This is a genomic window from Pseudomonas sp. HC1(2025), assembly GCF_058742075.1.
This window is the reverse complement of record NZ_CP196017.1, coordinates 461,374-519,044: the sequence shown is the minus strand read 5'-3', so window position 1 is coordinate 519,044 and position 57,671 is coordinate 461,374. Positions and strand designations below refer to the sequence as shown.

Sequence of the window (57,671 nt, the reverse complement as noted above, 5' to 3'; positions counted from 1 at the left end):
CCGCCCGCAGCCTCGACCCGTACATCCAGGCCAACTGGGCCATCGAGCGCTGGACCCTGCAAGCCGGGCTGCGCCACAGCACCATGGAAATGGACGTGGATGACCAGTTCCTGAGCAATGGCGATGCCAGCGGCAATAAGACCTACCAGAAGAACACACCCTCGATGAGCGTGATGTACGCCTTCACCCCAGACCTGCACGGCTACGTCAGCGCCGGCAAGGGCTTCGAAACGCCGACCCAGGCCGAAATGGCTTACGCCCCGGGCGCCATCGAAGGCTTCAACTTCGGCCTGAAGCCGTCAGAAAGCACTCAATATGAAGTGGGCTTGAAGGCCCAGGTGAACAACAGCACGCGGGTCAACGCTGCCGTATTCCAAATAACTACGGAAGATGAGTTGGTGGTCAATGCATCGAAGGATGGACGCACCAGCTACCAAAACGCCGGCCGCACCCTACGCCGTGGCTTTGAGCTGGGCATCGAAAGCCAACTGAGCGAACAGTGGAGCGCCAACCTCGCCTACACCCGCCTGCAAGCCACCTACGACAGCAACTTCAGCAACAGCGGCAAAACCGTGGACAAGGGCAACTACCTACCCGGCGTCCCACAGACCACGCTCTTTGCCGAACTGAACTGGAAACCACGAGACTGGGTGAGTACCGCCGTCGAAGGCATGTACCGCAGCAAGATCTATGTCGAAGACACCAACCAGAAGCATGCTGCTCCGGGTTACAGCGTTTTCAACTGGCGTGCACGCTTTGAGCAGAAGGTCGAACACTGGACCTTTCACCAGACCCTGCGCCTGGACAACCTGCTGGATCGCCAGTACGTCGGTTCGGTGATTGTCGGCGATGGCAACGATCGTTATTACGAAGCCGCGCCCGGCAGGTCGTGGTATGCGGGCGCAGGAGCCCAGTACAGTTTTTGAGTGATAAAAACCAATGGGCAAATAACATTGCCCATTTGGTTCCCACATTAATAACAGACACTTCCCATAACTCAGTCCCTACACTTTGGAAAAGTACCCACCAAAATCATAAAGAACTATAAACGCAAACACCTACTCAACTTTTGAGCAATCACCCATCAGCCTTTAATTGCCACTCTCCATTAGCCCCGTAAACCAGTTCATGATCTATGGGCTCTCGATAGGGATCACCAAAGTTCACATAACCGCCATCACCTTTGCCATTAGAGGCGGTTGGCTGCCATTCCTGGGTATCGGCGTTAAAAAATTCGGCGTCATCACCAGCGGTTGTGTCCTTTGGATTGCGGACACCCGACTGCACTTTATCTATCGGACTTGTTGGATTCACCGGATCTATCGGCTTATTTTTACCGGCCAGATCACTGTAAAAAGAAAACGGTTGAAAACCTGTTATCGAAGTCATTTGCACACTCCCGGAATTAACATTTCGATCACTCAACAAACATCTATATAAGATATTTTTATCAAGCGTCGATACAACCTATTAACCCCAACGAACAATGTCCAGAGCACTACTTAATCAAAATATTAAGTAATGCCCCTTGCCTTCGAAAACACTGTGACTTCCCAGACCTGAAAAAATCGCTACGACTTATGACGGCCTCACGCGGATCACCTAGCTAACGCGCTCACCTTGGGCAAGCGCTGATCAATCACGCGATACAAAGCACTATCAGCCGGCCAGTTGCGCATAAACCGCGCACGGTCCTTGGCAAACGCCGGTGCGAAGCTGCTCAGCGAGCCATGCTGACACATCGAATCCAGATCAATCAGCACCCAACGCCCCCCTTGCCAGAACAGGTTGCGCCCCTTGAAGTCGCCATGGCTGATCCGCTCGCGAATCAGTTCGCCAAACAGGCGCTCCAAGGCCAGCAGTTCAGGCTCGGGCACCTCGCCGCTGTCCACGTAAGGGGCCAGGTGCTCGATCAGGTCGGGCCCGGACAGGTGCTCGGTGACCAGATAAGCCCGGCCGCGCAGCCAGAAAAAGCGTCGTTCCAGAAGCGCCAGGGGCTTGGGTGTGGCAATCCCCAGGAATGTCAGGCGGTTGCCTTCGCTCCAGGCGTGCCATGCGCGGCTGGGCCTCCAGAAGCGCCTGAGCCAGTGTGTAAAACCCTTGATGTTGTAGCGTTTGATCACCAGCGCTCGACCCGCAGCATCAACCCCGGCCACCGTGGCCGAGGCGCCGGCCTTGTACATTTGGCCCTGGTCGATAAGCCTATCGACGTTTGCCAGCACCGGCAGCAGGGTGGCTTCTTCTTCACGCCGGATCGCCAGCAGCCCAAAGGCCCCGCGCACTACGCTGAACAAGGTGCACTCACGGCCGATCTTGCCCATGAAGTCTTTCAGGCGCCAGGCGCGCACTTTGCGCACCTGTTTTTGCAAGGCTTCCAGGGGCAACGCGTGCTCGCCGTTGCTTAATAGGTAGTGCACCAGTAATTCTTCGGTAAACGGTTCGAGGTCGCTCGGTAACTGGGCAAAAAACACCCCGAGGTTTTCCAGCACCCGGTTACGCGACAGGGGCTTACCCGCCTGCTCGACGCAGATGCCCCCCCCGTCGATCAAATACAGCTTGTCAGCCTGACGCATCAGGTTGTCCAGATGCAGATCTTCCTGCCACAAACCCTTGGCGTGCATCTGGGCAATCGCACCCAGCGCTTGGGCCAGTACCGCCTGTTGCTCACCGGCCAAGAGCGGCAAGGCTTCGACTGCCGCCCAGGCGTCGGCCAGGCTTTGGGCCCCTTCCAGAAACTCGAACAGCAGCCAGCCACCCTCACCGTCTTGCAGGCCGTCGGCGAGCAACAGCGGGGTAGTGAGGCCTTGCTCGGCGAGCAGGCGCACGCCCTGGAGTTCGCGCTGGAAATGTCGCGCGGCGTTGCTACCCACCAGCAACTTGGCCAGCACCGGCCGGCCGCGCCAGATGGCCGCGCCCACATAACGCTGGCCGGGCAACACCCGCAACAGGCTCAGCAGCTGCAACTGCCCAGGGCCCGCTGCATCCGCCAACTCAATACTCAAGGGCAGCGCGGGGGTGCGCCCGGCGTTTTTGAGTTCAGACAGCCGCATCAGCGGGCCTCCTTGTGACTGCGGCGCCCCGCCAGGTAAGTTGCCCAGGTATCCACCAGCGAACTGTCGACCGGCTGGTCGAGGTAAGCCGCCAGAAATTGCCGCACCTGCTCTGCGGTCCATGCCCCGGCACGGCGCAGTAGCGGCTCCAGATCCTTGACCCGATCACGCCGGCCCAGCAACAGCGGCCGGGTTTTTTCCAGGTCGATCAACTGCGCCGCGTAACCGTCGCCGGTGGCCTGCAGGAAGATGTGCTTGGGGTAAAAACAGCCATGCACCTGGCCGACACCATGGAGCTTGCGCGCCAATTGGCCGCAGGCCACGAGGATTGCGTGGTGCTGGGCTTCGCTCAGGGCCGGCCACTGCTCCAGCAGTGAATCCAGGTCATTCCAGCCATCCAGCGCGCGGGTCAGCAGCAAGGCGCGGTATTCGCCGGCAACTTTGCGCTCGCCATAAAAGGCGGCCTGCAAGGCTGGGATCGCCTTCTGCCGATAGCGGCTGATATTGCGAAACTCGCGGGCAAAGGTTGGCTCGCCAAACGGCCGATGCAGGGTGCGCGTCAGGTAGTTGCTCTGGCGCTTGAGGTAGAAGCCACGGCCCTCCAGCTCCAGGCGGAACACACTGCTCCAGCCGCCGCGACTGGTGTTGGGCTCGTCCACTGCGTCCAGTTGCCTGGCCCACAGGGCGTCGAAGTCAGCCAGGCCATTGCGCTCCAGCAAGGCCCGGTCTTCAGTTGCCAGGAAGTCATTCATTCGCGTCCCTCGAAAAACTTCAGCACATGGCGGATCCGCTGTTTATCCGATGTGTTCAGGTGCTTGCGCCGACGATATTGCATGTAGAAGCGTAGGCGCTGGGTGGCCGACAAGTGGTATTTGGCGACCTTGTCCAGGCACGCCAAGTCCTTGGTGATCCGGTATTTGAGCCAGAAGCCGCGCCAAAAGTCGCCGTTGGGGCAGTCGATCAGGTACAGGGTCTGCTGGTCGTCGATCAACAGGTTGCGCCACTTCAAATCGTTGTGGGTAAACCGGTGGTCGTGCATGGTCCGGGTGTATTCGGCGAGCTGGCGGCTGACCTTGTCGACCCACGCTGGGTCGGACAATTGCGGGTCCTTGCGTTCGGCCAGGGCCGCCAGGTCTTCGGTGCGCGGTAACTCGCGGGTGATCATCGCCCCACGGTCATAGGCCAGGCCCTTGCGCTCCAGGCCCCAGGCCACGACTTCGGCCGTGGGGATGCCCCACTTGGCGAAGCGCTTGAGGTTCTGCCATTCGGACTTGACCCGTGGCTTGCCCAGGTAACGCCGCAAGCCTTTGCCGGCGCCGGTGTAGCGCTTGACGTAGTAGTTGACCCCGCCGCGCTCCACGCGAATCACTTCGGACAGTGGGTCTCGGGTCAGCCGCTCGCCTTGCAGGGCGAACACCGCGTCGAGGCTACCAAAATCGTCCACAAGCTCCGAGTAAGCAGGTTCCAGGTTCCAACCCGCCATCAGAGCGCGCCTCCGTAGCGGATTTTACGGTCATAGAGCTTGCTGGCCTTGCGCTCCAGCCACTGCAGCAACGCGCCTTCCTCGGCCAGGATCTGGCGCAGGGGCTGCTGGAAGTAGCCCTTGAGGAAGCGCAATTTGTCGCGGCGGGTCAGGCCGATATCCAGGATCGAAAAATACAGGGCCGCCAGGTCCTTGTTGCGCCAGCGCTGACTGATGCGCGGCCGCACCTGGGCGCGGTGCAGGTCGATCACCGACAGCTTGAAGTCATCGGCCGTCACCGGCTTGTCGGTGTGCAGCAGGAAGTGGCAGATGTAGCAGTCACGATGGTTGACGCCGGCGCGATGCATCATCCCGGTCATGCGCGCCACTTCGGCAATCAGCGCGCGCTTGAGACGCGGCTCGGGCGGCTGCTTGAGCCAGTCCATGCTCAAGTCTTCCAGGCTGATGGTCGGCGCCAGCTCTTGGGTGACAATAAAGGAATGCTGGTCGGCCGGGTTGGCGCCACGTTCGCCGTAGGCCACGGCGGTCATGGTCGGGACGCCCACTTCGTGCAGGCGCTGGATCGCCTGCCACTCCTGCCCGGCGCCCAGCACCGGCAATTTGGCGGTGAACAGGTTCTTGAAGATTTCACCCCAGCCGATGCCACGGTGGATTTTCACAAAGTAGCCGCGCCCATCCACCTCGGTGCGCAAGGTGCGACGGGCTTCCAGTTCACGGTAAACCTCACCCTCCAACAGCTCGACTTCGGCGAACGCATCGCGCCCGGCCCAAAGGCTCTTGAACGGTTCGGCAAGAATCAACTTCATCAGTGTTGCTCCGCCAGAATTACATCCGCAGCGTGCTGCGGCATGCTATAGAGGTCGGCCGTCTCGGCGAAGGCCAGACCATTGCGGCTCCAGGCCGCACGTTGCTGCTGATCACTGAGCATCCCGGCCAGGTACTGGTTGAGCTGGGCCTGCTCGAAAGGCTCGTCAAGCACACGCCCGCAATCGGCCTCGCTGATGTAATGGGCATAACCACACACCGCCGTGACCAATACCGGCAACCCGGCCACCAGGGCTTCGAGCAGCACGGTCCCGGTGTTTTCGTTGTACGCCGGGTGAATCAACAGGTCGGCGCCCAGCAAAAAACGCGGGATATCGCTGCGCCCCTTGAGGAACTGCACATTGTCGCCCAGGCCAAGGGTAGCACTCTGCAATTGGAATACTTTGGGGTCGTCCTGGCCAATTACAAACAGACGGGTGCGCTTTTTCAGGTCTGGCGGCAGTGCGGCCAGTGCCTTGAGGCTGCGATCCACGCCCTTGGTCTTGAAACCCGAGCCGATCTGCACCAGCAGCAAGTCATCGTGCGCAAGGTTGAATTCGGCGCGAAAGCCTGCGCGGATCTCGGCCGCATTCGGCGGCGCCCGACGATCCTGGGCGATACCCGGTGGCAGCAGGTGGAAGCGCGCCAGCGGCGTGTCGTAGTGCTTGATAAACAGCGGCTGCTGGACCTCGGAGATCATCAGCACTTGGGTCTTGGCGTCCTTGGCAAACACCGCGCGCTCGTACTCGGCAAAGTGCCGGTAGCGGCCGAAGCTGCGATACAGCGAGTGCCGCAGGTTCTGCGCCTTGTCTTCAAAACAGCCGTCTGCTGCGTAGTACACATCCAGGCCAGGCATTTTGTTGAAGCCGATCAAGCGGTCCACCGGGCGCTTGGCCAGGTCGGACTGCATCCAGGCGGTCAACTTCTCGTTGCGCCGATGGTTGAAGAACGCCTTGACCGGCGCCACCAGCACTTCAAAACCTTGGGGCACGTCGCCTTCCCAGATCAGGGTGTAGACACGGATCTGGTGGCCGCGCTGCTGGCATTCCAGGGCGATGCGCATGAAATCGCGCTGCAAGCCACCAAAGGGGAAATATTTGTACAGTACAAATGCCAGTTGCATCAGTGCAGCTCCTCAGCCAATAACAACGTGCTCAGTCGGCTGGCCACACGCTCAGGGTTCAGGCGAGTGAAGCACAACGGCCACTCGCGCTTGAGATCAAACCGGCGCTGGTCTTCAGCGGTCGGTTGGTAGGTGCATTTCTTTTGCAGGCAGGGCGCGCAGGGGAAATCGCTGCCCAGATGGATCTGCGCCTTGCCGTAGGCACCGGTCAGGCCCGGATTGGTCGGGCCGAACAGGGAAATTGTCGGCACATCCAGCGCGGCGGCCAGGTGCCCGAGGCCGGTATCCACCGCCACACAGGCCCTGGCGCCGGCCAGTACCCGCGCCACACCGGCCAGGTTCAGCTTGGGCAGCACCTCGGCGTTGGCCAGGCCTTGGGCCAGGCGCTCGGCGCGGGCTTTTTCGGCGGCATTGCCCCATGGCAACTTCACGTCCACCCCCAGGCTGCCCATGCGTTCGGCCAGCTCGCGCCAATAGGCTTCGGGCCAGTGCTTGGTGTCCCAGGTGGTGCCGTGCAGCAGCAGCACAAAGGGCTTCTTCGGCGGCAGGCCGAGCAGTTTTTCGGTGCTCAGGCCGTAATCCCCCAGGCCTTTGGGCAGGTCATAGCCCAGGGCCACGGCGAACAACTGGCGCAGGCGCTCCACCGCATGCTGCCCACGCGCAACCGCCAGGCGCCGGGAATAGAAGCGCGCGGCGATGGGTTCGCGGGCTGAATGTTGGTCAAAGCCCGCCACCGGCGCCCGCACATAGCGGGTCAGCCAGGCGCTTTTCAGCAGGCCCTGGGCGTCGATCACCAGGTCGTACTTGGTCGATTGGACCTGCTTCTTGAAGCGGCGCCACTCGCCACTCTTGAAGGTCTGCCAGAGGTTCTTGCGCCAGCGGCGAATCGCCACTGGGATCACCTTGTCCACCGCCGGATGCCAGGTGGGGATTTCGGCGAAGCCTTCTTCCACCACCCAGTCGAAACGGATCCCCGGGATCGCCCGGGCCGCGTCGGTCAATGCCGGCAAGGCGTGGATCACATCGCCCAGGGATGAGGTCTTGATTACCAGTACCCGCAACTCAATGAACCTCGACCACGTTGCCCTGCAAGCGCTGCAAGGCTTGGGCTACCGAGTCGGGCAGCAACTGGCGCAGGCAGTTGTAGTGGCCGAAACGGCAGGTGCGGTCAAAGCACGGGCTGCACTCCAGGCCCAGGCGCACCACCTCGACCTTGTCGGCCAACGGCGGCGTGAAGCCTGGCGAGGTGGAACCGTACACCGCCACCAGCGGGCGATTCAGCGCGGCGGCCACGTGCATCAGGCCAGAGTCGTTGGACACCACCGAGTCGGCGCAAGACAACAGGTCGATCGCCTCGGCCAGGGACGTATCGCCACTGAGGTTGACCGCTTCTTCGCGCAGGCCGGGGATCAGGCGTTGGCGGATGTCCTCCCCCACCGAATGATCGTTTTTCGAGCCAAACAGCCAGACTTGCCAGCCTTCGCGGATTTTCAGCTCGGCAACCTTCGCATAATGCTCCGACGGCCAGCGCTTGGACTCACCAAACTCGGCGCCTGGGCACAGTGCCAGCACCGGGCGGTCGAGGCTCAGGCCGAACTTGGCCAGGGCTGCATCGCGGGTGACCGGGTCGATTTGCAGGCTCGGCCGTGGATACGGCGTCGGCAGCTCGGCATTGGCCGCATAGGCCAGGGCCATGAAGCGCTCGATCATCAGCGGGTAGCGGGCCTTGTCGAGCTTGCGCACGTCGTTGAGCAGGCCATAACGGAACTCGCCGCGCCAGCCGGTACGCTTGGGGATGCCGGCGAAGAACGGCACCAGGGCCGACTTCATCGAGTTGGGCAGCAGGATCGCCTGGTCGTACTGGCCGGCCAGGGACTTGCCGATCCGCCGCCGGGTCGCCAGTTCCAGCGCGCCATGGCCGAGCGGGAAGCTCAAGGCCTGCCGTACTTCGGGCATGCGCTCCAGGATCGGCCGGCTCCACTCGGGGGCGAGCACGTCGATTTGGCAGTCGGGATGACGCTGTTTCAGGCACTGGAACAGTGTCTGCGCCATCACCATGTCACCGACCCAACTGGGCCCAACGATCAGAATATTCATGTAGTTTCCACAAACGATTCGGGGAGGCTCATGCCTCCCCGCCTCGATAATTACTGTAGGTCACGGTGTGTGGGGGAGCGTGCTTGCCCGCGATAGCATCACCGCGTGCTGTCAGCCAGACCGCAGCGCCTGCATCGCGGGCAAGCCCGCTCCCACATAAAGCCGGTCTCCACATTCAATTGGGGTCGCTGTAGTGTTTTAGCTTAACCCCAGTTCTTGCCAGATCCGTTTCACCTGGCGCCGTTCGTCAGCAAACTGATCCCCGGCAACCACCCCCGCCTCGTTCTGCAAGGCCTGGCGATGAGCCGCCGAGCGGTAGGCCTTATACACCTCACGCAACAGGTGGGCATCGGCGGCGGGCATCAGCCCGACCTGCTCCAGGCCTTCCAGGATGCGGATATTGTCGGTATAGCGCAGTAACGATGGATGCTGCGCAGACCACGCCAAAGCGGCGTATTGCACCATAAATTCAATATCGACGATACCTCCGGCGTCCTGCTTGAGATCGAACAGCGCCGTGGGCTCGAAGGCGTTCGCCGCTGTGCCGGCCCCGGTCGACTTGGTGCCCAGGTTATCGCGCATCTTGGCACGCATCTCGCTGACCTCCTGGCGCAGCTTCGCCAGGTCCTGCGTGCGGCCCAATACCTGCGCACGCACGTCTTCAAACGCGCGGCCCACGTCCTGGCTGCCGACCAGCACCCGCGCCCGCACCAGGGCTTGATGTTCCCAGGTCCAGGCCTCGTTTTCCTGATAACGGGCAAAAGCCCCCAGGGAGCTGACCAGCAGCCCGGATGCGCCAGAAGGTCGCAGGCGCATGTCCACCTCGTACAATTGCCCGGAGTTGGTCTGGGTGGTCAGCAGGTGAATGATGCGCTGGCCCAGGCGAGTAAAGAACTGCGCGCCATCGATCGGCTTGGCGCCGTCGGTTTCGGCCTGCGGGTCACCGTCGTGGATAAACACCAGGTCCAGGTCCGAGCCATGCCCCAGCTCGATCCCGCCGACCTTGCCATAGCCGACGATGATAAATCCGGGGTCGCACAAGGTGCCGTCCAGGCGTTGCGGCGTGCCGTGGCGCGCCACGGTCTGGCGCCAGGCCAGGGCCAGCACCTGCTCCAGAATGGCCTCGGCGAGCCAGGTCAGGTAATCGCTGACCTTCATCAACGGCAGGCTGCCGGCGATTTCCGAAGCGGCGACCCGCAGGCGGTGCGCCAACTTGAAGTGGCGCAGGGCTTCCATCTGCTGCTCAAGGTCGTCTTCGGGGATGCGTGTGAGGCGCTCGCGCAGTTCGGCGGCCAGTTCCGGCGCCAAGGGCGGCTTGAACAGGCGGCCTTCGTTGAGCAATTCGTCCAGCAGCAGCGGGAAGCGGGTGATCTGCTCGGCAATCCACGGGCTGGCCGCGCACAGGGTCAACAGCCGACGCAGGGCGTCAGGGTTTTCCGTCAACAGCACCAGATACGCAGAACGCCGCGCGACAGCTTCTACCAGCGGCAGTACGCGCTCCAGCACCAGGTCCGGGTTGGCGTGTTCGACGGCCTGGGCCAGCAGGCGCGGGATAAACGCATCCAGGCGCTCACGTCCCAGGCGCTGCATCGCCCGCAGTTGCGGGCTGCCGCGCAGGCTGGCCAGGGCTTTCAGGGCCTTGGGCGCATCGGCAAAGCCGCCTTCGGCCAATTGGCGACAGGCGGCCTCCTCATTTTGGGATTCTTCCCACAAGGGCAGCCACTCGCCGCCGACCACCAATTCGCTTTCCACCCCCTCCTCTTCGTCCGGATCAGCGATCACCTGGCGGAAATGCCAATCCACCCGGCCACGCCAGTACATCAACTGCCCGTGGAACGCGGTCCAGTCGGCAAAGCCCAGCATGAACGCGATCCGCGCCTGGTCTTCATCACTGTGGGGCAACATCTGGGTCTGGCGGTCGGCGATGGCCTGGATCGCATGTTCGGTGTAGCGCAGGAACTCATAGCCGCTGCGCAACTCGGCAATCACCGCCGGCGGCAGGTAGCCCTGGCCTTCCAGGGTGCCCAGCACCTTCAGCAAAGGCCGCTGTTGCAGGCTCAGGTCGCGGCCGCCGTGAATCAGCTGGAACGCCTGGGCGATAAATTCCACCTCACGGATGCCGCCCGCGCCCAGCTTGATGTTGTCGGCCATGCCCTTGCGCCGCACTTCCTGCTGGATCAACTGCTTCATGGTGCGCAGCGCTTCGATCGCAGAAAAGTCCAGGTAGCGCCGATAGACGAACGGGCGCAACAGGTCGAGCAATTGCGCGCCGGCCACCTGGTCGCCGGCCACCACCCGCGCCTTGATCATCGCGTAGCGTTCCCAGTCGCGGCCCTGATCCTGGTAGTACTGCTCCAAGGCATTGAAACTCAGCACCAGCGCCCCGGCGGAACCGTAGGGCCGCAGGCGCATGTCGACCCGGAACACAAAGCCGTCGACGGTCATCGGGTCCAGGGCCTTGATCAGTTTCTGGCCCAGGCGGATGAAGAACTCCTGGTTGTCCAGGGCACGCTTGGCCCCCACGGTCTCGCCGCCCTCGGGGTAGGCAAAGATCAGGTCGATGTCCGACGACAGGTTCAACTCCACCGCGCCCAGCTTGCCCATGCCGAGGATGACCATCTGCTGCGGCTCGCCGCTACGCCCGCCGGTGGGCGTGCCGAATTGCGCGCAGTGGCGCTGGTACAGCCACTGGTAAGCCTGGTCGATGCTGGCGTCGGCCATGTCCGACAGGTCGCGGCAGGTCTGCACCAGGTCCGCCTGTCGGGTCAGGTCGCGCCAGATGATGCGCACTTGCTGGCGGGTGCGCTGGCGGCGCAGCACGCGACCCAGTTCGTCTTCTGTTTGCGCCTGTTGCACGGCTGCGGCAATCTGCCCACACAGCTCATCGGGCGCAAAGCCCCGATCCAGCTCGCCCCAGGCCACCAGCTCAAGCAACATCAAAGGGTCACGAACACTCTGTTCAATCACAAAGTCACTGGCGGCGCACACCCGGGCGAAGTCGGCCCAACGTTGCGGCGTCCACGCAGACAGGCCATGATCGGCATCCAGCATGGCCACCGCGTCACGAAATGACTGCTCGGCCCGGCTGGCAAATGGCAACAGAATGGCTGGGAGTTCAACCAGCATTGGAAGGCTCATGGTCTATCCTTGATCGGCGCGTAAATGACTTGTAGCTGTGAACGCAAGAACCACGCTCGATGAAGGACTGTCGAACAAAGGTTAGAAATAGCTGAAAATTCTTTAATTTTGGCAGGCAACATTAAACTTCTACCTTTTCTTGTTCGCAAAAGATCAACAATAACGATTATGCTCACCAGCCAGACCGAGCCATACGCTCAGTCTTGTGTAGTTTTACTACTCGTATATACATTCGAAAGGCTGAAATGGCCGACGATTTGTAGTAAAACTACAGGACGCCGAAGCAACCTTCGGCCATCCAAGAATTTATGTCGTCTGCCCACAAGGCCAGTCGCAAACTTCAGGCAACCGATTCTGGTAGCCTTTCCGCCCTGGAGCAAGCCATGCAAGACCTCGATCCCGTCGAAACCCAGGAATGGCTGGACGCCCTGGAATCGGTTCTCGACAAAGAAGGCGAAGACCGTGCGCATTACCTGATGACCCGTATGGGCGAACTCGCGACCCGCAGCGGCTCGCAACTGCCCTACGCCATCACCACGCCATACCGCAACACCATCCCCGTTACCCACGAAGCACGCATGCCTGGCGACCTGTTCATGGAACGCCGCATTCGCTCGCTGGTACGCTGGAACGCGATGGCGATGGTTATGCGCACGAACTTGAAAGATTCTGACCTGGGCGGTCACATCTCCAGCTTCGCTTCCAGCGCAACCCTGTATGACATCGGCTTCAACTACTTCTTCCAGGCCCCGACCGAAGAACACGGCGGCGACCTGATCTACTTCCAGGGCCACACCTCGCCAGGCGTCTACGCCCGTGCGTTCATGGAAGGTCGCATCACCGAAGACCAGATGAACAACTTCCGCCAGGAAGTCGACGGTGGCGGCCTGTCGTCGTACCCGCACCCTTGGCTGATGCCTGACTTCTGGCAGTTCCCGACTGTATCCATGGGCCTGGGCCCGATCCAGGCGATCTACCAGGCACGCTTCATGAAGTACCTGGAAGCCCGTGGCTTCATCCCCGAAGGCAAGCAGAAAGTCTGGTGCTTCCTGGGCGACGGCGAGTGCGACGAGCCGGAATCCCTGGGCGCCATCTCCCTGGCCGGCCGCGAGAAGCTGGACAACCTGATCTTCGTCATCAACTGCAACCTGCAGCGCCTCGACGGCCCGGTTCGCGGCAACGGCAAGATCATCCAGGAACTCGAAGGCGTGTTCCGCGGTGCCCAATGGAACGTGACCAAAGTCATCTGGGGCCGTTTCTGGGACCCACTGCTGGCCAAGGACGTCGACGGCATCCTGCAACGCCGCATGGACGAAGTCATCGACGGCGAGTACCAGAACTACAAGGCCAAAGACGGCGCGTTCGTACGTGAACACTTCTTCAACACGCCTGAACTCAAGGCGATGGTTGCCGACCTGTCCGACGACGAGATCTGGAAACTCAACCGTGGCGGCCACGACCCGTACAAGGTCTACGCGGCATACCACGAAGCGGTCAACCACAAAGAACAACCGACCGTCATCCTGGCCAAGACCATCAAGGGTTATGGCACCGGTGCCGGCGAAGCGAAGAACACTGCGCACAACACCAAGAAAGTCGACGTCGACAGCCTGAAGTTGTTCCGCGACCGCTTCGACATCCCGGTCAAGGACGAAGAGCTGGAGAACCTGCCGTTCTTCAAGCCCGAGCCAAACAGCGCCGAAGCCCGCTACCTCAGCGAGCGTCGCACTGCACTGGGCGGTTTCGTGCCACAGCGCCGCGCCCAGAGCTTCAGCGTACCGACGCCACCACTCGATACCCTCAAGGCTATCCTGGACGGCTCGGGCGACCGTGAAATCTCCACCACCATGGCTTTCGTGCGGATCCTCGCGCAGTTGGTCAAGGACAAGGAAATCGGCCCGCGCATCGTCCCGATCATCCCGGACGAAGCCCGTACCTTCGGTATGGAAGGCATGTTCCGCCAGTTGGGCATCTACTCCTCCGTCGGCCAGCTCTACGAGCCAGTCGATAAAGACCAGGTGATGTTCTACAAGGAAGACAAGAAGGGCCAGATCCTCGAAGAAGGTATCAACGAAGCGGGCGCCATGAGCTCCTTCATCGCTGCCGGTACTTCGTACTCCAGCCACAACCAGCCGATGCTGCCGTTCTACATCTTCTACTCGATGTTCGGCTTCCAGCGTATTGGCGACCTGGCCTGGGCAGCAGGCGACAGCCGTACCCGTGGCTTCCTGATCGGCGGTACTGCCGGGCGGACCACGCTGAACGGCGAAGGCCTGCAACACGAAGACGGTCACAGCCACATCCTGGCTGCCACCATCCCGAACTGCCGCACCTTTGATCCAACCTACGGCTACGAGCTGGCGGTGATCATCCAGGACGGCATGAAGAAGATGACCGAAGAGCAGCAGGACGTTTTCTACTACATCACCGTGATGAACGAGTCCTACCAGCAACCAGCCATGCCGGCCGGTGTTGAAGAAGGCATCATCAAGGGCATGTACCTGCTCGAAGAAGACACCAAGGAAGCGGCACACCACGTCCAGCTGATGGGCTCCGGCACCATCCTGCGCGAAGTGCGTGAAGCGGCGAAGATCCTGCGTGAAGAGTTCAACGTCGGTGCTGACGTATGGAGCGTTACCAGCTTCAACGAACTGCGTCGCGACGGCCTGGCCGTGGAACGCAGCAACCGCCTGCACCCAGGCCAGAAGCCTGCGCGCAGCTACGTCGAAGAGTGCCTGACCGGCCGTAAGGGTCCAGTCATCGCCTCTACCGACTACATGAAACTGTTTGCTGAACAAATTCGCCAGTGGGTCCCGTCCAAGGAATTCAAAGTCCTGGGCACCGACGGTTTCGGCCGCAGTGACAGCCGCAAGAAGCTGCGTCACTTCTTCGAGGTCGACCGTCACTTCGTGGTGTTGGCAGCCCTGGAAGCCTTGGCTGACCGTGGTGAAATCGAACCCAAGGTGGTAGCAGACGCTATCGTCAAGTTCGGGATCAACCCGGAAAAACGCAACCCACTGGACTGCTGAGGAGATTTTTTGTGAGCGAACTCATTCGCGTACCTGACATCGGCAGCGGTGAAGGTGAAGTAATCGAGCTGTTTGTAAAGGTCGGCGACACCGTCGAAGCCGACCAGAGCATCCTGACCCTGGAGTCGGACAAGGCGAGCATGGAAATCCCTGCTCCCAAGGCTGGCGTGGTCAAGAGCCTGAAAGTGAAGCTGGGCGACCGCCTGAAAGAAGGCGACGAACTGCTGGAGCTGGAAATCGAAGGTGCCGCTGATGCGGCCCCGGCGGCGGCGCCTGCTGCCGCTGCTGCACCGGCGCAGGCTGAAAAGCCAGCGGCGGCTGCCGAGGCCCCTGCGGCCCCGGCCGCTGCACCGGCGGCGGCGACTGTCCAGGACATTCACGTCCCGGACATCGGTTCGTCGGGCAAGGCCAAGATCATCGAGCTGCTGGTCAAGGTCGGCGACACTGTCGAAGCCGACCAGTCGCTGATCACCCTGGAGTCCGACAAGGCCTCCATGGAAATCCCATCGCCGGCTGCCGGCGTCGTGGAAAGCATCGCGGTCAAGCTCGAAGACGAAGTCGGCACTGGCGACTTCATCCTCAAGCTGAAAGTACAAGGCGCTGCGCCTGCTGCTGCCCCGGCGCCGGCCGCTGCTCCTGCTGCCAAGACTGAAGCTGCACCGGCTGCCGCCGCCCCGGCTCCTGCGGCAAAAGCCGAGGCCGCACCGGCCCCGGCGGCTGCCCCAGCGCCAAGTGGTGCCAAGGCTCACGCCGGCCCCGCCGTGCGTCAACTGGCCCGTGAGTTCGGCGTCGAGCTGAGCGCTGTCAGCCCTACCGGCCCACACGGTCGTGTGCTCAAGGAAGACGTGCAGGTCTACGTCAAATCCATGATGCAGAAGGCCAAGGAAGCTCCGGCTGCCGGCGCTGCTACCGGTGGCTCGGGCATTCCGCCGATCCGCACCGTAGACTTCAGCCGCTTCGGCGAAATCGAAGAAGTGCCGATGACGCGCCTGATGCAAATCGGCGCAGCCGGTCTGCACGCCAGCTGGCTGAACATTCCGCACGTGACCCAGTTCGACCAGGCCGACATTACCGACCTGGAAGCTTTCCGCGTTGCGCAGAAAGCCGTGGCCGAAAAGGCCGGCGTGAAACTGACCGTGCTGCCACTGCTGCTCAAGGCCTGCGCGCACCTGCTCAAGGAACTGCCGGACTTCAACAGTTCGCTGGCACCAAGCGGCAAGGCGATCATTCGCAAGAAATACGTGCACATCGGCTTCGCGGTCGACACCCCGGATGGCCTGCTGGTACCGGTCATCAAGAACGTCGACCAGAAGAGCCTGCTGCAACTGGCTGGCGAAGCGGCTGCACTGGCTGCCAAGGCCCGCGACAAGAAGCTGACTCCGGACGACATGCAAGGCGCCTGCTTCACCATCTCCAGCCTCGGGCACATTGGCGGTACTGGCTTCACGCCAATCGTCAACGCGCCGGAAGTGGCGATCCTTGGTGTTTCCAAGGCCACCATCCAGCCTGTGTGGGACGGCAAGGCCTTCCAGCCGAAGCTGATGCTGCCACTGTCGCTGTCCTACGATCACCGTGTGATCAATGGCGCGGCCGCTGCACGCTTCACCCAGCGCCTGAGCCAGTTGCTCAACGACATCCGCACCATCCTGCTGTAAGCCGCAGCAGCCTCCCCTTCACCGGGGAGGCTGGTTGCAACGATTTCCGAGCGCCACGCTCGTACCTCAACCCCGCCAATTTGGCGGGGCTTTTTTTGCCTGTGGTTTGCAGGAGCCGGCTCCTACAGGGAATCGACAGACCATCTATCAGGCCGACTGTAGAAAACCGCCCTGCGGCCGATAACCCACTTATAGCACTTAGCCTTCATCCTCTCTTGTCAGTCCGCGCTGCATGATGCAACCTTGCCGCAGACAGCAGCAAAGAGGGCGATAGCCCGGCGCGATGCGCATTTTTCCAAGCGAGTTCCCCCATGAAAAGCCAACCCGATGTCGCCCGAACGGCGGCCGAGGTCGTGACGCAATTACCGGTGCCCTCGCGCCTCGGTATGCTGCGTTTCGAGCGGCTGAATGAGGCTAGCTGGGCGCTGCTGTACCTCGACCCCAATTGTGAACGCCAATTCGGCTTGCCCGCAGTAGAGCTGTGCTCGCTGATCGGCTCGCCCTTCGCCAGCCTGATGGAACCCCAGGCGCGCTATCAGTTGCACGACACGATCCAGCAGCAACTGACCACCAGCCCCCATTACCTGGTGCGCTACACCCTGCACACCAACGACGGCCCGCTGAGCCTGCTGGAGGTCGGCGAGGCCTACAAGCAACACAATCGCCACCTGCTGCGCGGCTACCTGATGGTGGTGGACGGTTTATTCAGCAACCTGGCGCCGCTGCCCGCCGCCGACCTGGAAGACCAGAACAGCCGCCTGCAGATCGCCCTGGAGCTCAACCAGCGCGCCCAACAGGAGCAGTTGCAGCACCTGGAGCGGGTGCGCGCCCAGCAGGAACTGATCCTGCTGCTGGCCCGCCAGCGCTACAGCACCAACAACTCCCTGCAAGAAGCCGCCGAACTGATCACCCGCAGTGCCTGTGACATCTACCAGATCGACTGCGCCAGCATCTGGAACCTCGAAGGCCAGCAGTTGGTGCCGATCTCTGCGTTTCATCGCGCCGACCAGCAACACCATATGCCGGCGCCGATTGATGCCAGTGGCTTCCCGGACTACCTCGAAGCCCTGCAGAGCAGCCGCGCCATCGATGCCGGCAATGCGATGCGCGACCCGCGCACCCGGGACATGGTCGAAAGCCTGCGACCCATGGACATCCACGCCATGCTCGACGCCAGCATCCGCGTCGATGGCCAGGTGGTGGGCGTACTGTGCCTGGAACAAAGCGCTGGCACCCGGGACTGGCTGTCCGATGAAATCGCCTTTGCCGGCGAATTGGCCGACCAGTTCGCCCAGGTCATCAACAACCATAACCGGCGCACCGCCACCAGCGCCCTGCACCTGTTCCAGCGCGCCGTGGAGCAAAGTGCCAATGCCTTCCTGCTGGTCAATTGCGACGGCGTGGTGGAGTACGTCAACCCCAGTTTCACCGCGATCACCCAGTACAGCACCGAGGAAGTCCACGGCCATCGCCTGGCCCAGTTGCCGGCCCTGGAAAACCTCAGCGAACTGCTGTTCGACGCACCCTCCAGCCTTGCCAAGAGCAACAGTTGGCAGGGCGAGTTCAAGAGCCGGCGCAAAAACCTCGAACCGTACTGGGGCCAGCTGTCGATCTCCAAGGTGTATGGCGACAACCGCGAACTGACCCACTACATCGGCATCTACGAAGACATCACCCAGACCAAGCTGGCCCAGCAGCGTATCGAGCGCCTGGCCTACACCGACAACCTGACCAACCTGGGTAACCGCCCGGCGTTTATCCGCAACCTCGACGAACGCTTCGCCCGCGACAGCGACGCGCCCATCAGCCTGCTGCTGGTGGATATCGACAACTTCAAGCGGATCAACGACAGCCTCGGCCACCAGACCGGCGACAAGCTGCTGATCAGCCTGGCCCGACGCCTGCGCAACAGCCTCAATGCCGGTGGCAGCCTGGCACGCTTTGCCAGTAACGAATTTGCGGTGCTGCTCGACAACGCCGACCTTGAGGCCGGCCAGCAAATGGCCTGCCAGTTGCTGATGACCCTCGACAAACCGATGTTCGTCGACAACCAGTTGATCAGCGTCACCGGCTCCGTGGGCCTGGCCTGCGCGCCGCTGCATGGCCGCGACCCGCAGACCCTGATGCGCAACGCCGGCCTGGCGCTGCACAAGGCCAAGGCCAACGGCAAGCACCAGGTGCAGGTGTTTACCGAGGCCCTGAATGCCGAGGCCAGTTACAAACTGTTCGTCGAAAACAACCTGCGCCGCGCCCTGACCCAGAACGAGCTGGACGTGTTCTACCAGCCCAAGCTGTGCCTGCGCAGCGGGCGCCTGCTGGGTATGGAGGCGCTGCTACGCTGGAACCACCCGGAAAAGGGCATGATCCGCCCGGACCAGTTCATCAGCGTCGCCGAAGAGACCGGCCTGATCATCCCCATCGGCAAATGGATCGCGCGCCAGGCCTGCCGCATGAGCAAGCAGTTGAGCGCCGCCGGCCTGGGCAACCTGCAGGTGGCGATCAACCTGTCGCCCAAGCAGTTTTCCGACCCGGACCTGGTGGCCTCCATTGCCAGCATCCTCAAGGAAGAACAGCTGCCGGCCAACCTGCTGGAGCTGGAGCTGACCGAGGGCCTGCTGCTGGAAGCCACCGAAGACACGCGCCTGCAACTGGACCAGTTGAAGAGCTTTGGCCTGACCCTGGCCATGGATGATTTCGGCACCGGTTACTCGTCCCTCAGTTACCTGAAGAAATTCCCCATCGACATCATCAAGATCGACCGCAGCTTTATCCATGAGATCCCGGACAACCAGGACGACATGGAAATCACCTCGGCAGTGATCGCCATGGCGCACAACCTCAAGCTCAAGGTGGTCGCCGAAGGCATCGAGACCGCCGAACAACTGGCGTTCCTGCGCCGCCATCGGTGCGACGTCGGCCAGGGCTACCTGTTCGACCGGCCAATTCCCGGCTCCGAGTTGCTAGAGAAGCTCAAACGCTATCCGCGCGGGCCAATCGCCTGACAGCGCTGTAACACTCGGGCACACTGGTGGTCTGAACTGTTAACTCAACCTGACGAGAGGACTGATCATGGTCTTGCGCTCGGAAATCCTGGTGAATAAAAACGTGCTGCCTACTGCCGAACAAGCCTTGCCTGGTCGTGAAACCCCGATGAACCTGCCCGAGACGCACTTCGTCAACGGTAACCCGCTGCTGGGCCCGTTTATGGACGATGTGGGCTTTGCGATCTTTGGCCTCGGTTGTTTCTGGGGCGCCGAGCGCAAGTTCTGGCAGCGCGACGGCGTGGTCAGCACGGTGGTCGGCTACGCCGGCGGCTTCACGCCAAACCCGACCTATGAAGAAGTCTGCTCGGGCCTGACCGGCCATAGCGAAGTGGTGCTGGTGGTGTATGACCAGGCCAAGCTCAAGTACGAAGACCTGTTGAAGATGTTCTGGGAACTGCACAACCCGACCCAGGGCATGCGCCAGGGCAATGATATCGGCAGCCAGTATCGCTCGGTGATCTATACCACCACGCCTGAGCAACTGGAGGCGGCGCAGGCCAGTGCACAGGCTTATCAGGAAGAACTGACCAAGGCTGGCCTGGGCGAGATCACCACGCAAATCGACAAGGCGCCAACGGTGTACTTCGCCGAGGCCTACCACCAGCAGTACCTGGCGAAGAACCCGCAGGGTTACTGCGGGATCGGCGGTACTGGCGTGACCTGCCCGATCTGACCTCAAAAGCATCGCGGGCAAGCCCGCTCCCACATGGGATCGCATAACCATGTGGGAGCGGGCTTGCCCGCGATAGCAATCTAAAGAGCGATGCCGTTATTCGGCGATCAACCAATCCATCTGCCAGCCACCCTGGGTCTGCCCCAGTTTCTTTGACAGCCACGGCAGCAGCTCACGCAGTTCCTCCTCCAGCCCCCACGGCGGGTTGGCAATCGCCAGGCCCGAGCCGGTCAGGGTGTTGGGCGTGTCCAGCGGATGCACCAGCAATTCCACACGCAGCAGCTTCGGCGCGCCGGTGCCCGCCAGGTCCTGGTAGAAGCGGCGCAACATGCGCTGATCCTTCACCGGGTACCAGATCGCGGCGACCGTCTGGCGCATGCGACCCACGGCTTCCTTGAGGGAGGCGGCGCAGCGCTGCATCTCGTCGAGTTGCTCGAAGGGTGGGTCGATCAGCATCAACGCGCGCTTTTCCGGCACCGGCAGCAAGGCCCGTGGCACGTGCCAACCTTCGCCCAGATGGACCTTCACACGCCGATCGCCCTTCATGTTGTCCTTGAGCAACACACCGTCTTCGGGGTGTTTTTCGTTGAGCAGTACGCGGTCCTGGGGCCGGGTCAGGCGCCGCGCCAGCTCTGGCGAACCCGGGTAATAGCGCAATTGGCCATCCGGGTTCATCTCGTGCAGCACCTGCATGTAGTCGGCGGTCAGCGCCGGCAGGTCCGCCTCGCCCCACAGGCGGGCGATGCCTTCCAGGTATTCACCGGTGCGGTTGGCCTGGTCGCCTTGCAGGTCGTACAGACCAATCCCGGCGTGGGTGTCGAGATAGGCAAACGGCTGCTCCTTGCGCGACATCAGGGCGATGAGGCGGGTCAAGGTCAGGTGTTTGAAGACATCGGCATGGTTGCCGGCGTGAAAGGCGTGACGATAATTCATGGTTGCTCCTGCGCAGGGGGCGAAGTTTACCTTTTACGCGGGCAAAGGTGCAGGGCTGCATGCTGGGCGGTGCTTATGTCGCAAATGTAGGAACAGCAGCGAAAACGTTCTAGCGAGTTATGTGCGAGCGGGCTTGCCCGCGATGCAGGCGACGCGGTATTACCCGTACTCTGCGCTGATGCCATCGCAGGCAAGCCAGCTCCTACCTTATCCGGGGCTGCCCCATGCAATCCAGGGAGGTCAGTAACACTCATGAAAGACGCCACAATCGCATTGCATCACGGCTTCAAGTCGGACCCGACCACCAAGGCCGTCGCCGTGCCGATCTACCAGAACGTCGCGTTCGAGTTCGATAACGCCCAGCACGGCGCCGACCTGTTCAACCTCGACGTGCCCGGCAACATCTACACACGGATCATGAACCCCACCAACGATGTGCTGGAGCAGCGCATGGCGGCGCTGGAAGGCGGGATCGCTGCCCTGGCCGTGTCGGCGGGCAGCGCGGCGATCCACTATGCCATCCAGGCCCTGACCCGCGCCGGCGACAATATCGTCTCCACCCCGCAGTTGTACGGCGGCACCTACACCCTGTTCGCCCACCTGCTGCCGAGCTTCGGCGTGGACGTGCGCTTCGCCCGTGATGACTCGGCCGAGGCCATCGCCGAGCTGATCGACGACAACACCAAGCTGGTGTACTGCGAAAGCATCGGCAACCCGGCCGGCAATATCGTCGACCTGCAGGCCCTGGCCGACGTCGCCCATGCCCGTGGCGTACCGCTGATGGTGGATAACACCGTCGCCACGCCGATCCTGTGCAAGCCGATCCAGTTTGGCGCGGATATCGTCGTGCATTCCCTGACCAAGTATGTCGGCGGCCACGGCAACTCCCTGGGCGGAGTGATCGTCGACAGCGGCACCTTCCCCTGGACCGACTACCCGCACAAATTCCCCGGCCTCAACCAGCCGGAGCCGGCCTACCACGGTGTTGTGTACAGTGAAAAATTCGGCCCGGCGGCCTTTATCGCCCGTGCCCGCACCGTACCGCTGCGCAACACCGGCGCAGCCTTGGCGCCAATGAACGCCTTCCTGCTGCTGCAAGGCCTGGAAACCCTGGCCCTGCGCATGGAGCGCCATACCGAGAACGCGCTGAAAGTCGCGCAGTTCCTGCAAGCCCACGAGCAGGTGGAATGGGTCAGCTACGCCGGCCTGCCGGATCACCCGCACCATCACCTGGCGCAAAAGTACATGCAGGGCAAACCCTCGGCGATCCTGTCCTTCGGCCTCAAGGGCGGCTATGCGGCCGGTGTGCGTTTCTACGATGCGCTGCAAATCTTCAAGCGCCTGGTGAATATCGGCGATGCCAAATCCCTGGCCTGCCATCCGGCGTCCACCACCCACCGGCAGATGAACGAAGACGAGCAAGCCAAGGCCGGGGTACGCCCGGAGATGATCCGCCTGTCGGTGGGTATCGAGGCGGTTGAAGACCTGCTCGATGACCTGCAACAGTCACTGAACGCCTGACTCACCCGCGCACGCAGCCAGGCAAGGCTGGCGTGGCTGCGTGCACTACAGGCAATTTCAGTAAATCCCGACACAAAAAAAGGCCCGCCATCCAAGGATGCGGGCCTTTTTCAGTTCACCTGGCCATCAAGGCCAATACGAACGCCTCATTTGTTGAGGTTGTAGTCTTTCTCGGCAGCAGTGAAGCGCTCAACCATACCGGCAGTCGGGGCGCCCATCTTGCTCACGAAGTAGATCGCCAGGCTGGCGAACAGGAAGCCTGGGATGATTTCGTACAGACCCAGCAGTTCGAAGTGTTTCCACACGATCACGGTGATCGCGCCGACCAGGATCCCGGCCAGTGCGCCGTTGCGGGTCATGCCTTTCCACAGGACCGAGATCAGCACCACAGGACCGAACGCAGCGCCGAAGCCGGCCCAAGCGTAGCTCACCAGGCCCAGTACGCGATTTTCCGGGTTGGCGGCCATTGCGATCGCGATCAACGCCACCACCAGCACCATGATCCGGCCGACCCATACCAGCTCAAGCTGGGACGCGCCCTTGCGCAGGAACGCCTTGTAGAAGTCTTCGGTCAGGGCGCTGGAGCACACCAGCAGTTGGCAGCTCAGGGTGCTCATCACGGCAGCCAGGATGGCCGACAGCAGCACGCCAGCAATCCACGGATTGAACAGCAGCTTGGCCAGTTCGATGAACACACGCTCAGGGTTTTCGGTCACGGGACCGGCGACTTCAGGGTGTGCCGAGAAGTAGGCAATACCGAAGAAGCCTACCGCCACGGTGCCGGCCAGGCACAGGATCATCCAGGTCATGGAGATACGACGGGCATTGGCAATCGACTTGACCGAATCCGCCGCCATGAACCGCGCGAGGATGTGCGGCTGGCCGAAGTAGCCCAGGCCCCAGCCCATCAGCGAGATGATGCCGATGAAGGTGGTGTTTTTGAGCATGTCGAAGTTGGTTGGATCGTTCGCTTCGATAGCCAGGAACGTGGTATCGACACCGCCGGTGGCCAACAGCACGATGATTGGCGTGAGAATCAACGCGAAGATCATCAGCGTAGCTTGTACGGTATCTGTCCAGCTCACTGCCAGGAAACCACCGATGAAGGTGTAGGCAATCGTCGCCGCAGCACCGGCCCACAGCGCAGTCCCGTAGGACATGCCAAAGGTGCTTTCGAACAAACGCGCACCCGCGACGATGCCGGAGGCGCAGTAGATGGTGAAGAACACCAGGATCACTACCGCCGAGATAATCCGCAGCAGGCCGCTTTTGTCTTCAAAGCGGCTGGAGAAGTAGTCCGGCAGGGTCAGGGCGTCGCCGTTGTGTTCGGTCTGCACGCGCAGGCGACCGGCCACAAACAGCCAGTTCAGGTAAGCACCGACGATCAGGCCGATGGCGATCCAGCTTTCCGACAGGCCCGACATGTAGATGGCGCCCGGCAGGCCCATCAACAACCAGCCGCTCATATCCGAGGCGCCAGCCGAGAGTGCGGTAACGACGCTGCCGAGGCTGCGACCACCGAGGATGTAATCGGAAAGGTTATTGGTGGAGCGATAGGCCATGAGACCGATCAGCACCATTGCGGCGATGTAGATCACAAATGTGATCAGGGTTGGATTACTTACGCTCATTGAGTTACGCCCTGGCTTTGTTTTTATGTAGCGGCGGTCTGTCAGCTCTTGTAGACGAAGCTGCATGCCGCGCATTTATGACTGACGTTTCCCCAGGAAAGCCATCAGCCGATGAACCGAACTTTACAATTGGTTGCACCTTGGCCGCGAATGCTATTCAACAAAGCAAATAAGGTGCAACCAGTTTCTTGAGAATTAGTTGCACCTGTAGGCGTTTTTCGGCAAATGGCAGTTTTTTGCTCCTTTTCGGAGCAAGAACAGCCAAATCCAGAAGTAAATGCACCAACAGCAAGCCGATTCTGTCGAGTGAAAATGAATTCTGACGAGCAGTGCGGATTTCCTGAAGAAAATGGGTTGCACCCGGTTGCACCTCGTACGGCGCAAAGCTAATCTTGCGGCCAGCTGATGCCACGCAGTAGTGGCACCCATGAGGATAAAAATATGGCTACGACCACCCTTGGGGTCAAACTCGATGACCCGACCCGCGAACGCCTGAAGGCCGCCGCGACCTCCATTGATCGCACGCCGCACTGGCTGATCAAGCAGGCAATTTTCAATTACCTGGAGAAACTGGAGGGTGGTGCAACCCTGACCGAACTCAACGGTTCGGGCCTCAAGGACGCAGACGACGCCGGTGAGGTGCAGAACGACCACGCCCACCAGTGCTTCCTCGAATTTGCCGAAAGCATCCTGCCGCAATCGGTGCTGCGCGCCTCGATCACTGCCGCCTACCGCCGCCCTGAGCCGGAAGTGGTGCCGATGCTGATCGAGCAGGCCCGCCTGCCGGCCCAGATGGCCGAAGCTACCAACAAGCTGGCCGCCTCGATTGCCGAAAAACTGCGTAACCAGAAGAGTGCCGGCGGCCGTGCCGGTATCGTCCAGGGCCTGCTGCAGGAATTTTCCCTATCGTCCCAGGAAGGCGTGGCGCTGATGTGCCTGGCCGAAGCGCTGCTGCGCATCCCTGACAAGGGCACCCGTGACGCGCTGATCCGCGACAAGATCAGCACCGGCAACTGGCAGCCGCACCTGGGCAACAGCCCGTCGCTGTTCGTCAACGCCGCCACCTGGGGCCTGCTGCTGACCGGCAAACTGGTCGCCACCCACAACGAGGCCGGCCTGACCTCCTCCCTGAGCCGCATCATCGGCAAGAGCGGCGAGCCGATGATCCGCAAAGGCGTCGACATGGCCATGCGCCTGATGGGCGAACAGTTCGTCACCGGCGAAACCATCGCCGAAGCCCTGGCCAACGCGAGCAAGTTCGAAGCCAAGGGCTTCCGCTATTCCTACGACATGCTCGGTGAAGCTGCACTGACCGAACACGATGCACAGAAGTACCTGGCCTCGTACGAACAAGCCATTCACTCCATCGGCAAAGCCTCTCACGGCCGTGGGATTTATGAAGGCCCGGGCATCTCCATCAAGCTGTCGGCCCTGCACCCGCGCTACAGCCGTGCCCAGTACGAGCGCGTGATGGACGAGCTGTACCCGCGCCTGCTGTCCCTGACCCTGCTGGCCAAGCAATACGACATCGGCCTGAACATCGATGCCGAAGAAGCCGACCGCCTGGAGCTGTCCCTGGACCTGCTCGAGCGCCTGTGCTTCGAGCCGCAACTGACCGGCTGGAACGGTATCGGTTTCGTGATCCAGGCCTACCAGAAGCGCTGCCCGTACGTGATCGACTACGTGATCGACCTGGCACGCCGCAGCCGTCACCGCCTGATGATCCGCCTGGTAAAAGGTGCGTACTGGGACAGCGAGATCAAGCGCGCCCAGGTCGAAGGCCTGGAAGGCTACCCGGTCTACACCCGCAAGGTGTACACCGACGTTTCCTACATCGCCTGCGCACGCAAGCTGCTGTCGGTACCGGAAGTCATCTACCCGCAGTTCGCCACGCACAACGCCCACACCCTGTCGGCCATCTACCATATTGCCGGCCAGAACTATTACCCCGGCCAGTACGAGTTCCAGTGCCTGCACGGCATGGGTGAACCGCTGTACGAACAGGTTGTAGGCAAGGTTTCCGAAGGAAAGCTGAACCGTCCGTGCCGCGTGTACGCTCCGGTCGGCACCCACGAAACACTGCTGGCCTACCTGGTGCGTCGCCTGCTGGAAAACGGCGCCAACACCTCGTTCGTCAACCGGATCGCCGACCAATCCATCTCGATCCAGGAGCTGGTGGCCGATCCAGTGGCCAGCATCGAGCAGATGGCTACGCTGGAAGGCGGCTTCGGCCTGCCGCACCCGCGTATCCCACTGCCGCGCGACCTGTATGGCAGCGAGCGCGCCAACTCGGCCGGTATCGACCTGGCCAACGAACACCGCCTGGCGTCGCTGTCCTGCGCCTTGCTGGCCACCGCGCACAACAACTGGAAAGCCGCGCCGATGCTCGGCTGTGCTTCGAGCAATGAAGCCGCTGTGCCGGTACTGAACCCGTCCGACCTGCGGGATGTAGTCGGCCATGTCCAGGAAGCCACGGTCGAAGACGTGGACAACGCGATCCAGTGCGCCCTCAACGCCGCACCGATCTGGCAGGCCACCCCGCCGGCCGAACGCGCCGCGATCCTGGAACGTGCCGCCGACTTGATGGAAGGCGAGATCCAGCCGCTGATGGGCCTGCTGGCCCGCGAAGCCGGCAAGACCTTCGCCAACGCCATCGCCGAAGTGCGTGAAGCCGTGGACTTCCTGCGCTACTACGCAGTGCAGGCGCGTAACGACTTCACCAACGACGCCCACCGCCCACTGGGCCCGGTAGTCTGCATCAGCCCGTGGAACTTCCCGCTGGCGATCTTCAGCGGCCAAGTCGCCGCCGCACTCGCCGCCGGCAACCCGGTACTGGCCAAGCCGGCCGAACAAACCCCGCTGGTTGCCGCGCAAGCCGTGCGCCTGCTGCTGGAAGCCGGCATCCCGGAAGGCGTGCTGCAACTGCTGCCGGGCCAGGGCGAAAGCGTCGGTGCCCGCCTGGTGGGTGATGATCGCGTCAAAGGCGTGATGTTCACCGGCTCCACCGAAGTGGCGCGCCTGCTGCAACGCAACGTCGCCGGGCGCCTGGATGCCCAGGGCCGCCCAATCCCGCTGATCGCCGAAACCGGTGGCCAGAACGCGATGATCGTCGACTCCTCGGCCCTGACCGAACAGGTGGTGATCGACGTCGTGTCCTCGGCCTTCGACAGTGCCGGCCAGCGTTGCTCTGCCTTGCGCGTACTGTGCCTGCAGGAAGACTCGGCAGACCGCGTCATCGAAATGCTCAAGGGCGCCATGGCCGAATGCCGTCTCGGCAATCCGGAGCGCCTGTCCGTGGATATCGGCCCGGTAATTGACGCCGAAGCCAAGGCGGGCATCGAGAAACACATCCAGGCCATGCGCGACAAGGGTCGCACCGTGTATCAGGTGGCAATCGCCGACAGCGAAGAAATCAAGCGCGGCACCTTCGTGATGCCAACCCTGATCGAGCTGGAAAGCTTCGACGAGCTGCAACGGGAGATCTTCGGCCCGGTCCTGCACGTGGTGCGCTACAAGCGCAAGGAAATCGACCAGTTGATCGGTCAGATCAATGCTTCTGGCTACGGTCTGACCCTGGGCGTGCACACCCGTATCGACGAGACCATCGCCAAGGTGATCGACAACGTCCATGCCGGTAACGTCTACGTCAACCGCAACATCGTCGGGGCCGTGGTCGGCGTGCAGCCATTCGGCGGCGAAGGCTTGTCGGGCACCGGTCCGAAAGCCGGTGGCCCGCTGTACCTGTACCGCCTGCTGTCGACACGTCCTACCGATGCGATCGAGCAATCCTTCGTACGGGGTGACGCACTGGCCGCGCCGGATGTACGTCTGCGTGACGCCATGAGCCAACCGCTGACCGCCCTGAAAACCTGGGCCGAGAGCAATAAGTTCAGCGACCTGGGCGCCCTGTGCAACCAGTTCGCCGCGCAATCGCAAAGCGGTATCACCCGCCTGCTGGCCGGCCCGACCGGCGAGCGCAACAGCTACGCCATCCTGCCCCGCGAGCACGTACTGTGCCTGGCAGAGGTGGAAGGCGATCTGCTGGCGCAACTGGCGGCGGTATTGGCTGTAGGCAGCTCGGCGGTATGGCCGGAAACTGACCTGACCAAGGCGCTGTTCCCACGGCTGCCGAAGGAAGTTCAGGCGAAGATCCAGCGCGTGGCCGACTGGACCAAGGACGAAGTGATCTTCGATGCGGTCCTGCACCATGGCGATTGCGACCAACTGCGCGGGGTTTGCCAGCAAGTGGCGCAGCGTAGCGGCGCGATTGTCGGGGTCAACGGCCTGTCTTCGGGCGAAACCAACATTGCGTTGGAGCGCCTGGTGATCGAACGTGCATTGAGCGTCAACACCGCTGCGGCGGGTGGTAACGCGAGCTTGATGACCATCGGCTAATCAATCCAGTGGGGCACCTGCAATGGGTGCCCCACTGCATTGCATCGGTCGAAACCGGATAAATGTGGGAGCGGGCTTGCCTGCGATAGTGGCGGGTCAGCCATGCAAATATTGCCTGGCCTACCGCTATCGCCGGCAAGCCAGCTCCCACATTGACCGCGTCATACCTTTGCGCTGTGTTTTGCTGCTCCATCACCCAGATCAATCTTGCTATCGCGCCTCTATTCGCGCACTTAGACTGCGGCCTATTCCCACATAGGTAAGCCGCCATGTCCGAGACGCTCCTCAGTTCCCGCAATCTGGCTTTCGAGCTGTATGAAGTCCTCGATGCCGAGGGCCTGACCCAGCGCGAGCGGTTTGCCGAACATAATCGCGAAACCTTCGATGCCGCCATCGGCACTGCCCGCAGCATCGCCGAAAAGTACTTCGCCCCGCACAACCGCAAAGGTGACGAAAACGAACCGCGCTACGAAGACGGCCAGGCGATCCTGATCCCGGAGGTGAAACCTGCCGTGGATGCCTTCCTCGAAGCCGGCTTTCTGAATGCGGCGCGCAGTTTCGAAGCCGGGGGCATGCAACTGCCGACACTGCTGTCCCAGGCCTGCTTTGCGCATTTCCAGTCAGCCAATGCGGCTTCCACTTCGTACCCGTTCCTGACCATGGGCGCGGCCAATCTGATCGAAAGTTTTGGCACCGAGGAGCAGAAGCAGCGTTTTCTGCAACCGATGATCGAAGGCCGGTTCTTCGGCACCATGGCCTTGACCGAGCCCCATGCCGGCTCGTCGCTGTCGGATATCCGCACCCGCGCCGAACCGGCGGCGGACGGCACTTACCGGCTCAAGGGCAACAAGATCTTTATCTCCGGTGGCGACCACCCGCTGTCGGAAAACATCGTGCACATGGTCCTGGCCAAACTGCCGGACGCGCCCGCTGGGGTGAAGGGCATTTCGCTGTTTATCGTGCCCAAGTTCCTGGTCAACGAGGACGGCAGCCTGGGCCAGCGCAATGATGTGCTGCTGGCCGGGCTGTTCCACAAGATGGGTTGGCGCGGCACCACTTCGACGGCGCTGAATTTCGGCGATAACGGCGAGTGTGTCGGCTATCTGGTGGGCAAGCCGCACCAAGGCCTGGCGTGCATGTTCCAAATGATGAACGAGGCACGGATTGGCGTCGGCATGGGCGCGGTGATGCTTGGCTACGCCGGTTACCTGTATTCCCTGGAGTACGCCCGGGAACGCCCGCAAGGCCGCCTGCCGGACAGCAAGGACCCGAACACCGCACCGGTGTCGATCATCCAGCACGCCGATATCAAGCGCATGCTGCTCACGCAAAAAGCCTATGTGGAAGGCGCCTTCGACCTGGGCCTGTACGCCGCGCGGCTGTTCGATGACACCACCACCCTGGACAACGAAACCGCGCGCAAGCAGGCCCATGAATTGCTCGATCTGCTGACGCCGATCGTCAAGTCCTGGCCGTCGGAGTTCTGCCTCAAGGCCAACGAACTGGCGATCCAGATTCTCGGCGGCCACGGCTACACCCGCGAATACCCGGTGGAGCAGTACTACCGCGACAACCGTCTGAACCCGATCCACGAAGGCACCCACGGCATCCAGTCCCTGGACCTGCTGGGGCGCAAGCTGGGGCAAAACGGCGGCGCGGGCTTGAAACAGTTGATTCGCCTGATCGCCGAGACGGGCGCACGGGCGCAGGAATATCCGTCACTCACGCCATTGCGCGAGCCGCTGGAGCAACTGGTGGCACGCCTGCAAAGGGTGACCCTGGGACTGTTGACGGATCTCGCCCAGGGCAAGGTCAACAGCAGCCTGGCGAACTCGGCGCTGTACCTGAAAGTGTTTGGACATACGGTGATTGGCTGGCGCTGGCTGGAACAGGCGATCCGCGCCGAAGAAGGGCTGGCCAGGGGCAATGCGGCGGATGTGGCCTTCTATAAAGGCAAGCTGCAAGCGGCCCGGTACTTCCTGACCTGGGAAGTACCGGGCTGCCATCATGAACTGTCGATCCTGGAAACTCGGGACGATACGTGCCTGGCCATGCAGGATGAATGGTTCTGATCAGGGCTGGCCGATGGCCTTGGCAATCACGTCGACCGTGGCGCTGACTTGCTCTTGGTAACGGTCGAGTTCCTGCTGGTGACGCTGCTGCATGTCGATCTGCTCGGCACATAGATTCAGCGCCGCCAGCACCAGCAGTTTGTCGCCGATCAGGGTCGGGTACTTCTGCTTGGTGGTGGCCAGGGACGCCTTGAGCAGGGTCACGGCCTTGAGCAGGGTGTTGTCTTCCCCGTCCGGTGCCTTGATCGAGTAATCCTCACCGAGAATCGAAACGACCTTTATCCCTTCACTCATGCGCTCACAGGACCTGCGCTCACACGCTCAACCAACGCCTGGATACGGGCTGCGGTGGCGCCCTGCTTTTCTTCCTGTTCCATCAGGTTCAGTTGCAAGCTGTCGTTCTCATCCTTGGCGCGGGCCAGTTCCGCCTTGAGGGATTCGTTGGTGCCCAGCAATGCTTGATTCTGCTGCACCAGGTCACTGACCAGTTGTTCCAGTTGGCTGAGGGATGTTTCTAACATTTTGAATTCTCGGGCTTTTTCAAAGGGCGGTGACGATAAAGAAAATTCACCGTGGAAGCCAGGGTTATCCTGGCGCGCAGCCCCGATTTCACGGGTCAGGCCACGCTGTGGAGCCTTAGTGACTGCATTTACGCCATCTGGTTCCTGAATCCATTCCAATGCGCGCAAGGTGCGACAAAAGCGCACAGCCCCTCAAGACTTTAGTCGTATGTCCGATAGGTCATGCTTACCCCGCCTCAAAGCCGCACGGATCGCGCCTCTCCCAGGACCATTGCATGTCTCTTCGTAATATGAATATCGCGCCGCGCGCGTTTCTCGGCTTCGCGTGCATTGGTGCGCTGATGTTGTTTCTCGGTATTTTTGCGCTGAACCAGATGAGCAAGATCCGTGGCGCCACCGAAGACATCACCCTGCGCAGCGTGCCGAGCATTCGCGCGCTGGACGACTTCACCCAACTGACCCTGCGCCTGCGCGTGCTGTCCTACCGCTTGCTGACCAACCGCGAGCCGGATGTGCAACAAAAGACCCTGGAAGCCTTTGAATTGCGCAACCAGCAGATTCGTGCCGCCCAGAGCGTGTACGAAAAGCTGATCGACAGCCGCGAGGAGCGCTCGGCCTACGACGATTATGTACGCTTGCTGGGCCAGTACCGGCAGATCGAAGAGCGGATGAAGAGCCTGTCGCGCAACAATCAGACCGAAGAGCTGCGCACCTTGCTCAACACCGAACTGCTGAGCAACTCCGAGGCGGTCAACGCGGTGCTGACGCGCCTGCTGGACATCAACAATTCGATGGCCAACGACAGCAACCAGAAAGCTGCCGATCAATATGATTCAGCCTTTGACCTGGTAGTGGCCCTGCTGGTGCTGGCCACGGCGCTGACTGTGCTGTTTGCCTGGCTGCTGACCCGCAGCATCACCCTGCCCATTGCCCAGGCCCTGGACGCCGCCGAGAACATTGCCGAAGGCAACCTGACCCAGCCGATCAAGGTCGATGGCGACGACGAAGCCGGCCGCCTGTTGCGCGCGATGAATAAAATGCAGGAGAAATTGCGCGACACCCTGCAGCGCATTTCCGGCTCGGCCACTCAACTGGCCTCGGCTGCCGAAGAGCTGAACGCCGTCACCGACGAAAGCGCCCGTGGCCTGACCCAGCAGAACAATGAAATCGAGCAGGCAGCCACCGCTGTCAACGAGATGACCAGCGCCGTCGAAGAAGTCGCGCGCAATGCGGTCAGCACCTCCGAGGCCTCGAAAAACGCCACCACCTCGGCGGGCGATGGCCGCGACCTGGTGCAGGAAACCGTCAGCGCCATCGAACGCATGAGCGGCGATGTACAGGGCACCGCCACCCTGATCGGCGCCCTGGCCGAAGAATCGCGGGATATCGGCAAGGTGCTGGATGTGATTCGCGGCCTGGCCGACCAGACCAACCTGCTGGCCCTCAACGCCGCCATCGAAGCGGCGCGTGCCGGGGAAGCCGGGCGTGGTTTTGCGGTGGTTGCCGATGAAGTGCGGGCCCTGGCCCATCGCACCCAGCAATCGACCAGTGAAATCGAGCGGATGATCGGCAGTATCCAGGCCGGCACTGAACAGGCGGTGGACTCGATGCGCAACAGCACCGAGCGCGCCGAGTCGACGCTCAATATCGCCAAAGGCGCAGGGATGTCCCTGGATACCATCAACAGCGCGATTATCGAGATCAACGAGCGCAACCTGGTGATCGCCAGCGCCGCCGAAGAGCAGGCCCAGGTCGCGCGGGAAGTGGACCGCAACCTGGTGAACATCCGCGACTTGTCGGTGCAATCGGCCACGGGCGCCAGCCAGACCAGTGCGGCCAGCGGCGAGTTGTCACGCCTGGCGGTGGATTTGAATGGGATGGTGGGGCGTTTCCGCCTCTGAAATACAGTCACCCCCTGTAGGAGCTGGCTTGCCTGCGATGGCAGCGCCGCGGTGAGCCTGATTCACCGCGGCGCTGCCATCGCAGGCAAGCCAGCTCCTACAAAAGCTTTTTGACAGCGCAGCAATTCAACAGGTTAGAATCGCTGGCACGCAGACTGCATGGTCAGTCTGCGCCTCGCCTTAATTCCGGAGTACTGCCTTTGAATGCGACGACCATCAACAGCCTGTTCTTGATCGGCGCGTTGCTGGTAAGTGCGAGCATTCTGGTGAGTTCTCTTTCGTCCCGCCTGGGGATCCCGATCCTGGTGATTATCCTGGCCGTGGGCATGATCGCCGGCGTCGATGGCGGCGGGATCATTTTCGATAACTACCCTACCGCGTACCTGGTGGGCAACCTGGCATTGGCAGTGATCCTGCTCGATGGCGGCTTGCGGACCCGGGTCGCGAGCTTTCGCGTGGCACTGTGGCCGGCCCTGTCGCTGGCTACCGTGGGGGTGTTGATAACCACCGGCCTCACCGGTATGGCGGCGGCCTGGCTGTTTGACCTCAATATCATCCAGGGCCTGCTGATCGGCGCCATCGTCGGCTCCACCGACGCCGCCGCCGTGTTCTCGCTGCTGGGCGGCAAGGGCCTGAACGAACGGGTCAGCGCCAGCCTGGAAATCGAATCCGGCAGCAACGACCCGATGGCGGTGTTCCTCACCGTAACCCTGATCGACATGCTCGCCAGCGGCCAGACTGGCCTGCACTGGAGCCTGTTGACCCACCTGATCCGCGAATTCGGGATCGGCGGCATTATCGGCCTGGGCGGCGGTTGGTTGATGCTGCAACTGGTCAACCGGATCAACCTGGCAAACGGCCTGTACCCGATCCTGGTGATCGCCGGCGGCCTGTTCGTCTTCGCCTTGACCAACGCCTTGCACGGCAGCGGCTTCCTCGCCGTGTACCTGTGCGGCCTGGTGATCGGCAACCGTCCGGTGCGCAGCCGCCACGGCATCCTGCATATGCTCGACGGCATGGCCTGGCTGGCGCAGATCGGCATGTTCCTGGTGCTGGGGCTGCTGGTCACGCCCCATGACCTGCTGCCCATCGCCCTGCCGGCCCTGGGCCTGGCGCTGTGGATGATCCTGTTTGCGCGGCCGCTGTCGGTGGCGGTTGGCCTGCTGCCGTTCAAGGCGTTTCATGGCCGCGAAAAAGTGTTTATCGCCTGGGTCGGCCTGCGCGGCGCGGTGCCGATCATTCTTGCGGTGTTCCCGCTGATGGCCGGCTTGCCCCATGCCCAGCTGTATTTCAACCTGGCGTTCTTTATCGTGCTGGTGTCGTTGCTGGTGCAGGGCACCAGCCTGCCGTGGGTAGCCAAGCTCTTGAAAGTAACGGTACCGCCCGAGCCCGCGCCGATTTCCCGGGCGGCCCTGGAAGTACACGTCACCAGCGAGTGGGAGTTGTTCGTCTACCGCCTGGGTGCCGAGAAATGGTGCATCGGCGCCGCCCTGCGCGAGCTGAAAATGCCCGAAGGCACGCGGATCGCCGCCCTGTTTCGCGGCCAGCAACTGCTCCATCCGTCGGGTAGTACGGTGCTCGAAGCCGATGATTTGCTGTGCGTGATCGGCCATGAACACAACCTCGCCGCCCTCGGCAAGCTGTTCAGCCAGGCGCCGCAACGGGGCCTGGACCTGCGCTTCTTCGGCGACTTCGTGCTCGAAGGCGACGCCCAGCTGGGCGCGGTGTCGGCGCTGTACGGGCTCAAGCTCGACGGCATCGATCCGGACATGCCGCTGGGCCAGTTCATCACGCAGAAGGTCGGTGGCGCCCCCATCGTCGGCGACCAGGTGGAGTGGAACAACACCATTTGGACAGTCGCCGTGATGGACGGGAACAAGATCGGCAAAGTCGGCGTCAGATTCCCCGAAGGAAGTCGCCCGGCCCCCGGACTCTTCCTCTAAACTGCGGGGCGACGGTGTGCCATTGGCCATCAACACGCCCCCTATTCTTCATCTTGTTCGACCGGTCTCTATGACAATCCTGCGCACTTTTTTAGCCACTGCCCTGCTGGGCCTGAGTCTCTGCGTCAGCCCGGTATTCGCCGCCGACCCGCCAAGCATCGAAAGTGTGCAACAGACCCTGGACAAGCTGCCGGACCGCAAACTGCCTGACGCCGACATGAAGGCGCTGCAAAATGTGTTGCAGCAGACCCTGACGTTGCTGGGCAACAAGCAGGACTACGAGCAACGCCTGAGCGATCTCAAGCGCCAATTGCAAGACGCGCCACGCCAGACCACGGAAAACGCCCGTGAACTGGCCCGGCTCAAGGCCACCAAGGTGGTCCCGGTCGCCCAGCGCTACGCCAGCCTGCCAGTGCCGCAGCTCGAACAACTGCTGGTGCAGCGCAGCACCCAGCAAGGCGACCTACAAAAGGAGTTGGCCGACGCCAACAGCCTGAGCATCGCCGCCCAAACCCGCCCCGAGCGTGCCCAGACCGAAATCAGCAACAGCCAGACGCGCATCCAGCAGATCAACGGCATCCTCAAGGCCGGCAAGGACAATGGCAAACCGCTAAATGGCGACCAGCGCAACCTGCTGAACGCCGAACTGGCGGCGCTCAACGCCTTGATCCCGCTGCGCCGCCAGGAGCTGGCGGGCAACAGCCAACTGCAAGACCTAGGTAACAGCCAACATGACCTGGCGGTGGAAAAAACCGCGCGCCTGGAGCAGGAAATCCAGGACCTGCAAACCCTGATCAACCAGAAACGCCTGGCCCAGTCCCAGGAAACCGTGACCCAGCAGTCCATCGAAGCGCAGAAAGCCGGTGGCAGCAGCCTGCTGGCTACGGAAAGCGCAGCCAACCTGAAACTCTCTGACTACCTGCTCAAAAGCACCGACCGGCTCAATGAGCTGACCCAGCAGAACCTGCAAACCAAACAGCTGCTGGACAACGTGACCCAGAGCGATTCGGCCCTGGACGAGCAGATCAACGTGCTCAAGGGCAGCCTGCTGCTATCGAAGATCCTCTATAAACAGAAACAGGCCTTGCCGCGCCTGAAGGTCGACCGCGACCTGGCCGACGATATCGCCAACATTCGTCTGTACCAGTTCGAGGTCAACCAGCAGCGCGAACTGATCAGTTCGCCCAGCACCTACGTCGACAACCTGCTGGCCAACCAGCCCGAGGACCAGGTCACGCCACAGTTGCGCCGCACCCTGCTGGAGCTGGCCGTGACCCGCAGCGACCTGCTCGAACGCCTGAGCCGGGAGTTGAGCGCGCTGCTCAACGAATCCATCACCCTGCAACTGAACCAGAAACAACTGCTCAGCACCGCCGCCAGCCTGCGCGCGACCCTCGACGAACAGATGTTCTGGATCCCCAGCAACAAGCCGCTGGACGTCGAATGGCTCGAAGGCGTGCCCAACCGCCTGAGCAAACAGGTCGACACCCTGCCCTGGGCCTCCAGCCTCAGCGAACTGTATGACGGCCTGGCCCAGCGCCCGCTGCTGTTCCTGCCCCTGCTGCTATTGATCGGCGCGCTGTTGTGGCGGCGCAACAGCCTCTACGAGCGCCTGAAAAAAATCCATATGGATATCGGGCACTTCAAGCGGGACAGCCAGTGGCACACTCCGGTCGCGATCCTGGTGAATATCCTGCTGGCCTTGCCGGTAACCCTCGGCCTGGCGCTGTGCGGCTACGCCCTGCAGATCGATGCACGCGGGCAGAACGCCAACCTGGGCATGGCCCTGGTGCAAATTTCCCAGGCGTGGCTGGTGTTCTACACCGCCTATCGCATCCTCGCGCCGGGTGGCGTGGCCGAATTGCATTTCCGCTGGGAAAAACCCCAGGTCGAGTTTCTCCAGGGCTGGATCCGCAAGCTGGGGCTGGTGGTGCTGGCGCTGGTGGCCGTGGTGTCCATCGCCGAGCACCAGCCGGCAGCCCTGGCCGATGATGTGCTGGGGATCGCCGTAGTCCTCACCTGTTATGGGCTGATGGCCTGGTTGCTCAGCCGCCTGCTGCTCAACAGCCCGACCCATGAAAAGGCCTCGCTGTTTCGCAAGGTCGTCGGCGTGGCGTTTACCGCGCTGCCCATCGCGCTGTTTATCGCCGTGTGTTTTGGCTACTACTACACCGCGCTCAAACTCAGCGACCGCCTGATCAACACCCTGTACCTGCTGATGTTCTGGCTGGTGATCGAAGCCACCTTCGTCCGTGGCCTGGGTGTTGCCGCGCGGCGCCTGGCCTATGCCCGGGCACTGGCCAAACGCCAGGCCGCCAAGGAAGCCGGCGACGGCGAAGTGGTGATCGAGGAACCGACCCTGGATATCGAGCAGGTCAACGAACAATCCATGCGCCTGATCCGCCTGGCCCTGCTCGGCGGCTTTATTGCGGCGCTGTACTGGGTCTGGTCGGACCTGATCTCGGTGTTCTCCTACCTGGACAACGTCACCCTCTACGAATACACCAGCGGCACCGGCGCCAATATCAGCATGGTGCCCATCAGCATCGGCGACATGCTGGGCGCACTGATCATCATCGGCATTACCTTTGCCCTGGCGCGCAACCTGCCGGGCCTGCTGGAAGTACTGGTGCTGTCGAAGCTGGACCTGGCCCAGGGCAGCGCCTATGCCACCACCACCCTGCTGTCGTATGTGATCGCCGGCGTGGGCTTTGTGTCGACCCTGTCGACCCTCGGGGTGAGCTGGGACAAGTTGCAATGGCTGGTGGCCGCACTGTCGGTGGGCCTGGGCTTCGGCATGCAGGAGATCTTCGCCAACTTTATCTCCGGCATCATGATCCTGTTCGAGCGCCCGGTGCGCATCGGCGACACCATTACCATCGGCAACCTGTCGGGCACGGTGAGCAAGATCCGCATCCGCGCCACCACCATCACCGACTTCGACCGCAAGGACATCATTGTCCCGAACAAAACCTTCATCACTGGGCAACTGATCAACTGGTCGCTGACCGACACCATCACCCGGGTGACCCTCAAGCTCGGCGTGGACTACGGCTCCGACCTGGACCTGGTGAAGGAATTGTTGCTCAAGGCCGCCAGGGATAACCCACGGGTATTGAAAGACCCGGAACCCCACGTGTACTTCCTCAATTTTGGCGAAAGCACCCTGGACCACGAACTGCGCATGCATGTGCGCGACCTCGGCGACCGCAACCCGGTCATCGATGAGGTCAACCGCTTCATCAACCGCGAGTTCAAGAAGCAGAGCATCAACATTTCGTTCCGCCAGATGGAGGTTTACCTGAAGAACCTGCACGGCCAGGAATACAAACTGGTGGAAATCGAGCCCTTGAGCAAACCGGCCAATGACGGCTCGCCGCAACCCACGCCGCCGGCCAAACTCGACTAACCGCGCTATCCCCAGCAGAATGCTCGGACATTCTGCTGGAGATGGCCGGTGAAAGCCCTCGACGACCTGACCTTCGACAACCGCTTCGCCCGCCTGGGCGACGGTTTCTCAACCCACGTATTGCCCGAGCCCATCGACGAGCCGCGGCTGGTGGTGGCGAGCAACGCCGCCATGGCCCTGCTGGACCTCGATCCAGCCGTCGCCCAGACGCCAGTGTTTGCCGAACTGTTCGGCGGCCACAAGCTGTGGGCCGAGGCCGAACCGCGGGCGATGGTCTATTCCGGGCATCAGTTTGGCTCCTATAACCCGCAACTGGGGGATGGTCGCGGCTTGCTGCTGGGCGAGGTGTATAACGCGGCGGGCGAACACTGGGACTTGCACCTCAAGGGCGCCGGGCAAACGCCGTACTCACGCATGGGCGATGGCCGCGCGGTGCTGCGTTCGTCGATCCGCGAGTTTCTCGCCTCCGAAGCCTTGCACGCCCTGGGCATCCCCAGCAGCCGCGCCCTGTGCGTGATCGGCTCGGACACCCCGGTATGGCGCGAGAAGCAGGAACGCGCGGCCATGGTCCTGCGCCTGGCGCTGAGCCATATCCGCTTTGGGCACTTCGAATACTTCTACTACACCCAGAAAACCGAGCTGCACCAGCAACTGGCCGAGCATGTGCTGAAGTTGCACTTCGCCCACTGCCAGGAGCAACCCGAGCCGTACCTGGCGATGTTCCGCGAGATCGTCGAGCGCAATGCCGAGTTGATCGCCAAATGGCAGGCCTACGGCTTTTGTCACGGGGTGATGAACACCGACAACATGTCGATCCTGGGCATTACCTTCGACTTCGGGCCGTTTGCCTTCCTCGATGACTTCGACGCCCACTTCATCTGCAACCACTCCGATCACGAAGGCCGCTACTCCTTCAGCAACCAGGTGCCCATCGGCCAATGGAACCTCAGCGCCCTGGCCCAGGCGCTGACGCCGTACATCAGCGTTGACGCCCTGCGCGAGACCCTGGGCCTGTACCTGCCGCTGTACCAGGCCCACTACCTGGACCTGATGCGCCGCCGCCTGGGCCTGACCACCGCCGAAGACGATGACCAGAAACTGCTGGAGCGCCTGCTGCAACTGATGCAAAACAGTGGCGTGGACTACACCTTGTTCTTCCGCCATCTGGGCGACGAATCCGCCGCACTGGCCGTAGCGCACCTGCGCGATGACTTTGTCGACCGCGCGGGCTTCGATGCCTGGGCCGACGAGTACAAGGCCCGGGTTGAACGCGACGGCACCGGCAGCGAGGCAGAACGCCGCGAGCGCATGCACGCGGTCAACCCGCTGTACATCCTACGCAACTACCTGGCGCAAAACGCCATCACCGCCGCCGAATCAGGTGACTACAGTGAAGTGCGACGGCTGCATGAGGTATTGAGCCAGCCATTTGAAGAACAGGCCGGGATGGAGCAGTACGCGCAACGGCCGCCCGATTGGGGCAAGCATTTGGAGATCAGTTGTTCGTCCTAGGATCAAAAGCGCAGCGTGCTCACGCCACGTTAGTCTTCACTGTCGCCTATTCATCTGGCCTTGATAATCCCCGTGACGGGCGCCAGATTGAGCCCATAGGCCACACCCAAGGAGCCCATCATGTCCGATTCTCTTGTAATCCCCTGCCCACACTGCAACGCCCTCAACCGCATCCCCCACGAACGCCTGGGCGATGCCCCAAAGTGCGGGCGCTGCAAGCAGCCGGCGTTGCTCGGCAAACCGTTTGAATTAAGCCAGGGCGATTATTCCAGCCAGATCAAGGGCGATTTACCGCTCCTAGTGGATGTGTGGGCCGAATGGTGCGGGCCGTGCAAGTCGTTTGCGCCGGTGTTTGAACAGGCGGCCGGGCAGTTGGCCGGCAAGTGCCGGCTGGCCAAGCTCGATAGCGAGGCCAACCAGCAGCTTTCGGCGCAATTGGGCATTCGCTCGATTCCCAGCCTGATCCTGTTCAAGAACGGCCGGGAAGTGGCGCGCCAGAGCGGGGCATTTGCGTTACCGCAACTGATGAGCTGGTTGCGTAGCCAAGGGGTGTAACCCTGTAGGAGCGGGCTTGCCCGCGATGGCGAGGGGCAGCTTGATGGATATGCAAGCTGGCACACCGTCATCGCAGGCAAGCCAGCTCCCACATCGAGCGTGCTCATCCTTGATGATCAGGCGTTTTCCAGCAGGTTATGCAACTCCACAAACTGCTGGGTCAGCTTGTGGCGCGGGTCGAGGTGGATCAGCGGTTTGCTCTCCTGGTGGGATTCGCGCATGCGCACCGAACTGGCCAGGTACACCGGCAGTACCGGCAGGCCCTCGGCGATCAACTCGTCCAGCATCTTCTGCGGCAGGCTCGCCCGGGCCTGGAACTGGTTGACCACGATGCCTTCCACTTCAAGGCCTTCGTTGTGGTCCTCCTTGAGCTCTTCGATTTCCGCCAGCAGGCCGTACAGCGCCTGGCGCGAAAAGCTGTCGCAATCGAAAGGGATCAGTACCCGATCAGCCGCGATCAACGCCGAAACCGCATAGAAGTTCAGGGCCGGCGGGGTATCCAGGTAAATCCGGTCGTAATCCTCGGCCAGTTCATCCAGCAGCTTTCGCAGCTTGTTGATCTTGTGCTTGGCCTCGAGCTTGGGCTGCAGGTCCGCCAGTTCTGCGGTGGCGGTGATGACGTGCAGGTTGTCGAACGGGGTTTCGTAGATATCCACCTGGTTTTTCTTCGAAAACGGCCCGGATGACAGGGTCTGCTTGAAGAAATCGGCAATGCCCATGGGAATATCGTCACCCGTCAGCCCTGTCAGGTACTGGGTCGAGTTGGCCTGTGCATCGAGGTCCACCAACAGGGTTCGATAGCCTTCGCTGGCGCTGACCGCCGCCAGGTTGCAGGCGATGCTGGACTTGCCAACGCCACCTTTTTGATTGAACACCACGCGCCGCATGGAAAAACCTCCGTGTATCAATGAATGCCCGAGTGTAGAGGGCAAAAGCGCCCGCTCGCTACCTTGATCAAGCTTGTACTACAGCATCTGAAGACAGATCCCGCATAACTATCTCGTAATACGCCAACCAATAAAGAGTTGCCTGACACCAGCCCCCCGTAGCCATTGGCGGACAATCACTGATTCTTTTCGGCGAATTTGTAATTTCTCGTGAACAATTCTTTACCAAAGTTTGCTAGAACCCCACCGCACCGGGATAATGCGCGCCACTCGGCCATCGCGCCATGCCCCGGTTTTATGGGCAATTTGCAGCACAAGGAAGCCCGCAGGGGCGGGAAATCTTCTCAGTGATCAACTTCAACATCGCCCAATGGCGCGCCTGGGCCCCTGGGCTCGACAGCGTGGATGCCTGGCGCGACTGGTGCCAGGCCCCAGTGTTGGTGGCCCAAAGCGATGCCGCGCCCGATGTGTCGTTCCTGCCGGCCATGCAGCGCCGGCGCCTGAGCCGCCTGGCCCGGATGGCCTTCAGTGTCGGCTGGCCCTTGGCCGACGGCCTGCAGGACCTGCCGCTGGTATTTGTCTCGCGTCATGGCGAAACCCCACGCACCCTGGACATTCTCAGCGACCTGGCCAACGACCAGCCGCTGTCGCCCACCCAATTCAGCCTGTCGGTACACAATGCGGTGATTGGCCTGTGGTCGATCCTGCGTAACGAAACCAGCGAAATGACCGCCCTGGCAGCCGCGGGCGACGGCCTGGAGCACGGCATGCTCGAAGCCGCAGCCCTGCTCAACGAAGGCGCGCCGGTCGTTCTGCTGGTGATTACCGAAGAGCAGCCACCCCTGGCCTACGCGCGGTGGATCGATGATGTGCCGTTCCCCTACGCCCTGGGCCTGCTGCTGACCCCAGGCGACGAATGGCAACTGGCGCTGCACACCACAACGGTCCAACCCACCGAGACCCAGTGGCCCCACGCCCTGAACCTGCTGCGCACCCTGCTCACCGAGCAAGGTGCCTGCCAACATGCCTGGAAGAACCGAGTATGGAACTGGCAACGCAAACCCTGACCGACAAGCCCCGGGACGCCTACTACTGGCGCCTGTTCGCCACGGCAGCCAGCTTCGTGCTGTTCGGCGTGGGCGGCTTGTGCCTGCGCTTGCTGGTGTTCCCGCTGCTCAGTTGCCTGCCGGGGGACGCCCGGCAGCACCAGCGCCGTGCGCGCCTGACCGTCGGGCGGTTGTTCTGGTTCTTTATCAACATGATGTACCGCGCCGGCATTCTCACCTACAGCGTCGAAGGCGCCGAAAAACTCGGGCGCCCCGGGCAGATGATCATCGCCAACCACCCGTCGCTGATCGACGTCGTGGTGCTGATCGGCCTGGTACGCCAGGCCAATTGCGTGGTCAAGCAGAGCCTGTGGCAGAACCCCTTCACCCGTGGCCCCGTGAATGATGCCGGCTATATCAGCAACGATGGCAGCATCGACATGCTCGATGCCGCCGCCAGTGCCCTGCGAGGCGGCCAGACCCTGATTATCTTTCCCGAAGGCACCCGCACCGTGCCGGGCAAAGCCCCGGCCTTTCATCGCGGGGCCGCCGCCATCGCCCTGCGCGGTGCGACAATCATCACCCCCGTGGTGCTCAAGGTCAGCCCGACCACGCTGACCAAGGCCGAGCCCTGGTATCGCATCCCCAACCGCCGCTTTCACTTCAGTTTGCGGGTGGGTGCCGATATAGATCCACAGGTGTTTGCCTCACAAGGGCCACCACCTCAGGCCTCACGCAAGCTCAACGATTATCTGCATCACTATTTCATTAAGGAGCTCGCCGAAGATGAGCAACCCCAACAGCCTTGAACACGAAATCAAAACCCTGATCATCGAGGCCCTGGGCCTGGAAGACATCGACGCCTGCGACATCGGCAGCGAGCAAACCCTGTTCGGCGAAGGCCTGGGCCTGGATTCGGTAGATGCCCTGGAATTGGGCCTGGCGATCCAGAAAAAGTACGGCATCAAGATCGATGCCGACGCCAAGGACACCCGCAATCACTTTATCAACGTGGCCAGCCTCGCGGCGTTCGTCACGGCCCGACAGGCAGCTTGAGACCCGACCATGCAAACTCGTGACGATATCTTCAACACCCTGCGCGACGCCCTGGTGGAACTGTTTGAACTGGAGCCTACGCGGGTCACCCTCGACGCCAACCTGTACCAGGACCTGGAAATCGACAGCATCGATGCGGTGGACCTGATCGACCATATCAAGCGCCAGACCGGCAAGAAAATCGCCGCCGAAGAGTTCAAGGCCGTGCGTACGGTCAATGATGTGGTCGAGGCGGTCTACCGTCTGGTCCAACCGGCCGCATGAGCCGGCTGATCGGCCTTGGCCTGTTGCTGGTAGGGCTGCTGTACCCTTTCGCGGTGTATTACGGCACGGAGCATTTCGCCCCGTGGCAATTCGGCCTGCTGCTGGCGAGCCTCTGGCTGCTGCGCGCGCTGACCGGCCCGCGGCGTCCCGGCAGCGGCTGGATGGCCGGCGTGGCGCTTGTGTTTTGCCTGCTGCTGGCCTGGTTCGACAACCCGCAGTTGCTGCGCTGGTACCCAAGCCTGGTCAGCATCTTCATGCTGGCGCTGTTCGGCCTGAGCCTGAAGTACGGCCCGCCGATGGTCGAGCGCCTCGCGCGCCTGAGCGATCCGCATCTGCCTGAAAAGGCCATTGCGTACACGCGCCAGGTCACCGTGGTGTGGAGTGGGTTTTTCTTGTGTAACGGCCTGCTCGCCGCTGCGCTCACCTTGTGGGCACCGTTGAGCTGGTGGACGTTGTACAACGGCCTGATCGCCTATGGGCTGATGGGGTTGTTGTTCGCCGTGGAATGGCTGATACGACAAAGGGTTCGAGGCCGCGTATGAATTGGGTCAATCTTGAGCATCTGTTGCTTGAGCCTGTGCAACTGCGTTCGGTCACCACTGAACCTGCAATGAACCACGCACAACTGTGCGAACGGGCCCTGAGCCTGGCGGCCGGGCTCAAAGCCCGTGGCATCCAGCGCCTGGCCGTGCACCTGAGCGACGCCGGCGAGCTGGCGATTGCCCTGCTGGGCGCCTGGCGCGCCGGGGCCAGTGTGCTGCTGCCCGCCGACCTGCAACCCCAGACCCGCCAACGCTGGGCTACTGCGGTCGACGCCTGGCTGACCGAAGCGGGCGACCTGGAGGCGCTCTACCACCCGCCGCTCGCCGCCGCAGCCCTGGACCTGGACGCCTGCCAATTGGGCCTGTGCACCTCCGGCTCCAGCGGCGCGCCCAAGCGCATCGACAAGACCCTGCGCCAACTGGCCAACGAGGTACAGGCCCTGGAAGCCTTGTGGGGCGCCGACCTGGGCCGCGCGTGCATCGTCGGCAGCGTCGCTACCCAGCACATCTATGGCCTGTTGTTTCGCGTGCTCTGGCCGCTGTGCGCCGGTCGCAGCTTTGTGCGCCAGCAACTGCCGTTCCCCGAAGACTTGCAGCGCGTCAGCCGCCAGCACCCGCATTTCGCCTGGGTGGCCAGCCCGGCCCTGCTCAAGCGCATGGGCGATAACCTCGACTGGACGGCCTTGAGCACGGTCAAGCGCGTGTTCTCCTCCGGTGGCGCGCTGCCCGCCGAGGCTGCCGACAGCCTGCACCAACGCCTGCAGCAGTGGCCGACCGAGATCCTCGGCAGTTCGGAAACCGGCGGCATTGCCTGGCGCCAGGGCCACACGCCCTGGCAGCCGTTTGCCGATGTACGCCTGACTCAGGATGCCGATGGCGCCTTGTGCATTGCCTCGCCGTACCTGCCGGCCGGGCATGTCGAGCAGACGGCCGATGCCGCGCAGATCCACGCAGATGGGCGCTTCGAACTGCTCGGGCGCCTGGACCGGATCGTCAAGCTGGAAGAAAAACGCATCTCCCTGCCGATGCTCGAACAGGCCCTGGCCGACCACGCCTGGGTCGCGGAAGCGCGCCTGGGGGTGGTCCAGGAAAACCGCGCGTCCCTCGGTGCCCTGGTGGTACTCAGTGGCGACGGCCTGCACGCCCTGCGCAACCAAGGCCGGCGCAGCGTCACCCAAGCCCTGCGCCAGCACCTGGGCCAGCACTGCGAAGCCCTGGCCCTGCCCCGCCGCTGGCGCTTGTTGCGCCAGTTGCCGCTCACCCCCCAGGGCAAGCTGCCCCAGGCCGATGTCGAAGCCCTGCTGCTGGCGCCGCGCCCCAAGGCGCCGGAATTGCTGGCGCAAGTCGAGACCGACGGCGAATGGACCCTGCAACTGAGCATCCCGCCGGACCTGGCCTACTTCAGCGGCCACTTCCCTCACACCCCGGTGTTGCCAGGGGTGGTGCAGGTGGAATGGGCGTTCAACCTGGGCCAGCAACTGCTCGATCTACCGCCGACCTTTGCCGGCATGGAAGTGCTCAAGTTCCAGCAACTGGTGCGCCCTGGCGACGTGATCGAGTTGCACCTGCGTTTTGATCGCGAGCGGGGCAAGTTGTATTTCGCTTATCGCAATGACAGTGCGGCGTGTTCCAGCGGGCGGGTTTTGCTGGAGAATTCTCATGCATAGGTTGGGTAAGCGCACATCCCAAATGTGGGAGCTGGCTTGCCTGCGATGCAGGCAACTCGGTCCATCAGGTGCCCACCACCATGCATAACCCCTGCGCCCTGATCCCGGTCTACAACCACGAATCCGCCGTGCCCGCCGTGGTCCGCAGCCTGCTGGACCATGGCCTGCCCTGCCTGCTGGTGGACGATGGCAGCAGCCCGGCCTGCGCCGCCGTGCTGGCGCAACTGGCCAGCCTGGATAACGTCTCGCTGATCACCCTGCCCACCAACCAGGGCAAGGGCGGGGCGGTGCAAGTCGGCTTTCGCGAAGCCGCGCACCTGGGCTTCACCCACGCCCTGCAAGTGGACGCCGACGGCCAGCACGACCTGCGCGAAGTCGCGCTGTTTCTCGACGCCTCGCGCACCCACCCCGACGCGGTGATCTGCGGCTACCCCGAATACGACGACAGCGTGCCCAAGGGCCGCCTCTATGCGCGCTACCTGACCCATGTCTGGGTGTGGATCAACAGCCTGTCGCTGCAGATCCGCGATTCGATGTGCGGCTTTCGCATCTACCCCCTGGCACCGGTGCTGGCCTTGATGGACTCGGCACGGATCGGCAAGCGCATGGATTTCGACTCCGACATCCTCGTGCGCCTGTCATGGCGCAACCAGCCGATGCGCTGGCTGCCGACCCAAGTGCATTACCCGGCCGACGGCCTGTCGCACTTTCGCCTGGTCCACGACAACCTGCTGATTTCATCCATGCACACCCGGCTGTTTTTCGGCATGTTGCTGCGTGCGCCAATGATCCTCTGGCGACGGTGGCAGGCATGAGCGACAACCCCCGGCACTGGGCCGACCGCCAGGAACGCGGCAGTTTCTGGCTGATGAAACTCACCGCATTCGCCGCCAAGGTCCTCGGGCGCCGGGTGCTGAGCCCGCTGCTGTATGGCATCGTCCTGTACTTTTTCGTGTTTGGCCGTGCCGCGCGCCAGAGCATCTGGCAGTACCAGCAGCGCCTGGCCGACTGGAGCGGGCGCGACGACCTGCGCCCCAGCCACACAAGGGTGTTCGGCCAGTTCATGGCTTTCGCCGACGCCTTGCTGGACAAGCTCGACGTATGGAACGGCAAGCTGCGCCTGGAACAGATCGAAATCATCGACCCGGCCCAATTGCGCGGGCAACTGCGCGGCGAACGCGGGCAGATGCTGGTGGGCGCGCACCTGGGCAACCTGGAAGTGTGCCGGGCCCTTGCGGAGCTGGGTGAGAAAGTCACCATGAACGTGCTGGTGCACACCAAGCACGCCGAACAGTTCAACCGCCTGCTGGGCGAAGCCGGGGCGAGCAACCTGCGGCTGATCCAGGTCAGCGAGCTGGACCCGGCGGTGATGCTGCTGCTCAGCCAGCGCCTGGACGACGGTGAGTGGCTGGCGATTGCCGGCGACCGCATCCCGCTGCACGGCGGGCGCACGGTGCGCGTGGATTTTCTCGGCCATAGCGCCGCCTTCCCCCAGGGCCCATGGCTGCTGGCCGGCCTGCTCAAATGCCCGGTCAACCTGCTGATGTGCCTCAAGCACCAGGGGCGCTATCGGCTGATCATCGAGCCCTTTGCCCCATTGATCGAATGGAAACGCAGCGACCGCCAGCAGGTGATCGCCCACTGGGCCGCCCGCTACGCCGAACGCCTGGGCCAGTTCTGCCTGCAAGCGCCCCAACAATGGTTCAACTTTTACCCTTTCTGGAAGACCGATGACGACGCATCTGCTTGAGCCGGTAACCTTCGGCGAACTCCCTTTGCGCATCGAAGACGTGCTGGCCCTGGCCAACCGTCAGGCGCCCACCCGCCTGCAAGACGATGCCGGGTATCGCCAGCGCATCGCCAAGGGCGCGCAGTTCCTCGATTCGCTGCTGGACAAGGAAGGCGTGATCTACGGCGTCACCACCGGCTACGGCGACTCGTGCGTGGTGGCGGTGCCGTTGCAGCATGTCGAGGCATTGCCGCGTCACCTGTACACCTTCCACGGCTGCGGCCTGGGCAAGTTGCTCGACGCCCAGGCCACCCGTGCGGTGCTGGCGGCGCGTTTGCAGTCGCTGTGCCACGGCGTGTCCGGGGTGCGGGTTGAACTGCTGGAGCGCCTGCATGCGTTCCTTGAACACGACATCCTGCCGCTGATCCCGGAGGAAGGCTCGGTGGGCGCCAGCGGCGATCTGACGCCGCTGTCGTACGTGGCCGCGACCTTGTCCGGCGAGCGTGAAGTGCTGTTTCGTGGCGAGCGCCGCCTGGCCGCCGACGTACACCGTGAGCTGGGCTGGACGCCATTGGTGCTGCGGCCCAAGGAAGCCCTGGCGCTGATGAACGGCACCGCCGTGATGACCGGCCTGGCTTGCCTTGCCTTCGCCCGCGCCGACTACCTGCTGCAACTGGCCACGCGCATCACCGCGTTGAACGTGGTGGCGCTGCAAGGCAACCCGGAGCACTTTGACGAACGCCTGTTCGCCGCCAAGCCGCACCCCGGGCAGATGCAGGTTGCGGCGTGGCTGCGCAAGGACCTGGCCATCGACGCCCCGACCGCGCCGCTGCACCGTTTGCAGGACCGCTACTCGCTGCGCTGCGCGCCCCACGTCCTCGGCGTGCTGGCCGACAGCCTGAACTGGCTGCGTTCGTTTATCGAGATCGAGCTCAACAGCGCCAACGACAACCCGATCATCGACGCCGAGGCCGAGCGCGTGTTGCACGGCGGGCACTTCTACGGCGGGCATATCGCCTTTGCCATGGACAGCCTGAAAAACCTGGTGGCCAACGTCGCCGACCTGCTCGACCGGCAACTGGCGCTGCTGGTGGACGAGCGCTACAACCATGGCTTGCCGAGCAACCTGTCGGGCGCCCCGGCGGACCGCGCGATGATCAACCACGGCTTCAAGGCGGTGCAGATCGGCACCAGCGCCTGGACCGCCGAAGCGTTGAAAAATACGATGCCGGCCAGCGTGTTTTCGCGCTCCACCGAGTGCCACAACCAGGACAAGGTCAGCATGGGTACGATCGCCGCCCGCGATGCAATCCGCGTGCTGGAGCTGACCGAACAGGTGGCCGCCGCCACCTTGCTCGCCGCCAACCAGGGCGTGTGGCTGCGCGCCCAGGTCACGGATGCCAGGCCGTTGCCGCCGGCCCTGGCCGCGATGCACATCGAGCTGGCCAAGGACTTCCCGCCGGTGATCGAAGACCGTGCCCTGGAGGGCGAACTGCGCCTGTGCCTGCAGCGCATCGCCGCGCAACACTGGAGGCTGCATGCGTAGCCCCGGCGTGTTGCATTGCGACACTGAAATCCTCGTGCCCTTCTTCGACATCGACACGATGAACGTGGTCTGGCACGGCCACTACGTGAAATACCTGGAAATCGCCCGCTGCGCGCTGCTCGACAAGCTCGGCCACAACTACACGGCGATGCTCGAATCCGGCTATGCGTGGCCGGTAATCGACCTGCAACTGCGCTACGTGCGTGGCGCCACCTTTGGCCAGACCCTCAACGTGCGCGCCAGCCTGGTGGAGTGGGAGAACCGCTTGAAGGTCAACTACCTGATCACCGACCTTGCCAGCGGCGAACGCCTGACCCGCGCCAGCACCGTGCAAGTGGCCGTCGAGATTGCCAGCCGCGAGATGCAACTGGCCTCGCCCACCGTGTTCATCACCGCCGTCGAAAGGGCCCTGGAATGCTGAGCTTGCCCGCGATGGTCGCCAACAATAACGCGGGGGGCCTGACACTGCGCAGCGCCCTCCGGTTTTTCGCGAGCAAGCTCGCTCCTACAGGGGTTGGGTTGCTGCTGAGCGTTGGGGCTTATGCCTTCGACTTGCAACAACTGAGCGATCAGTTGGCCAAGCCCTCGGTGATCCACGGCAGCTTCATCCAGGAAAAGCACCTGCGCGCCCTGCCCCAGCCGCTGACCAGCAAAGGCACCTTCGTATTGGCCCGGGACCACGGCCTGCTCTGGCTGCTGAAAACCCCACTGCAACAGGACTATCGCATCAACGCCCAAGGCATAGCCCGGCGTGATGCCAACGGTTGGCAACCGCTGCCGAACAAAAGCGCCGGCGCCGAGCAGAACCGTTTGTTCCTGGCCGTGCTGCAAGGCGACAGCAGCGGCTTGCAGCGCGACTTCGAGTTGCAGCTGCAAGGCGAGGCCAAGGCCTGGAAACTCAAGCTGATCCCCCGCTCGCTGCTGCTCAAGCAAGTGTTCACCCAGATCAATATCGACGGCGGCGAGTTGGTGCACACCATCGAACTGCTGGAAACCCAGGGCGACAGCACCCTGTTACGCATGCAAGACAGCACCAGCACGCAACCCTTGAGCGACGCGGAGCAACACGACTTTGCCCAGTGAGCGTTGGTTGCCGCGCCTGTTCCTGATCCTGCTGGTGGCCGTGCTGGCCCTGGCCGGCTGGCAATGGCGCGAGGGCGCGCCGTTGTCGGCCAACCTGATGGATCTGGTGCCGGGCAACACCCCGGACGCGCTGGAACTGGCGGCCGAGCAACGCATGCAAGAGCCGCTGAACCGCGAGATGCTGGTGCTGGTCGGACATGCCGATCGCCAGCACGCACTGGCCATGGCCCAACAGCTCGGTGAACAGTGGCAAGCCAGCGGCCTGTTTGAAAAGGTCACCTGGACCCTGCAAGCCGACCTGCCAGCCCTGCGCCAACAATTGCTGCAAGGGCGCCTGGCGATGCTGTCGGCCAAGGACCGCGAGCAGTTGGTCAGCGAGCCCGAGGCGTTTATCGCGCAGCGGGTGCAGGCGCTGTTCGACCCCTTTACCGGCTTCAGCCTGGTGCCGAGCCAGGACGATTGGCTGGGCCTGACCGGACGCATCCAGAACAGCCAGCCGCAACACGGTGCGGTGCAGCTGGATATCGGCAGCGGCGCGTTGATTGCCGATGCCGACGGCAAAAGCTGGGTGCTGCTGCGCGCGCGTACCCAGGGCAATGCCTTTGATATGAAACTGCCGCTGCAAGTCGCCGACCTGCTGCAAGCCAGCCGCGACCTGGCCAGCGAGCAAGGCGTGCAACTGCTCGCCGCTAGCGGCCTGCTGTACGCGGCCAACGGCCAACAACAGGCCAGCCGCGAGATGACCTGGGTCGGCGGCGGCGCAACGGTAGGGATTCTGTTGCTGTTGCTGCTGGCGTTCCGTCGCTGGCGGGTGTTGCTGGCCTTTGTCCCGGTGCTGGTGGGCATGCTGTTTGGCGCGGTGGCCTGTGTGGCGCTGTTCGGCCATATGCATGTGATGACCCTGGTACTGGGCGCGAGCCTGATCGGCGTGGCCGTCGACTACCCGCTGCACTACCTGTCCAAGAGCTGGAGCCTGCAACCCTGGCGCAGCTGGCCGGCCTTGCGCCTGACCCTGCCGGGCCTGAGCCTGAGCCTGGCCACCAGTTGTATCGGCTACCTGGCCCTGGCCTGGACGCCATTCCCGGCGCTGACCCAGATCGCCGTATTCTCCGCCGCCGGCCTGGTGGGCGCCTACCTGTCGGCGGTGTGCCTGTTGCCGGCGCTGCTCAACGGCATGGACCTGCGCCCGGCGCAATGGCCGCTGCGGGTCGCCGAGTTCCTGCTGGGGGTGCGTGAATCCTTGCTCAAGCGCCTGCCGAGCCAGGCGCTGCTGGTGCTGGCCCTGCTGTTCTGCGCCGGCGGCCTGTGGCAGTTGAACAGCAAGAACGATATTCGCCAGTGGATCGGCGCACCGCCGCAGTTGCTGCAAGAAGCCCAGGCCATTGCGCGCATTACCGGCTACCAACCCACCAGCCAGTTCTTCCTGGTGCGTGCGGACAATCAACAACAGTTACTGGAGCGCCAGGCGGCGTTGAGCCAGCGCCTGGATCAACTGGTGCACATGGACAAGCTGCAGGGCTACCTGGCGCTCAATCAACTGGTGAGCACGCCCGGCGAACAGCAACACGTGCGCGAGGCCCTGAATCAACTGCCGGCGCTGTGGCAACCGCTGCTCGACCTCGGCATCCCCGCCAGCGCCCTGCAAGCGGAGGTGGCGCAGTTGCAGGCGCTGCCCACCGCCGACATCGACGCCGCCCTCGCCGGCCCGCTGGCCGAGCCGTGGCGCCTGTTGTGGCTGGGCAATGTCGACGGCGGCGTGGCGGCGATGGTCAGCCTGCAAGGCCTGAACAACCCGGCGCTGCTGCGCATCCAGGCCCTGGACCTGCCGGGCGTGCAACTGGTGGATCGCCTCGGCGACTTGAACCAGGTATTTGCCGCGACCCAGGTCAGCGCCGCCGAACTGAAATTATTGTCCTGTGTACTGATCGTCTTGCTGCTGATCCTGCCCTTTGGCCTGGGCGGCGCGCTGCGCATTGTCGCCTTGCCGCTGTTGGCTGCGCTGTGCAGCCTGGCCAGCCTCGGGTGGCTGGGGCAACCGTTGACCCTGTTCAGCCTGTTCGGCCTGTTGCTGGTGACCGCGATCAGCGTCGACTATGCGATCCTCATGCGCGAACAGATCGGCGGGGCCGCGGTCAGCTTGCTGGGGACGCTGCTGGCCGCGGTCACCACCTGGCTGTCCTTTGGCCTGCTGGCGGTGTCCAGCACCCCGGCGGTGAGTAACTTCGGCCTGTCGGTCAGCCTGGGCCTGGCCTTCAGCTTTATGCTGGCGCCATGGGCCGGCCGCCAGGAACATGCGCAATGATGCCGACTAATTTTTTTTTGTTGAATGTGATGATCGCCAACCCGGCAAGGAGCCACAGTGCCCACAGTTGAAATGGAACGTCGCCAGGTCGTGGTGATCGGGGCCGGCCCGTCCGGTGCCATTGCGGCCGCGTTGCTCAAGCGCAACGGGCATGATGTGTTGATCATTGAGCGCGAACACTTCCCGCGTTTTTCCATCGGCGAAAGCCTGTTGTCCCATTGCATCGACTTTATCGAAGAAGCCGGCATGCTCGAGGCGGTCAACGCCGCCGGCTTCCAGCTGAAAACCGGCGCCGCGTTTGCCTGGGGCGAGCGCTACAGTGCTTTCGATTTCGGTGACACCTTCAGCGAAGGCAAGCCCACTACCTTCCAGGTCCAGCGCGCCGACTTCGACAAGTTGCTGGCCGATCAGGCGGCGTTGCAAGGCGTGGAGATCCGTTACGGCCAGACCCTGGTCGGCGTGGATTTCGCCGCGGGCCACCGCTACCTGCATGTACGCCGCGAAAACGGCCGCGAATACCACATCAAGGCCGGCTTTGTGCTCGACGCCAGCGGTTACGGCCGCGTGCTGCCACGCCTGCTGAACCTTGAGGCGCCGTCAAACTTCCCGTTGCGCCAGGCGGTGTTCACCCACGTCGAGGACCGTATCGAACATCCGAGCTTCGACCGCAGCAAGATCCTCATCACCACCCACCCGACCCAGCGCGATATCTGGTTCTGGACCATCCCGTTCAGCAACGGCCGCTGCTCGGTAGGCGTGGTCGCGGCCAAGGAGCATTTCGACGGTTGCGATGGGGATCTGGATGCCTGCCTGCGCGGCTTTATCGAGCAAACCCCGAGCCTGTCCAAGGTGCTGGCGAACGCGGTCTGGGATACCCCGGCGCGGACCATCGGCGGCTACTCGGCAAACGTCACCACCTTGCATGGCCCGGGCTTTGCGCTGCTGGGCAATGCCGCAGAGTTCCTCGACCCGGTGTTCTCTTCAGGCGTGACCATCGCCATGCGCTCGGCCAGCATGGCGGCAGGTCTCCTGCACCGCCAACTCAAGGGCGAAAGCGTGGACTGGCAAACCGAGTTCGCCGCACCACTCAAACGCGGGGTCGATACCTTCCGTTGCTACGTCGAAGGCTGGTACGCCGGCACCTTCCAGGATGTGATCTACCACCCTGGCAGCTCGCCGGAAATCCGCCGCATGATCAGCTCGATCCTCGCCGGTTATGCTTGGGACGAGCGCAATCCCTTTGTCAGCGAACCCAAGCGCCGCTTGCGGATGCTCTCGGAAATCTGTGCGGGGGAAAACCTATGAGCAGCCCACCTGTGTCTAAAGAGTACTTGAGCAAAAACTACGTCGAAGAAACCAAGTTCGGCTTCTGGTTCCTGCGCAGCCACACCTGGCAGCATCACGTACTGCGCGTGGCAATCAACGACCTGCGCAACCTGTTCAGCACGCCGTTGCCGGAGGCGCCGGTGCTGCTGGATGCCGGTTGTGGCCAGGGCAAGTCGTTTAGCTATTTACAGCAGGTGTTCGCTCCCAAGCGCCTGATCGGCCTTGACGCCGACCCGCACAGCCTCGACCTGAGCCGTGCCGAAGCGGCGCGCCAGGGCATTGAGATCGAGTTGATTGGCAGCGATTGCGCCACCCTCAAAGTGGCCGATGAAAGTGTCGACATCCTGTTCTGCCACCAGACTTTCCACCACCTGGTGGAGCAACAACGGGCACTCACCGAGTTTTATCGAGTGCTCAAGCCCGGCGGCTACCTGCTGTTTGCCGAGTCCACCGAAGCCTATATCGACACCTGGGTGATTCGCTGGCTATTCCGTCACCCGATGCATGTGCAGAAAAGTGCCGATGAGTACCTGGAGATGATCCGCGAGCAGGGTTTCGAGTTTGGCCCGCAGAACGTGTCGTACCCGTACCTGTGGTGGAGCCGCTCGGCAGACTTCGGCCTGCTGGAGCGTTGGGGCTTGCGCCAGCCCAAGCCGTTTGGCGAGCGTGAAGAGACGTTGGTGAATGTGGTTGCACGCAAGCCACTCACAGGCCCGCCAGCTTGATCCGCGCGCTGTTGATCGGCTGCCTGTTGCTGCTGGCCGCATGCGCCAGCCAGCCGCCGCTGCCGGTGCATACACCGAGCCTGGCCTTGCCCCTGCAATTGCATATCGAGCGCGAGCAGGACGGCCAGCGCCAGGACTGGTTGCTGGTGATCCAGCGCGAAGGCGAGGCCTTGCGCTGGTCGCTGATGGACCCGCTGGGCATCCCCCTGGCCCGGCAAAAGCTGGTGGCCGGCAGTTGGCAGGCAGATGGCCTGCTACCACCCAACCCCCAGGCCCGCGAGCTGTTTGCGGCGCTGCTGTTTGCCCTGACCCCGGCCGCTGAAATGCCCGGCAACTACCCCCAAGCCCGTGAAGACGATGGCGTACGGGTACTCAAGCCGCACTGGCAGGTGATCTACCGCGCCCCCTTGACCTTCAGCGTGAACATGCCGGGCCAGCACCTGAACTACCGCGTCACCGCGCTCGAGAGCAGCCCATGACCGCTTATCTCAATGCCCTGGGGATCATCTGCGCCCTGGGCCGTGGCCAGCAGCAAGTGCGGCGCAATCTGTTTGCCGGGGATTGCTCGGGCATGCGCGCCGAGAGCGGCTGGGTGCCCGAGCGGGTACTGCCAGTGGGCAGCGTGCCTGGCGAACTGGCGCCACTGCCGCCGCACCTGGCGCAACAGAGCAGTCGCAACAACCAGCTGTTGCTGGAGGCCGCCTTGCAGATAGAAGGCCCGATCCGGCAGGCGATCCACACCTTTGGCGCCTCGCGTATCGGCGTGGTGCTGGGTACCAGCACCTCGGGCATCGATGAGGCCAGTCGCGGCATCGCCCATTACCTGCGCGAAGGGCAGTTCCCCCAGACCTATGACTACCGCCAACAAGAGCTCGGCGCCCCGGCCAACTTCCTCGCCGACTGGCTGCAACTGAGCGGCCCGGCCTATGTGATTTCCACCGCCTGCACCTCCAGCGCCCGCGCAATGATGAGCGCACGCCGCCTGCTGGACCTGGGCCTGTGCGATGCGGTGCTGTGCGGCGGGGTCGATAGCCTGTGCAAGCTGACCCTCAATGGCTTCACCTCGCTGGAAGCGGTGTCTTCCGAGCGCTGCAACCCGTTTTCGCTGAACCGCAATGGCATCAATATCGGCGAAGCGGCGGTGCTGTTCCTGATGAGCAAAAGCCCGGCGCCCATCGCCCTGCTGGGCAGCGGCGCCAGTTGCGATGCGCACCATATTTCTGCGCCGGAGCCCAGCGGCAAGGGCGCATTGCAAGCGATGAGCAAGGCCCTGGCCAGTGCAAAATTGGCACCGGCGCAGATCGGTTACCTGAACCTGCACGGCACCGCGACCCAGCATAACGACGCCATGGAAAGCCTGGCCGTGGCCACCCTGTTTCCGGCTGGGGTGGCCTGTTCCTCGACCAAGCCGCTGACCGGCCATACCCTCGGCGCTGCCGGGGCACTGGAGGCTGCGTTCTGTTGGCTGAGCCTGGTCGAGGGCACACTGGCGCCGCATATCTGGGACGGTCAAGCCGACCCGGCGTTGCCCGCCCTGCGCTGGGCCAAGGTCGGCGACACCCTGGAAAAACGCTGCCTGATGAGCAACTCGTTTGCCTTCGGCGGCAACAACGTCAGCCTGATTATCGGAGACGCCCCATGAGCCATTGGCCACTCGCCGAACTGTTGCCCCACGCCGGGGACATGATCCTGATCGACCAGGTGTTGGCGTTCGATGAAGAACAGATCCACACCCGCGTCACCGTCAAGCCCGGCGGCCTGTTCAATCGCCCCGACGGCAGCCTGCCGGCCTGGGTCGGCGTCGAGTTGATGGCGCAAAGCGTGGCCGCCTATGCCGGCTGCCGCGCGCGCCAGAACGGCGAAGCGGTGGAGTTGGGCTTCCTGCTGGGCACGCGCAAGTTCGAATGCAATGTCGAGCACTTTCCCCTAGGTGCCGAACTGACCATCCACGGCCTGCGCTCCCTGGAAGACGACAACGGCATGGGTGTGTTCGAATGCCACCTGACCGGCGACGGGATCCAGGCCAGCGCGCGCCTGAACGTATTTCGACCGCCCCAGGCGGCCAACTATTTAGCTGAATCGAAGGACACGTGTCATGACTGAATCCGTACTGGTCACCGGCTCCAGCCGGGGTATCGGCCGCGCTATCGCCCTGCGCCTGGCCCAGGCCGGCCATGACCTGGTGCTGCATTGCCGCAGTGGCCGCGCCGAGGCGGATGCCGTACAGGCCGAAGTCGAGGCCCTGGGCCGCAAGGCGCGGGTGCTGCAATTCGATGTGGCGGACCGTGCCACCTGCAAGCAGATCCTTGAAGCCGACGTAGAAACCCACGGTGCCTATTACGGCGTGGTGCTCAATGCCGGGCTGACCCGCGATGGCGCGTTCCCGGCGTTGTCGGAGGACGACTGGGACGTGGTGATGCGCACCAATCTCGATGGTTTCTATAACGTGCTGCACCCGGTGATGATGCCGATGATCCGGCGGCGCGCGGCCGGGCGCATTGTGTGCATTACTTCGGTCTCGGGGCTGATCGGCAATCGTGGCCAGGTCAATTACAGCGCGTCCAAGGCCGGCCTGATCGGCGCCGCCAAGGCCCTGGCCATTGAGCTGGGCAAGCGCAAGATCACCGTCAACTGTGTGGCTCCGGGCCTGATCGACACGGCAATGCTCGATGAAAACGTGCCGGTGGAAGAACTGATGAAGATGATCCCCGCGCAGCGCATGGGCACCCCCGAAGAAGTCGCCAGTGCGGTGAACTTCCTGGTGTCGGCGGAAGCCGGCTACATCACCCGCCAGGTCCTGGCCGTGAACGGGGGCCTGTGCTGATGAAACGTGTGGTAGTCACCGGCATGGCCGGCATGACCTCCCTGGGCTGCGATTGGGACACCATCGTCGCCAACTTCCGTGCCCAGCGCAGCGGTATCCGGCGCATGGACGAGTGGGATCGCTTCAGCGAACTGAACACCCGTTTGGCCGGGCCGATTGACGACTTTGTCGTGCCGGCCCACTGG

Annotated in this window: 47 protein-coding genes and 1 pseudogene (2 of these 48 only partly in view); 33 read left to right on the top strand and 15 right to left on the bottom strand. The window is 62.7% G+C overall.

Going from position 1 to position 57,671, the window contains the following annotated elements; all coding sequences use genetic code 11:
• Window positions 1–926, top strand: the final stretch of a protein-coding gene (locus ACSSVH_RS02180; RefSeq protein ID WP_492634023.1) for a TonB-dependent receptor family protein. 1,168 nt of this gene lie to the left of the window's left edge; only the last 926 of its 2,094 coding nucleotides appear in the window; its start codon lies beyond the left edge, outside the window; its stop codon occupies window positions 924–926.
• 151 nt (window positions 927–1,077) lie between these two features.
• Here the strand turns inward: ACSSVH_RS02180 and ACSSVH_RS02175 are convergent, their stop codons facing one another.
• From ACSSVH_RS02175 to glnE, 9 genes are all read right to left on the bottom strand, one after another.
• Window positions 1,078–1,389 carry a hypothetical protein gene (locus ACSSVH_RS02175; protein ID WP_170058105.1) on the bottom strand — a complete coding sequence of 104 codons (312 nt, stop codon included), beginning with the start codon at window positions 1,387–1,389 and terminating at the stop codon, window positions 1,078–1,080.
• Between the two features lie 209 nt (window positions 1,390–1,598).
• Complete coding sequence (locus tag ACSSVH_RS02170; protein ID WP_492634022.1) at window positions 1,599–3,050, bottom strand: lipopolysaccharide kinase InaA family protein; 1,452 nt, start codon at window positions 3,048–3,050, stop codon at window positions 1,599–1,601.
• Window positions 3,050–3,802 carry a lipopolysaccharide kinase InaA family protein gene (locus ACSSVH_RS02165; protein WP_169952293.1) on the bottom strand — a complete coding sequence of 251 codons (753 nt, stop codon included), beginning with the start codon at window positions 3,800–3,802 and terminating at the stop codon, window positions 3,050–3,052. Before ACSSVH_RS02165 ends, ACSSVH_RS02170 begins: the two co-directional genes overlap by 1 nt.
• Window positions 3,799–4,533 carry a lipopolysaccharide kinase InaA family protein gene (locus tag ACSSVH_RS02160; RefSeq protein ID WP_170042419.1) on the bottom strand — a complete coding sequence of 245 codons (735 nt, stop codon included), beginning with the start codon at window positions 4,531–4,533 and terminating at the stop codon, window positions 3,799–3,801. Before ACSSVH_RS02160 ends, ACSSVH_RS02165 begins: the two co-directional genes overlap by 4 nt.
• On the bottom strand, window positions 4,533–5,339 hold the full coding sequence (rfaP, locus tag ACSSVH_RS02155) for a lipopolysaccharide core heptose(I) kinase RfaP (protein WP_169952297.1): 807 nt from the start codon (window positions 5,337–5,339) through the stop codon (window positions 4,533–4,535). The genes ACSSVH_RS02160 and rfaP overlap by 1 nt, the downstream gene beginning before the upstream one ends.
• Window positions 5,339–6,460 carry a glycosyltransferase family 4 protein gene (locus ACSSVH_RS02150; protein ID WP_492634021.1) on the bottom strand — a complete coding sequence of 374 codons (1,122 nt, stop codon included), beginning with the start codon at window positions 6,458–6,460 and terminating at the stop codon, window positions 5,339–5,341. The genes rfaP and ACSSVH_RS02150 overlap by 1 nt, the downstream gene beginning before the upstream one ends.
• Window positions 6,460–7,521: a lipopolysaccharide heptosyltransferase I gene (waaC, locus tag ACSSVH_RS02145; protein ID WP_492634020.1), complete on the bottom strand. Its 1,062-nt coding sequence runs from the start codon at window positions 7,519–7,521 to the stop codon at window positions 6,460–6,462. The genes ACSSVH_RS02150 and waaC overlap by 1 nt, the downstream gene beginning before the upstream one ends.
• 1 nt (window position 7,522) lies before the next feature.
• Window positions 7,523–8,557, bottom strand: a complete 1,035-nt coding sequence (waaF, locus tag ACSSVH_RS02140; RefSeq protein WP_169952302.1) for a lipopolysaccharide heptosyltransferase II — start codon at window positions 8,555–8,557, stop codon at window positions 7,523–7,525.
• A 198-nt stretch (window positions 8,558–8,755) separates the two neighbouring features.
• Window positions 8,756–11,695: a bifunctional [glutamate--ammonia ligase]-adenylyl-L-tyrosine phosphorylase/[glutamate--ammonia-ligase] adenylyltransferase gene (gene glnE / locus ACSSVH_RS02135; protein WP_170058108.1), complete on the bottom strand. Its 2,940-nt coding sequence runs from the start codon at window positions 11,693–11,695 to the stop codon at window positions 8,756–8,758.
• A 383-nt stretch (window positions 11,696–12,078) separates the two neighbouring features.
• Here glnE and aceE point away from each other — a divergent pair, with 383 nt between their 5' ends.
• From aceE to msrA, 4 genes are all read left to right on the top strand, one after another.
• On the top strand, window positions 12,079–14,724 hold the full coding sequence (gene aceE, locus ACSSVH_RS02130) for a pyruvate dehydrogenase (acetyl-transferring), homodimeric type (protein ID WP_169952306.1): 2,646 nt from the start codon (window positions 12,079–12,081) through the stop codon (window positions 14,722–14,724).
• An 11-nt stretch (window positions 14,725–14,735) separates the two neighbouring features.
• Complete coding sequence (gene aceF / locus ACSSVH_RS02125) at window positions 14,736–16,379, top strand: dihydrolipoyllysine-residue acetyltransferase (RefSeq protein WP_492634019.1); 1,644 nt, start codon at window positions 14,736–14,738, stop codon at window positions 16,377–16,379.
• A 311-nt stretch (window positions 16,380–16,690) separates the two neighbouring features.
• Window positions 16,691–19,381, top strand: coding sequence for a putative bifunctional diguanylate cyclase/phosphodiesterase (locus ACSSVH_RS02120; protein ID WP_492634018.1), 2,691 nt, complete (start codon window positions 16,691–16,693; stop codon window positions 19,379–19,381).
• Window positions 19,382–19,448: 67 nt separating this feature from the next.
• The gene (msrA, locus tag ACSSVH_RS02115) at window positions 19,449–20,096 is read left to right on the top strand and encodes a peptide-methionine (S)-S-oxide reductase MsrA (RefSeq protein WP_492634017.1); all 648 of its coding nucleotides are present in this window, start codon (window positions 19,449–19,451) and stop codon (window positions 20,094–20,096) included.
• Between the two features lie 96 nt (window positions 20,097–20,192).
• On the opposite strand, the gene ACSSVH_RS02110 is transcribed toward msrA, so the two are convergent.
• Window positions 20,193–21,029: a 23S rRNA (adenine(2030)-N(6))-methyltransferase RlmJ gene (locus ACSSVH_RS02110; RefSeq protein ID WP_032862126.1), complete on the bottom strand. Its 837-nt coding sequence runs from the start codon at window positions 21,027–21,029 to the stop codon at window positions 20,193–20,195.
• Between the two features lie 252 nt (window positions 21,030–21,281).
• Here ACSSVH_RS02110 and ACSSVH_RS02105 point away from each other — a divergent pair, with 252 nt between their 5' ends.
• Window positions 21,282–22,550, top strand: a complete 1,269-nt coding sequence (locus ACSSVH_RS02105; RefSeq protein WP_492634016.1) for an O-acetylhomoserine aminocarboxypropyltransferase/cysteine synthase family protein — start codon at window positions 21,282–21,284, stop codon at window positions 22,548–22,550.
• Window positions 22,551–22,696: 146 nt separating this feature from the next.
• Here ACSSVH_RS02105 and putP read toward each other — a convergent pair whose 3' ends face one another.
• Both putP and ACSSVH_RS02095 read right to left on the bottom strand, forming a co-directional pair.
• Window positions 22,697–24,181 (bottom strand): sodium/proline symporter PutP, encoded by a 1,485-nt coding sequence (gene putP, locus ACSSVH_RS02100; RefSeq protein WP_169952316.1) that lies wholly within the window; start codon window positions 24,179–24,181, stop codon window positions 22,697–22,699.
• 157 nt (window positions 24,182–24,338) lie between these two features.
• On the bottom strand, window positions 24,339–24,593 hold the full coding sequence (locus ACSSVH_RS02095) for a hypothetical protein (protein WP_492634015.1): 255 nt from the start codon (window positions 24,591–24,593) through the stop codon (window positions 24,339–24,341).
• Between the two features lie 29 nt (window positions 24,594–24,622).
• On the opposite strand from ACSSVH_RS02095, the gene putA reads away from it, so the two are divergent.
• Complete coding sequence (putA, locus tag ACSSVH_RS02090) at window positions 24,623–28,576, top strand: trifunctional transcriptional regulator/proline dehydrogenase/L-glutamate gamma-semialdehyde dehydrogenase (RefSeq protein WP_169952318.1); 3,954 nt, start codon at window positions 24,623–24,625, stop codon at window positions 28,574–28,576.
• A 269-nt stretch (window positions 28,577–28,845) separates the two neighbouring features.
• The gene (locus ACSSVH_RS02085; RefSeq protein WP_492634014.1) at window positions 28,846–30,648 is read left to right on the top strand and encodes an acyl-CoA dehydrogenase; all 1,803 of its coding nucleotides are present in this window, start codon (window positions 28,846–28,848) and stop codon (window positions 30,646–30,648) included.
• On the opposite strand, the gene ACSSVH_RS02080 is transcribed toward ACSSVH_RS02085, so the two are convergent.
• Together ACSSVH_RS02080 and ACSSVH_RS02075 are read right to left on the bottom strand one after the other, a co-directional pair.
• Complete coding sequence (locus ACSSVH_RS02080) at window positions 30,649–30,942, bottom strand: cell division protein ZapA (RefSeq protein WP_169952322.1); 294 nt, start codon at window positions 30,940–30,942, stop codon at window positions 30,649–30,651.
• The gene (locus tag ACSSVH_RS02075) at window positions 30,939–31,169 is read right to left on the bottom strand and encodes a hypothetical protein (protein WP_029299225.1); all 231 of its coding nucleotides are present in this window, start codon (window positions 31,167–31,169) and stop codon (window positions 30,939–30,941) included. The genes ACSSVH_RS02080 and ACSSVH_RS02075 overlap by 4 nt, the downstream gene beginning before the upstream one ends.
• A 158-nt stretch (window positions 31,170–31,327) precedes the next feature.
• Here ACSSVH_RS02075 and ACSSVH_RS02070 point away from each other — a divergent pair.
• The 6 genes and pseudogenes from ACSSVH_RS02070 to trxC all read left to right on the top strand — a co-directional run.
• Window positions 31,328–32,167: pseudogene (locus tag ACSSVH_RS02070) on the top strand (MCP four helix bundle domain-containing protein); the annotation flags it as partial.
• A gap of 30 nt (window positions 32,168–32,197) precedes the next feature.
• A complete protein-coding gene (locus ACSSVH_RS02065; protein ID WP_463671614.1) occupies window positions 32,198–33,070 on the top strand; it encodes a methyl-accepting chemotaxis protein in 873 nt (290 codons plus the stop codon).
• A gap of 200 nt (window positions 33,071–33,270) precedes the next feature.
• Complete coding sequence (locus ACSSVH_RS02060) at window positions 33,271–35,013, top strand: potassium/proton antiporter (protein WP_029299228.1); 1,743 nt, start codon at window positions 33,271–33,273, stop codon at window positions 35,011–35,013.
• A gap of 70 nt (window positions 35,014–35,083) precedes the next feature.
• Complete coding sequence (mscK, locus tag ACSSVH_RS02055; RefSeq protein ID WP_169952326.1) at window positions 35,084–38,422, top strand: mechanosensitive channel MscK; 3,339 nt, start codon at window positions 35,084–35,086, stop codon at window positions 38,420–38,422.
• Between the two features lie 48 nt (window positions 38,423–38,470).
• A complete protein-coding gene (gene selO, locus ACSSVH_RS02050) occupies window positions 38,471–39,934 on the top strand; it encodes a protein adenylyltransferase SelO (protein WP_492634013.1) in 1,464 nt (487 codons plus the stop codon).
• Between the two features lie 120 nt (window positions 39,935–40,054).
• A complete protein-coding gene (gene trxC / locus ACSSVH_RS02045; RefSeq protein ID WP_492634012.1) occupies window positions 40,055–40,489 on the top strand; it encodes a thioredoxin TrxC in 435 nt (144 codons plus the stop codon).
• A gap of 116 nt (window positions 40,490–40,605) precedes the next feature.
• On the opposite strand, the gene ACSSVH_RS02040 is transcribed toward trxC, so the two are convergent.
• A complete protein-coding gene (locus ACSSVH_RS02040; protein WP_169952333.1) occupies window positions 40,606–41,376 on the bottom strand; it encodes a ParA family protein in 771 nt (256 codons plus the stop codon).
• Window positions 41,377–41,723: 347 nt separating this feature from the next.
• Between ACSSVH_RS02040 and ACSSVH_RS02035 the strand changes: the two genes are divergently transcribed.
• The 19 genes from ACSSVH_RS02035 to ACSSVH_RS01945 all read left to right on the top strand — a co-directional run.
• Complete coding sequence (locus tag ACSSVH_RS02035; protein WP_170042405.1) at window positions 41,724–42,443, top strand: beta-ketoacyl synthase chain length factor; 720 nt, start codon at window positions 41,724–41,726, stop codon at window positions 42,441–42,443.
• Entirely contained in the window at window positions 42,419–43,231 is an 813-nt protein-coding gene (locus ACSSVH_RS02030; RefSeq protein WP_169952337.1) for a lysophospholipid acyltransferase family protein, read from the top strand. The genes ACSSVH_RS02035 and ACSSVH_RS02030 overlap by 25 nt, the downstream gene beginning before the upstream one ends.
• The gene (locus ACSSVH_RS02025; RefSeq protein WP_032862152.1) at window positions 43,209–43,478 is read left to right on the top strand and encodes a phosphopantetheine-binding protein; all 270 of its coding nucleotides are present in this window, start codon (window positions 43,209–43,211) and stop codon (window positions 43,476–43,478) included. The genes ACSSVH_RS02030 and ACSSVH_RS02025 overlap by 23 nt, the downstream gene beginning before the upstream one ends.
• Window positions 43,479–43,487: 9 nt before the next feature.
• Complete coding sequence (locus tag ACSSVH_RS02020) at window positions 43,488–43,742, top strand: acyl carrier protein (RefSeq protein ID WP_169952339.1); 255 nt, start codon at window positions 43,488–43,490, stop codon at window positions 43,740–43,742.
• Window positions 43,739–44,284 carry a COG4648 family protein gene (locus ACSSVH_RS02015; protein WP_169952341.1) on the top strand — a complete coding sequence of 182 codons (546 nt, stop codon included), beginning with the start codon at window positions 43,739–43,741 and terminating at the stop codon, window positions 44,282–44,284. The genes ACSSVH_RS02020 and ACSSVH_RS02015 overlap by 4 nt, the downstream gene beginning before the upstream one ends.
• Window positions 44,281–45,951, top strand: coding sequence for an ApeI family dehydratase (locus ACSSVH_RS02010; RefSeq protein ID WP_492634011.1), 1,671 nt, complete (start codon window positions 44,281–44,283; stop codon window positions 45,949–45,951). Before ACSSVH_RS02015 ends, ACSSVH_RS02010 begins: the two co-directional genes overlap by 4 nt.
• An 80-nt stretch (window positions 45,952–46,031) precedes the next feature.
• Window positions 46,032–46,766 carry a glycosyltransferase family 2 protein gene (locus tag ACSSVH_RS02005; RefSeq protein WP_492634010.1) on the top strand — a complete coding sequence of 245 codons (735 nt, stop codon included), beginning with the start codon at window positions 46,032–46,034 and terminating at the stop codon, window positions 46,764–46,766.
• Complete coding sequence (locus tag ACSSVH_RS02000; protein WP_169952347.1) at window positions 46,763–47,701, top strand: lysophospholipid acyltransferase family protein; 939 nt, start codon at window positions 46,763–46,765, stop codon at window positions 47,699–47,701. The genes ACSSVH_RS02005 and ACSSVH_RS02000 overlap by 4 nt, the downstream gene beginning before the upstream one ends.
• Window positions 47,682–49,226 (top strand): HAL/PAL/TAL family ammonia-lyase, encoded by a 1,545-nt coding sequence (locus ACSSVH_RS01995; RefSeq protein WP_169952349.1) that lies wholly within the window; start codon window positions 47,682–47,684, stop codon window positions 49,224–49,226. The genes ACSSVH_RS02000 and ACSSVH_RS01995 overlap by 20 nt, the downstream gene beginning before the upstream one ends.
• On the top strand, window positions 49,219–49,647 hold the full coding sequence (locus tag ACSSVH_RS01990) for an acyl-CoA thioesterase (protein WP_169952351.1): 429 nt from the start codon (window positions 49,219–49,221) through the stop codon (window positions 49,645–49,647). The genes ACSSVH_RS01995 and ACSSVH_RS01990 overlap by 8 nt, the downstream gene beginning before the upstream one ends.
• Window positions 49,648–49,658: 11 nt before the next feature.
• A complete protein-coding gene (locus ACSSVH_RS01985; RefSeq protein ID WP_170042562.1) occupies window positions 49,659–50,309 on the top strand; it encodes an outer membrane lipoprotein carrier protein LolA in 651 nt (216 codons plus the stop codon).
• A complete protein-coding gene (locus tag ACSSVH_RS01980; protein WP_492634009.1) occupies window positions 50,299–52,611 on the top strand; it encodes an MMPL family transporter in 2,313 nt (770 codons plus the stop codon). The genes ACSSVH_RS01985 and ACSSVH_RS01980 overlap by 11 nt, the downstream gene beginning before the upstream one ends.
• A 57-nt stretch (window positions 52,612–52,668) precedes the next feature.
• Window positions 52,669–53,916, top strand: coding sequence for an NAD(P)/FAD-dependent oxidoreductase (locus ACSSVH_RS01975; protein ID WP_492634008.1), 1,248 nt, complete (start codon window positions 52,669–52,671; stop codon window positions 53,914–53,916).
• 11 nt (window positions 53,917–53,927) lie between these two features.
• Entirely contained in the window at window positions 53,928–54,662 is a 735-nt protein-coding gene (locus ACSSVH_RS01970) for a class I SAM-dependent methyltransferase (RefSeq protein ID WP_463671613.1), read from the top strand.
• Window positions 54,659–55,141 (top strand): DUF3261 domain-containing protein, encoded by a 483-nt coding sequence (locus ACSSVH_RS01965; protein WP_169952355.1) that lies wholly within the window; start codon window positions 54,659–54,661, stop codon window positions 55,139–55,141. The genes ACSSVH_RS01970 and ACSSVH_RS01965 overlap by 4 nt, the downstream gene beginning before the upstream one ends.
• On the top strand, window positions 55,138–56,304 hold the full coding sequence (locus tag ACSSVH_RS01960; RefSeq protein ID WP_492634007.1) for a beta-ketoacyl-[acyl-carrier-protein] synthase family protein: 1,167 nt from the start codon (window positions 55,138–55,140) through the stop codon (window positions 56,302–56,304). Before ACSSVH_RS01965 ends, ACSSVH_RS01960 begins: the two co-directional genes overlap by 4 nt.
• Complete coding sequence (locus ACSSVH_RS01955; RefSeq protein WP_432754935.1) at window positions 56,301–56,765, top strand: hotdog family protein; 465 nt, start codon at window positions 56,301–56,303, stop codon at window positions 56,763–56,765. Before ACSSVH_RS01960 ends, ACSSVH_RS01955 begins: the two co-directional genes overlap by 4 nt.
• The gene (gene fabG / locus ACSSVH_RS01950) at window positions 56,758–57,486 is read left to right on the top strand and encodes a 3-oxoacyl-ACP reductase FabG (RefSeq protein ID WP_492634006.1); all 729 of its coding nucleotides are present in this window, start codon (window positions 56,758–56,760) and stop codon (window positions 57,484–57,486) included. The genes ACSSVH_RS01955 and fabG overlap by 8 nt, the downstream gene beginning before the upstream one ends.
• Window positions 57,486–57,671, top strand: partial view of a beta-ketoacyl-ACP synthase gene (locus ACSSVH_RS01945; RefSeq protein WP_492634005.1) — the beginning only. Its footprint extends 1,041 nt past the window's final position; 186 of the gene's 1,227 nt are visible here — the first part of the coding sequence; it begins with the start codon at window positions 57,486–57,488; its stop codon lies off the right edge, out of view. The genes fabG and ACSSVH_RS01945 overlap by 1 nt, the downstream gene beginning before the upstream one ends.

What these genes read in the sequence shown, in the direction of transcription:
- putP (WP_169952316.1), bottom strand. Translation starts at nt 24,181, where the DNA reads ATGAGCGTAAGTAATCCAACCCTGATCACATTTGTGATCTACATCGCC.
- ACSSVH_RS02120 (WP_492634018.1), top strand. Translation starts at nt 16,691, where the DNA reads ATGAAAAGCCAACCCGATGTCGCCCGAACGGCGGCCGAGGTCGTGACG.
- ACSSVH_RS02015 (WP_169952341.1), top strand. Translation starts at nt 43,739, where the DNA reads ATGAGCCGGCTGATCGGCCTTGGCCTGTTGCTGGTAGGGCTGCTGTAC.
- ACSSVH_RS01995 (WP_169952349.1), top strand. Translation starts at nt 47,682, where the DNA reads ATGACGACGCATCTGCTTGAGCCGGTAACCTTCGGCGAACTCCCTTTG.
- putA (WP_169952318.1), top strand. Translation starts at nt 24,623, where the DNA reads ATGGCTACGACCACCCTTGGGGTCAAACTCGATGACCCGACCCGCGAA.
- ACSSVH_RS02170 (WP_492634022.1), bottom strand. Translation starts at nt 3,050, where the DNA reads ATGCGGCTGTCTGAACTCAAAAACGCCGGGCGCACCCCCGCGCTGCCC.
- waaF (WP_169952302.1), bottom strand. Translation starts at nt 8,557, where the DNA reads ATGAATATTCTGATCGTTGGGCCCAGTTGGGTCGGTGACATGGTGATG.
- ACSSVH_RS02160 (WP_170042419.1), bottom strand. Translation starts at nt 4,533, where the DNA reads ATGGCGGGTTGGAACCTGGAACCTGCTTACTCGGAGCTTGTGGACGAT.
- ACSSVH_RS02065 (WP_463671614.1), top strand. Translation starts at nt 32,198, where the DNA reads ATGAATAAAATGCAGGAGAAATTGCGCGACACCCTGCAGCGCATTTCC.
- mscK (WP_169952326.1), top strand. Translation starts at nt 35,084, where the DNA reads ATGACAATCCTGCGCACTTTTTTAGCCACTGCCCTGCTGGGCCTGAGT.
- fabG (WP_492634006.1), top strand. Translation starts at nt 56,758, where the DNA reads ATGACTGAATCCGTACTGGTCACCGGCTCCAGCCGGGGTATCGGCCGC.
- aceE (WP_169952306.1), top strand. Translation starts at nt 12,079, where the DNA reads ATGCAAGACCTCGATCCCGTCGAAACCCAGGAATGGCTGGACGCCCTG.
- msrA (WP_492634017.1), top strand. Translation starts at nt 19,449, where the DNA reads ATGGTCTTGCGCTCGGAAATCCTGGTGAATAAAAACGTGCTGCCTACT.
- ACSSVH_RS02025 (WP_032862152.1), top strand. Translation starts at nt 43,209, where the DNA reads ATGAGCAACCCCAACAGCCTTGAACACGAAATCAAAACCCTGATCATC.
- ACSSVH_RS02150 (WP_492634021.1), bottom strand. Translation starts at nt 6,460, where the DNA reads ATGCAACTGGCATTTGTACTGTACAAATATTTCCCCTTTGGTGGCTTG.
- rfaP (WP_169952297.1), bottom strand. Translation starts at nt 5,339, where the DNA reads ATGAAGTTGATTCTTGCCGAACCGTTCAAGAGCCTTTGGGCCGGGCGC.
- ACSSVH_RS02005 (WP_492634010.1), top strand. Translation starts at nt 46,032, where the DNA reads ATGCATAACCCCTGCGCCCTGATCCCGGTCTACAACCACGAATCCGCC.
- ACSSVH_RS02165 (WP_169952293.1), bottom strand. Translation starts at nt 3,802, where the DNA reads ATGAATGACTTCCTGGCAACTGAAGACCGGGCCTTGCTGGAGCGCAAT.
- trxC (WP_492634012.1), top strand. Translation starts at nt 40,055, where the DNA reads ATGTCCGATTCTCTTGTAATCCCCTGCCCACACTGCAACGCCCTCAAC.
- ACSSVH_RS02030 (WP_169952337.1), top strand. Translation starts at nt 42,419, where the DNA reads ATGGAACTGGCAACGCAAACCCTGACCGACAAGCCCCGGGACGCCTAC.
- ACSSVH_RS02110 (WP_032862126.1), bottom strand. Translation starts at nt 21,029, where the DNA reads ATGAATTATCGTCACGCCTTTCACGCCGGCAACCATGCCGATGTCTTC.
- ACSSVH_RS02175 (WP_170058105.1), bottom strand. Translation starts at nt 1,389, where the DNA reads ATGACTTCGATAACAGGTTTTCAACCGTTTTCTTTTTACAGTGATCTG.
- glnE (WP_170058108.1), bottom strand. Translation starts at nt 11,695, where the DNA reads ATGAGCCTTCCAATGCTGGTTGAACTCCCAGCCATTCTGTTGCCATTT.
- ACSSVH_RS01990 (WP_169952351.1), top strand. Translation starts at nt 49,219, where the DNA reads ATGCGTAGCCCCGGCGTGTTGCATTGCGACACTGAAATCCTCGTGCCC.
- ACSSVH_RS02020 (WP_169952339.1), top strand. Translation starts at nt 43,488, where the DNA reads ATGCAAACTCGTGACGATATCTTCAACACCCTGCGCGACGCCCTGGTG.
- ACSSVH_RS02010 (WP_492634011.1), top strand. Translation starts at nt 44,281, where the DNA reads ATGAATTGGGTCAATCTTGAGCATCTGTTGCTTGAGCCTGTGCAACTG.
- ACSSVH_RS02075 (WP_029299225.1), bottom strand. Translation starts at nt 31,169, where the DNA reads ATGTTAGAAACATCCCTCAGCCAACTGGAACAACTGGTCAGTGACCTG.
- ACSSVH_RS01960 (WP_492634007.1), top strand. Translation starts at nt 55,138, where the DNA reads ATGACCGCTTATCTCAATGCCCTGGGGATCATCTGCGCCCTGGGCCGT.
- ACSSVH_RS01985 (WP_170042562.1), top strand. Translation starts at nt 49,659, where the DNA reads ATGGTCGCCAACAATAACGCGGGGGGCCTGACACTGCGCAGCGCCCTC.
- ACSSVH_RS02000 (WP_169952347.1), top strand. Translation starts at nt 46,763, where the DNA reads ATGAGCGACAACCCCCGGCACTGGGCCGACCGCCAGGAACGCGGCAGT.
- ACSSVH_RS01955 (WP_432754935.1), top strand. Translation starts at nt 56,301, where the DNA reads ATGAGCCATTGGCCACTCGCCGAACTGTTGCCCCACGCCGGGGACATG.
- ACSSVH_RS02085 (WP_492634014.1), top strand. Translation starts at nt 28,846, where the DNA reads ATGTCCGAGACGCTCCTCAGTTCCCGCAATCTGGCTTTCGAGCTGTAT.
- ACSSVH_RS02105 (WP_492634016.1), top strand. Translation starts at nt 21,282, where the DNA reads ATGAAAGACGCCACAATCGCATTGCATCACGGCTTCAAGTCGGACCCG.
- ACSSVH_RS02080 (WP_169952322.1), bottom strand. Translation starts at nt 30,942, where the DNA reads ATGAGTGAAGGGATAAAGGTCGTTTCGATTCTCGGTGAGGATTACTCG.
- ACSSVH_RS02040 (WP_169952333.1), bottom strand. Translation starts at nt 41,376, where the DNA reads ATGCGGCGCGTGGTGTTCAATCAAAAAGGTGGCGTTGGCAAGTCCAGC.